Origin of the sequence: Dorea sp. AM10-31, from assembly GCF_003435815.1 — a bacterium.
Taxonomy (GTDB): Bacteria; Bacillota; Clostridia; order Lachnospirales; family Lachnospiraceae; genus Dorea_D; species Dorea_D hominis.
Genome location: NZ_QTUV01000008.1, coordinates 1 through 57,671, shown reverse-complemented (window position 1 = coordinate 57,671; position 57,671 = coordinate 1). Strand labels below are relative to the sequence as shown.

49 protein-coding genes, 1 pseudogene and 1 other annotated feature (1 of these 51 running past the window's edge) are annotated in these 57,671 nt (G+C 41.2%); of the genes and pseudogenes, 11 read left to right on the top strand and 39 right to left on the bottom strand.

The window, feature by feature from the left end; all coding sequences use genetic code 11:
• Window positions 1–1,639: the 5' portion of a replication restart helicase PriA gene (gene priA, locus DW125_RS11485; protein ID WP_117538221.1), read on the bottom strand. The gene continues 590 nt to the left of window position 1, outside the view; only the first 1,639 of its 2,229 coding nucleotides appear in the window; the start codon lies at window positions 1,637–1,639; its stop codon lies off the left edge, out of view.
• A gap of 9 nt (window positions 1,640–1,648) precedes the next feature.
• Window positions 1,649–3,109 (bottom strand): UDP-N-acetylmuramoyl-L-alanyl-D-glutamate--2,6-diaminopimelate ligase, encoded by a 1,461-nt coding sequence (locus DW125_RS11480; RefSeq protein WP_021859612.1) that lies wholly within the window; start codon window positions 3,107–3,109, stop codon window positions 1,649–1,651.
• 167 nt (window positions 3,110–3,276) lie between these two features.
• On the opposite strand from DW125_RS11480, the gene pepT reads away from it, so the two are divergent.
• Window positions 3,277–4,494: a peptidase T gene (gene pepT / locus DW125_RS11475; protein ID WP_117538220.1), complete on the top strand. Its 1,218-nt coding sequence runs from the start codon at window positions 3,277–3,279 to the stop codon at window positions 4,492–4,494.
• Between the two features lie 175 nt (window positions 4,495–4,669).
• On the opposite strand, the gene DW125_RS11470 is transcribed toward pepT, so the two are convergent.
• The 19 genes from DW125_RS11470 to DW125_RS11375 form a co-directional block, all read right to left on the bottom strand.
• The gene (locus DW125_RS11470) at window positions 4,670–5,545 is read right to left on the bottom strand and encodes a YitT family protein (protein ID WP_117538219.1); all 876 of its coding nucleotides are present in this window, start codon (window positions 5,543–5,545) and stop codon (window positions 4,670–4,672) included.
• Between the two features lie 208 nt (window positions 5,546–5,753).
• On the bottom strand, window positions 5,754–7,826 hold the full coding sequence (locus DW125_RS11465) for a VWA domain-containing protein (protein ID WP_021859646.1): 2,073 nt from the start codon (window positions 7,824–7,826) through the stop codon (window positions 5,754–5,756).
• A gap of 2 nt (window positions 7,827–7,828) precedes the next feature.
• Window positions 7,829–8,809, bottom strand: coding sequence for an N-acetylmuramoyl-L-alanine amidase family protein (locus DW125_RS11460; RefSeq protein WP_118288746.1), 981 nt, complete (start codon window positions 8,807–8,809; stop codon window positions 7,829–7,831).
• Window positions 8,806–10,035, bottom strand: a complete 1,230-nt coding sequence (locus DW125_RS11450) for a DNA polymerase Y family protein (protein ID WP_117538216.1) — start codon at window positions 10,033–10,035, stop codon at window positions 8,806–8,808. Before DW125_RS11450 ends, DW125_RS11460 begins: the two co-directional genes overlap by 4 nt.
• Before the next feature lie 11 nt (window positions 10,036–10,046).
• The gene (clpB, locus tag DW125_RS11445; protein ID WP_021859643.1) at window positions 10,047–12,662 is read right to left on the bottom strand and encodes an ATP-dependent chaperone ClpB; all 2,616 of its coding nucleotides are present in this window, start codon (window positions 12,660–12,662) and stop codon (window positions 10,047–10,049) included.
• A 219-nt stretch (window positions 12,663–12,881) separates the two neighbouring features.
• On the bottom strand, window positions 12,882–13,178 hold the full coding sequence (locus tag DW125_RS14120) for a leucine-rich repeat protein (protein ID WP_242992983.1): 297 nt from the start codon (window positions 13,176–13,178) through the stop codon (window positions 12,882–12,884).
• A gap of 20 nt (window positions 13,179–13,198) precedes the next feature.
• Window positions 13,199–13,633, bottom strand: coding sequence for a LytTR family DNA-binding domain-containing protein (locus DW125_RS11440; RefSeq protein WP_330411908.1), 435 nt, complete (start codon window positions 13,631–13,633; stop codon window positions 13,199–13,201).
• 110 nt (window positions 13,634–13,743) lie between these two features.
• Window positions 13,744–14,775, bottom strand: a complete 1,032-nt coding sequence (locus DW125_RS11435; RefSeq protein WP_158549922.1) for an ABC transporter permease subunit — start codon at window positions 14,773–14,775, stop codon at window positions 13,744–13,746.
• Window positions 14,759–15,793 carry an ABC transporter permease subunit gene (locus DW125_RS11430; protein ID WP_021859639.1) on the bottom strand — a complete coding sequence of 345 codons (1,035 nt, stop codon included), beginning with the start codon at window positions 15,791–15,793 and terminating at the stop codon, window positions 14,759–14,761. Before DW125_RS11430 ends, DW125_RS11435 begins: the two co-directional genes overlap by 17 nt.
• Entirely contained in the window at window positions 15,780–17,381 is a 1,602-nt protein-coding gene (locus DW125_RS11425; protein WP_158549921.1) for a sugar ABC transporter ATP-binding protein, read from the bottom strand. Before DW125_RS11425 ends, DW125_RS11430 begins: the two co-directional genes overlap by 14 nt.
• A gap of 67 nt (window positions 17,382–17,448) precedes the next feature.
• A complete protein-coding gene (locus DW125_RS11420; RefSeq protein WP_242992980.1) occupies window positions 17,449–18,579 on the bottom strand; it encodes a DUF3798 domain-containing protein in 1,131 nt (376 codons plus the stop codon).
• A 160-nt stretch (window positions 18,580–18,739) separates the two neighbouring features.
• Window positions 18,740–19,624: an exonuclease domain-containing protein gene (locus DW125_RS11415; RefSeq protein WP_147323701.1), complete on the bottom strand. Its 885-nt coding sequence runs from the start codon at window positions 19,622–19,624 to the stop codon at window positions 18,740–18,742.
• A gap of 647 nt (window positions 19,625–20,271) precedes the next feature.
• Window positions 20,272–20,490, bottom strand: coding sequence for a hypothetical protein (locus tag DW125_RS11405; protein ID WP_117538212.1), 219 nt, complete (start codon window positions 20,488–20,490; stop codon window positions 20,272–20,274).
• Window positions 20,483–20,797: a helix-turn-helix domain-containing protein gene (locus DW125_RS11400; RefSeq protein ID WP_019162573.1), complete on the bottom strand. Its 315-nt coding sequence runs from the start codon at window positions 20,795–20,797 to the stop codon at window positions 20,483–20,485. The genes DW125_RS11405 and DW125_RS11400 overlap by 8 nt, the downstream gene beginning before the upstream one ends.
• Before the next feature lie 83 nt (window positions 20,798–20,880).
• On the bottom strand, window positions 20,881–21,837 hold the full coding sequence (locus DW125_RS11395; protein WP_005341533.1) for an ORF6N domain-containing protein: 957 nt from the start codon (window positions 21,835–21,837) through the stop codon (window positions 20,881–20,883).
• Between the two features lie 176 nt (window positions 21,838–22,013).
• Window positions 22,014–22,361: a TnpV protein gene (locus DW125_RS11390; protein ID WP_026649314.1), complete on the bottom strand. Its 348-nt coding sequence runs from the start codon at window positions 22,359–22,361 to the stop codon at window positions 22,014–22,016.
• Window positions 22,362–22,630: 269 nt separating this feature from the next.
• Entirely contained in the window at window positions 22,631–23,224 is a 594-nt protein-coding gene (locus tag DW125_RS11385) for a metallophosphoesterase family protein (RefSeq protein WP_117538211.1), read from the bottom strand.
• Between the two features lie 8 nt (window positions 23,225–23,232).
• Window positions 23,233–25,125 (bottom strand): BMP family ABC transporter substrate-binding protein, encoded by a 1,893-nt coding sequence (locus DW125_RS11380; RefSeq protein WP_117538210.1) that lies wholly within the window; start codon window positions 25,123–25,125, stop codon window positions 23,233–23,235.
• A gap of 95 nt (window positions 25,126–25,220) precedes the next feature.
• The gene (locus tag DW125_RS11375; protein ID WP_021859902.1) at window positions 25,221–26,399 is read right to left on the bottom strand and encodes an ABC transporter ATP-binding protein; all 1,179 of its coding nucleotides are present in this window, start codon (window positions 26,397–26,399) and stop codon (window positions 25,221–25,223) included.
• A 455-nt stretch (window positions 26,400–26,854) separates the two neighbouring features.
• On the opposite strand from DW125_RS11375, the gene DW125_RS11370 reads away from it, so the two are divergent.
• The 5 genes from DW125_RS11370 (at window position 26,855) to malQ (DW125_RS11350) (ending at window position 32,498) form a co-directional block, all read left to right on the top strand.
• Window positions 26,855–28,183: an ABC transporter substrate-binding protein gene (locus tag DW125_RS11370; protein ID WP_117538209.1), complete on the top strand. Its 1,329-nt coding sequence runs from the start codon at window positions 26,855–26,857 to the stop codon at window positions 28,181–28,183.
• A gap of 70 nt (window positions 28,184–28,253) precedes the next feature.
• Window positions 28,254–29,096: a carbohydrate ABC transporter permease gene (locus DW125_RS11365; protein WP_021859900.1), complete on the top strand. Its 843-nt coding sequence runs from the start codon at window positions 28,254–28,256 to the stop codon at window positions 29,094–29,096.
• On the top strand, window positions 29,096–29,929 hold the full coding sequence (locus tag DW125_RS11360; protein ID WP_021859899.1) for a carbohydrate ABC transporter permease: 834 nt from the start codon (window positions 29,096–29,098) through the stop codon (window positions 29,927–29,929). The genes DW125_RS11365 and DW125_RS11360 overlap by 1 nt, the downstream gene beginning before the upstream one ends.
• Before the next feature lie 53 nt (window positions 29,930–29,982).
• Window positions 29,983–30,990, top strand: coding sequence for a LacI family DNA-binding transcriptional regulator (locus DW125_RS11355; protein WP_021859898.1), 1,008 nt, complete (start codon window positions 29,983–29,985; stop codon window positions 30,988–30,990).
• 17 nt (window positions 30,991–31,007) lie between these two features.
• The gene (malQ, locus tag DW125_RS11350; protein WP_199537840.1) at window positions 31,008–32,498 is read left to right on the top strand and encodes a 4-alpha-glucanotransferase; all 1,491 of its coding nucleotides are present in this window, start codon (window positions 31,008–31,010) and stop codon (window positions 32,496–32,498) included.
• 45 nt (window positions 32,499–32,543) lie between these two features.
• Here malQ (DW125_RS11350) and DW125_RS11345 read toward each other — a convergent pair whose 3' ends face one another.
• Window positions 32,544–33,257, bottom strand: coding sequence for a TraX family protein (locus tag DW125_RS11345; RefSeq protein ID WP_117538208.1), 714 nt, complete (start codon window positions 33,255–33,257; stop codon window positions 32,544–32,546).
• A gap of 335 nt (window positions 33,258–33,592) precedes the next feature.
• The gene (locus tag DW125_RS11340; protein ID WP_117538207.1) at window positions 33,593–34,468 is read right to left on the bottom strand and encodes an AraC family transcriptional regulator; all 876 of its coding nucleotides are present in this window, start codon (window positions 34,466–34,468) and stop codon (window positions 33,593–33,595) included.
• A 183-nt stretch (window positions 34,469–34,651) separates the two neighbouring features.
• Here DW125_RS11340 and DW125_RS11335 point away from each other — a divergent pair, with 183 nt between their 5' ends.
• Complete coding sequence (locus tag DW125_RS11335; protein ID WP_199537839.1) at window positions 34,652–36,904, top strand: glycogen/starch/alpha-glucan phosphorylase; 2,253 nt, start codon at window positions 34,652–34,654, stop codon at window positions 36,902–36,904.
• Between the two features lie 12 nt (window positions 36,905–36,916).
• On the top strand, window positions 36,917–38,419 hold the full coding sequence (malQ, locus tag DW125_RS11330; protein ID WP_117538205.1) for a 4-alpha-glucanotransferase: 1,503 nt from the start codon (window positions 36,917–36,919) through the stop codon (window positions 38,417–38,419).
• A 78-nt stretch (window positions 38,420–38,497) separates the two neighbouring features.
• Here the strand turns inward: malQ (DW125_RS11330) and DW125_RS11325 are convergent, their stop codons facing one another.
• Window positions 38,498–39,865, bottom strand: coding sequence for an MATE family efflux transporter (locus tag DW125_RS11325; RefSeq protein ID WP_117538204.1), 1,368 nt, complete (start codon window positions 39,863–39,865; stop codon window positions 38,498–38,500).
• A 196-nt stretch (window positions 39,866–40,061) separates the two neighbouring features.
• Between DW125_RS11325 and DW125_RS11320 the strand changes: the two genes are divergently transcribed.
• The gene (locus DW125_RS11320) at window positions 40,062–40,649 is read left to right on the top strand and encodes an HD domain-containing protein (protein ID WP_117538203.1); all 588 of its coding nucleotides are present in this window, start codon (window positions 40,062–40,064) and stop codon (window positions 40,647–40,649) included.
• A 14-nt stretch (window positions 40,650–40,663) separates the two neighbouring features.
• Here the strand turns inward: DW125_RS11320 and rsmH are convergent, their stop codons facing one another.
• The 12 genes and pseudogenes from rsmH to DW125_RS11265 form a co-directional block, all read right to left on the bottom strand.
• Window positions 40,664–41,719, bottom strand: a complete 1,056-nt coding sequence (gene rsmH, locus DW125_RS11315) for a 16S rRNA (cytosine(1402)-N(4))-methyltransferase RsmH (RefSeq protein WP_117538202.1) — start codon at window positions 41,717–41,719, stop codon at window positions 40,664–40,666.
• A gap of 8 nt (window positions 41,720–41,727) precedes the next feature.
• Window positions 41,728–41,931, bottom strand: coding sequence for a hypothetical protein (locus DW125_RS11310; RefSeq protein WP_199537838.1), 204 nt, complete (start codon window positions 41,929–41,931; stop codon window positions 41,728–41,730).
• A 66-nt stretch (window positions 41,932–41,997) separates the two neighbouring features.
• The gene (gene larC, locus DW125_RS11305) at window positions 41,998–43,209 is read right to left on the bottom strand and encodes a nickel pincer cofactor biosynthesis protein LarC (RefSeq protein WP_117538200.1); all 1,212 of its coding nucleotides are present in this window, start codon (window positions 43,207–43,209) and stop codon (window positions 41,998–42,000) included.
• Complete coding sequence (gene larB / locus DW125_RS11300) at window positions 43,206–43,964, bottom strand: nickel pincer cofactor biosynthesis protein LarB (protein WP_117538199.1); 759 nt, start codon at window positions 43,962–43,964, stop codon at window positions 43,206–43,208. Before larB ends, larC begins: the two co-directional genes overlap by 4 nt.
• Window positions 43,964–44,713: an ATP-dependent sacrificial sulfur transferase LarE gene (larE, locus tag DW125_RS11295; RefSeq protein ID WP_117538198.1), complete on the bottom strand. Its 750-nt coding sequence runs from the start codon at window positions 44,711–44,713 to the stop codon at window positions 43,964–43,966. Before larE ends, larB begins: the two co-directional genes overlap by 1 nt.
• A complete protein-coding gene (locus DW125_RS11290) occupies window positions 44,710–45,426 on the bottom strand; it encodes an energy-coupling factor ABC transporter ATP-binding protein (RefSeq protein ID WP_117538197.1) in 717 nt (238 codons plus the stop codon). Before DW125_RS11290 ends, larE begins: the two co-directional genes overlap by 4 nt.
• Complete coding sequence (gene cbiQ / locus DW125_RS11285) at window positions 45,423–46,223, bottom strand: cobalt ECF transporter T component CbiQ (protein WP_158549920.1); 801 nt, start codon at window positions 46,221–46,223, stop codon at window positions 45,423–45,425. Before cbiQ ends, DW125_RS11290 begins: the two co-directional genes overlap by 4 nt.
• 20 nt (window positions 46,224–46,243) lie before the next feature.
• Complete coding sequence (locus DW125_RS14420) at window positions 46,244–46,693, bottom strand: PDGLE domain-containing protein (protein ID WP_330411906.1); 450 nt, start codon at window positions 46,691–46,693, stop codon at window positions 46,244–46,246.
• Window positions 46,691–47,302: pseudogene (locus DW125_RS14415) on the bottom strand (energy-coupling factor ABC transporter permease); the annotation flags it as partial. The gene DW125_RS14420 and the pseudogene DW125_RS14415, both read right to left, overlap by 3 nt.
• Before the next feature lie 230 nt (window positions 47,303–47,532).
• Window positions 47,533–48,558 (bottom strand): bile acid:sodium symporter family protein, encoded by a 1,026-nt coding sequence (locus tag DW125_RS11275; RefSeq protein WP_117538274.1) that lies wholly within the window; start codon window positions 48,556–48,558, stop codon window positions 47,533–47,535.
• 172 nt (window positions 48,559–48,730) lie between these two features.
• Window positions 48,731–48,968, bottom strand: a binding site (T-box leader).
• Between the two features lie 117 nt (window positions 48,969–49,085).
• Window positions 49,086–49,688, bottom strand: coding sequence for a bifunctional phosphoserine phosphatase/homoserine phosphotransferase ThrH (thrH, locus tag DW125_RS11270; protein ID WP_021859882.1), 603 nt, complete (start codon window positions 49,686–49,688; stop codon window positions 49,086–49,088).
• Between the two features lie 71 nt (window positions 49,689–49,759).
• A complete protein-coding gene (locus tag DW125_RS11265; RefSeq protein ID WP_021859881.1) occupies window positions 49,760–50,629 on the bottom strand; it encodes a C39 family peptidase in 870 nt (289 codons plus the stop codon).
• A 178-nt stretch (window positions 50,630–50,807) separates the two neighbouring features.
• On the opposite strand from DW125_RS11265, the gene DW125_RS11260 reads away from it, so the two are divergent.
• Together DW125_RS11260 and DW125_RS11255 are read left to right on the top strand one after the other, a co-directional pair.
• Complete coding sequence (locus tag DW125_RS11260; protein WP_117538195.1) at window positions 50,808–51,746, top strand: D-2-hydroxyacid dehydrogenase; 939 nt, start codon at window positions 50,808–50,810, stop codon at window positions 51,744–51,746.
• Between the two features lie 179 nt (window positions 51,747–51,925).
• The gene (locus tag DW125_RS11255) at window positions 51,926–52,681 is read left to right on the top strand and encodes a gamma-glutamyl-gamma-aminobutyrate hydrolase family protein (protein WP_117538194.1); all 756 of its coding nucleotides are present in this window, start codon (window positions 51,926–51,928) and stop codon (window positions 52,679–52,681) included.
• Here the strand turns inward: DW125_RS11255 and DW125_RS11250 are convergent.
• Genes DW125_RS11250 through DW125_RS11240 form a run of 3 tightly spaced genes read right to left on the bottom strand, consistent with a single transcriptional unit; the run spans window position 52,658 to window position 57,328 of the window.
• Window positions 52,658–54,475 (bottom strand): ABC transporter ATP-binding protein, encoded by a 1,818-nt coding sequence (locus DW125_RS11250; protein WP_117538193.1) that lies wholly within the window; start codon window positions 54,473–54,475, stop codon window positions 52,658–52,660. The genes DW125_RS11255 and DW125_RS11250 overlap by 24 nt on opposite strands.
• 1 nt (window position 54,476) lies before the next feature.
• Window positions 54,477–56,849, bottom strand: a complete 2,373-nt coding sequence (locus tag DW125_RS11245) for an ABC transporter ATP-binding protein (protein WP_117538192.1) — start codon at window positions 56,847–56,849, stop codon at window positions 54,477–54,479.
• Window positions 56,846–57,328: a MarR family winged helix-turn-helix transcriptional regulator gene (locus DW125_RS11240; protein WP_117538191.1), complete on the bottom strand. Its 483-nt coding sequence runs from the start codon at window positions 57,326–57,328 to the stop codon at window positions 56,846–56,848. Before DW125_RS11240 ends, DW125_RS11245 begins: the two co-directional genes overlap by 4 nt.
• Window positions 57,329–57,671: the final 343 nt, after the last annotated feature.

Here is a 57,671-nt window from a genome sequence, read left to right as displayed (position 1 = left end):
TCAGAATATCTGCTTCATGGTTTGCAAATGCAGCCAGGATCTTCTCATGTCCGTCCTTTGATTTTGTTGTGTCCAGATCCATCCGAAGCACGCCAGCCTGCGGAAACATCCTTTTTATCAGTTCCTCGATCTGCTGTGTGCCTGCTTTGAAGCCTCCGATATAACCGGAACCACATTCGGGACACCGGTTCATCTGCTTCGTCTCATAGCCACAGTAATGACAGACCAATTTCCCTCCGCGGTGTGCCGACAGCGACACATCGCAATGAGGACATTTTACTACATATCCGCAGGACCTGCAAGAAACGAATCCCGCATAACCGCGCCGGTTCAAAAACAACATGATCTGCTGATGCTTCTGTAAACGGTCTTCAATCAGTTCTTTTAAACGGTCGCTGATAATGGAACGGTTTCCTTTTTTTAATTCTTCCCGCATATCCACGGTATATACGCTTGCCAGATTCTGTCCCTTCGCTCTTCTGGTAAGTTCCAGCAATGTGTATTCTCCCTGCTTCGCCTTAAAATAAGCATCCACGGAAGGAGTTGCTGAACCGAGCACGACACTCGCTCCTTCCATCGTCGCTCTTGCAACTGCTGTCTCTCTGGCATGATACCTTGGCACCTGCTCACTTTTGTAAGCCGATTCCTGTTCTTCATCAATCACGATCAGTCCCAGATCAGAAAATGGTGTAAACAGTGCCGACCTTGGTCCGATCATCACATCGACTTTTCCACGTCTGATCCTCTCTAACTGATCAAAACGTTCTCCCGGTGACAATCTGGAATTGAGAATAGATACCCTGTCGCCAAATCTTCCATAAAATCGCATTACCGTCTGATAAGTAAGTGCAATCTCCGGAATCAGCACAATCGCCTGTTTTCCCATTTTTACGATCTGTTCGATCATTTCCATATAGACTTCTGTCTTACCACTTCCGGTAATTCCATAAAGGAGATATGTCTTTCGTTTTCCTGCCTGATAATCCTGCACGAAAGTACGGATCGCTCTCTCCTGCTCTTCGGTGTAAACGATCTGCTTTCCAGTCTTTTTCTGATAATCGACCGGATTACGCAGCATATCTTCATATTCAACAGTAAGAATCTTCTGTTCTTCCAGCGTGCGGATCACGGTACCTGTCACATTCAGTTTCTTCGTCAGCAGTTCGTATTCCTGTACCGGCTGATCCAGAAGTCCTGCCAGCAGTCTGGCTCTTGCTTTCTGGTTCTTATGCAGATAAATATCCAGCTGGCGCTTTCCGGCTTCTTCATCTAAAAGCAGGTGCACCGTGCGCTTCTGTCGGATCTTCTCTTTCTTCTTTACAGGAAGAACAGTCTTCAGCGCCTGGATCATAGTTCCGCCGTAATGCTCCTTCATCCATGCCGCCAATGCAACCAGTTTCCCCTCAATTGCCATACTTTCTTCCGCTTTTCCTGTAATCTCCTTGATCTTTGCCGGATCATAATCTGTCTTTTCCGAAAATGCGATAACATAGCCGTGTGTTTCTTTGTTGCCTCTTCCAAACGGAACAACAACTTCTGTTCCAACCTCAAGCATCCCTTCTAACCGGGAAGGGATGCTATATTGAAATACTTTATCTAATTTTTCATGCGTGATGTCTATGATAATATCAGCGTACATCTTGCTCCTTTATTTTTGTTCTTCTAATACTTCACGGATCAGCACACGATCATCCATATCATATTTTACGCCTTTGATCTCCTGATACGTCTCATGTCCCTTTCCGGCAATGATGATGACATCTCCCGGCTGACCATGTTCGATTGCATAACGGATTGCTTCTTTTCTGTCACAGATTGCTATATATTTGCCGTCTGTTTTCTTCATACCTGTAATAATGTCATCGATAATATCCTGTGGCTCTTCAAAACGTGGATTATCCGATGTAATGATTGTGAAATCAGATAATTTACCGGAAACTTCTCCCATCTCGTAGCGTCTTGTCTTGGAACGGTTTCCACCGCAGCCAAATACGGTTACAAGACGTCCCGGATTGTAATCGCGCATCGTATTTAACAAACTTTCCAGACTCATTGCATTGTGCGCATAGTCGATCATCAGTGTAAAATCATCCGCAACTTTGATCATTTCCACACGTCCTTTGACTTTTGCAGCCTTTAATGCCTTCTTAATATCTTCCTCCGGTACTCTGAAATGTCTGCATACTGCAATTGCCGTAAGAGAATTGTATACGCTGAATTCTCCCGGAATGTCTACTTCCACATCCATGTCCAGAAGTCCGGTTACATGATAATGCATGCCAAGGTATCCTGGTCTTGAAACGTGTTTCACATCTACTGCTCTTAAATCTGCTTCCTCTGAAAATCCGAACGTCTCCACGCGGCATGTTGCATTTTTAAATACATCCTTGTACCACTTGTCATCTACATTTGCAATTCCAAGATTACACTGGGTAAATAAAATACCTTTGCAGCGTTTGTAATCTTCAAAATCTTTGTGCTCATTCGGTCCGATGTGGTCTTCTCCAAGGTTAGTGAATATACCAATCTCAAACTGGATTCCTGCGGTACGGTGAAGCATCAATCCCTGTGAAGAAACTTCCATTACAACACTGTCACAACCTGCCTCTACCATCTCTGCAAAATATTTGTGGATTGTAAAGGACTCCGGTGTTGTATTATTCGCCGGAATTGTCTTGTCTCCAATAACTGCCTCAATCGTTCCGATCAGTCCGACATTATGTCCGGCTGCTTCAAGAATAGACTTCACCATATATGTTGTCGTTGTCTTTCCTTTTGTACCGGTAATTCCGATCACATGCAGTTTTTCTGCCGGATATCCAAAATAAGCCGCTGACATCAGTGCCAGCGCATATCTGGTATCATCTACATGGATAACAGTCACTCCTTCCGGTGCTTCTACCGGCTTTTCTACAATCACTGCTTTTGCGCCTTTACCGGCGACTTCTTCTACATAAGTATGTCCATCCGATACAGCTCCGCTAATACATACAAATACACTGCCTTCCGTCACTTTGCGCGAATCGTTGACAAGTTCTGTCACTTCGATCTCATCACTTCCCTGACGGACTTCATATTCCAAACGTTCCAATAAACTGGTTAATTTCATGCGTTGTGCCTCCTGCATCATTTCATTCATTTTTTTCGTAATCCTTATTATAAAACATTTTCCACTACAGTACAAGAACTGCTCCGGGATAATTTTCCTGTCCATCTTCCTGCAAATGTGTTATAATCTTTTGCAGAAACTATATACAAGAAAAGGGGAATCAACTTATGAAAGCTTATGAAAGACTATTAAAGTACGTTGTTGTCCGTACACCTAGTGATGAGAACAGTGACACTGTTCCGTCTTCCACATGTCAGTTTGACCTTGCAAGAATCCTGGAGACAGAGATGAAAGAACTTGGTCTTGTAGATGTTTATCTGGACGACCAATGTTATCTGTATGGAAAACTTCCGGCAACAGCTGGATATGAAGACAAACCGAAGATCGGTTTCATCGCTCATATGGATACCGTATCTGATTTCTGTGACCACGATATCACACCAGTTATCACAGAGAACTATAACGGACAGGATCTTAAACTTGGGGATAGCGGTCTTGTCTTAAGTGTGCAGAACTTTCCACATCTTACAAGCCTGAAAGGACGTACACTGATTACAACAGATGGTACAACCGTTCTCGGTGCCGACGATAAAGCCGGAATCGCCGAGATTCTTACAATGATCGAACATCTGAATGAAGAGAATATTCCTCACGGACCGATCCGTGTTGCATTTACTCCGGATGAAGAGATTGGAACCGGCGCTTCTCATTTCGATGTAGAACGTTTTGATGCAGACTACGGTTACACACTGGACGGAGACACAGAAGGTGAAATCCAGTATGAAAACTTTAACGCATGCAAAGCTGATTTCGTAATCAAAGGATTCAACGTACATCCGGGATCTTCCAAAGATACAATGATCAATGCGAGTCTTGTAGCTATGGAGATCAACAATGCACTTCCTTCTATGGAGACACCAAGAGGAACTGAAGACTACGAAGGCTTCTATCACCTCGTAAGTATGAAAGGTGAAGTCGGAGAAGCAGAGCTTCATTATATTGTCAGAGATCATGACAAATTACTTTTTGAAGCTAAGAAGAAAACACTCCGCCTGATTGAAAAAGATCTGAATGAAAAATGGGGCGAAGGCACTGTTACTCTCACGATCACAGAGCAGTACCGCAACATGGCTGAGATTATTGAGACATGCATGCACCTGATCGACAATGCAAAACAGGCATGTGAGAATGCAGATGTGACACCACTTGTAATGCCAATTCGTGGTGGTACAGACGGATGCCAGTTAAGCTTCAAAGGACTTCCTTGCCCGAACCTTGGTACCGGTGGACATGCATACCATGGACCGTACGAGCACATCACAGTCGAAGGTATGGATCAGACAGTTGACGTAGCTGTTGAAGTTGTAAAATTATACGCGAAATAAATCTATCTGTATTTATATTAAGGGCTATTGCACTAACGTGCGATGGTCCTTTTCTCTTATTCATTGTAATTGCTTTGTCGCCATAAATCGAGCAGATTAACTTCTGCTCGACTTCGTATAAACAAAAAGAACCATCTGTTACGACAGTTCCTTTTTTTAATTTATATAATATTTTCTACAGATCAATATCCGGCAATTCTTCCTTGAAGCCTTCTCCTACAACTTCATTGGATTCCATAATAATGGTAAATGCTTTCGGATCTAATTCATGTACAAGTTTCTTAATTGAATACATCTGCTTGTTGTTGCATGCACACATAACAACATCTTTATTTGCTTTGGAATAACTTCCCATACCTTTTAAGATTGTGGAACCTCTTCCTGAATATGCATCAATCTCTTTTGCAAGCTCTTCTCCACGTTCTGTTACAATCAGTGTCATCTTTCCTTCATCAATACCATACATAATGCGGTCCATTACAGTTGCCATCAGATAAGTAACAATCACACCATAGATCAGTCCGTCTACGTCTTTGAATACGATAACTGTTCCGAGGATGATTGTTGTAATATCAAGTGCAAATGTGATCACGCCCAGTGTCATGTGCGGTTTTACCTGTTTAATAGAAACGCTGATGAAATCCTGTCCGCCTGTGGAAGAACCGCGCATGAAGATCATCGCATAACCGATTCCACAAAGCACACCCATACATAATGCTGCCAGCAGTCTGTTGCCGTTATATACCGGAAGCAGCGGTGCTACATAGTCCATTAAAAGGGACGAAATGATCGTTGTTTTTACTGAAACAAAGAAAAACTTCTTTCCAAGGAATTTATAACATAAAATTGAAACCGGGATATTTAACAAAATTGTACCGGCTCCAACCGGGATACCAAACAGGTGATATAAGATAATCGCAATACCAGAAAATCCTGCTACCGGAAAATTCGCATTTAAAGCAAAATTGTAAATACCGATTGCAATGATCATACCCGCTACAATATCCACCAAAACATCAATCATCAATTCTTTCCAGTTCATTTTTTTCATTTTGATAACCTCCCATCTGAATTTATATCTTTCTTCCATACGTCAAAACGACAAAAAAACAGCTGCAAACTATAAAAATATAATTCGCAACTGCTCTTATGTTTCACATTATATCCCTGGATTTTAACTTTGTCAACACCCTGTTTTGAATATTTTCATTTCAGAGTTTCCTCTTCCATCCTCTGCAATCTTCGTGCCAGACAGGCATTTACTGATTGATCCGGTCTGTAACTTTAATATCTGCGAAAGATGTCATCTCCCAGTCATTTCCATTTTTCTCAAGCACATAAGTACACTCCTGTGTCATAAGCTGCAGCGGTTTACCTGCCACCTGCACATAATAAGTCTCTCTTGTAGAAATCTTGCACTTATTCTTACCGCTGTATTTTACATCTGTCAGTTCATAAGAATCCAATTGTTCAGAAATTTTACGCTGAACATATTTCTCCTGTTCTTTGTAAATCGGGCTTCCATTCTTCAGATATCCGGAAATCTTTGAAAAATCATTTGTATTCATTGCTTCTGCAAAATTCTTCAGATAACCTTCCACAACCGCCTCCGGTCCATCCTTATAAATATCTGCACTCTTGGCGCTTAACAATACATTCGGTGTATAGCTGTATTTGCAGGAGCCGCCATATTCCACACTCTTATATCCTGCTTCGATATCTGCTTTACTTTCCAGCTTCATGTCAGATTTGTCTTCAAACTCAACCATGTAAAGTTGTTTTTCCATTTCATAAACCTGATCGTAAATACTCTTCATGCCATTTACATCTGTAACACTATAATAAGCTCCACCAGTCTGTTCCGCAATATATCTTGCATCATTGTAATCATAACCTCCGATTCCGATAATAAAAATCGGTACATGATAACGGTTTGCTGTCCGGATCACGGTATCCGGGCTGCAATTACTGTGATTATCCTGTCCGTCAGTAAATGCGATCACGCATCTGGCTCCATTCTGCGCCGCAACACGTTCTACGGAAGTATATAAAGCATCGTACAGACTGGTCTCTTCTTCTGTCTGCAACTGGTTAATACAGTTCACAAGATCGCTGGCATCATCGGTAAATTTCCGTTCCAGGCGGACTCCTGTAGAGAATGATGTAAGTTCCACTTTGTCTCCGGCGTCAAACTGCACACTGTTTACAAAATCTGACATGATCTGTTTTGCTTCATCCAGCGGTCCACCATCCATACTTCCGCTGACATCTGCAACCATATCTACCTTCAGCGCTTCTTTTTCATTTAACTGTCCGGCAGAAGTAATTATCTGCTTCACATATTTTGCATTTGCATCTTTTTTCTTAATATAGAAAAGCGAATTACTGAGCTTCTTCGGTACTTCTCCGGTATTGCCATCTTTCACACTCAGATACAGACGGATCTTCGGAAATGCAGACGCATCCACCTGCTGAACTGTAACATCCAGCGGATTCTTCGGATCGATATACAGATAGATTGCCTGATCCATCTTTGCAAATGTTTTCTGGATAGATTTGTAATTTCTCGTCTTTTCTTTTGTCAGGCTCTGAATCTCTTTTAAAATCGTCTTATAACTGCTTACTTCTTTGGACGATGCCTCGGAAAGATCTACATTTTCATACATAGATACCTGATCAGAAATATATTGGTCATCTGCGCTTTTTAATGCTTCCAATGCTTTCACAGCATTCTTATAAGTTGTCTGTGTCTTTTTGCCTTCTTTTTTCTTAATTGCACTGCGACATTCTTTTAATGCACTTTCATATGCGCTGTAACTTTCAGAATCCAGATCATACTGTTTTTTCTCTTTCTCCATCTCTGACAGTTCTGACGCACAGTCCTGAAATGCATCCACACCTTTTTTAAGTTCTTTCAGTTCTTTAACAACAGCTCTTTTACCGCCAAAATCCAGTACACCAAGATTCTCCCATTCTGCTGCCAGCCTTGCTTCTTCCGACTGATAATCTTTAAGACCGGCTTTCTCAATCTTTGACACTGCACTGTTCTTCTGCCATGCAAGACCAACCGTCCCATATAATAAGCCGCCACCGATAATCAATACAACTGCTGCGATAACCGCTGCAATAATAACTGTCTGATTCTTCTTCGGTGATGCCGGTGTCTGTCCGGATGTTGTTCTTCCACCTGCTGGTGGTATCTGTCCGGATGCCTGTGTATTTCCCGGATTCTGTACGGTTTTCTCCGGCTGTACCGGTTCTACCGGTGCACCACATTCCGGACAGAATCTGGCACCCTTTTCCAGCTCAGAGCCACAATTTGCACAAAACATTGTTATTCCTCCTCCAATCTCATTCCTTCTGCGATTCCTTTCGCATCTGCTTCTGCCCATTCCTTTGCCAGCGTTCCATCTGCTGCCAGCTTACGCATCTTCGGTACGGTATGGAAACCATGCTCCACGATCATTCCCGGTACCGCAACATTCGATGCGCCCCTTAATACGCCGTAATAATCACCATTATTTCCACGACGGGCACAGACCGTTCCTTCTTTATCCACACTGTCATTATAGGCATCTGTCCAGTTCAGTATATCATCTTTTCCACTTACTGTGTGAAACTTTTCCTGTGTGCTGATTCCTAATTTTGCATTGGAAACTGCCAGACTGGTTCCGATTGCATTTGCCACCCTAAGTGCCTGTTTACTTTCCATTGCAACAGTATTAACAATCACAATTGGCTTTGTAATGCCAATTGGCTGTCTGTTCGTATCCACACCGTTGGCATGTTCCAGATTAGCATTCGTATGGAGTGAAATAAAGAGATCCATGCCTTTTGCCGCCTCACCGCGCAGGCTGATCTTTCCGGAATCCAGTGCCAGATTCTCGTATCCGTTGATACAGATATTGCCGCTGGTACGTGTCAAATGTACAATCACCCCATATCGTTCTTCCAGTATCTTTTTCAGTTCTTTTGCCACCTGCAATGTAAAATTGCCTTCACAGTAAACAACTTTTCCGTTTTCATAGACTTCATTCTTTTTTGAATAATGCCCCGGATCAATACAGATCTGTATCTTTTTCTGTCTTTTTATTATTTTCTGCTGTTCTTTTGCTTTCTGTTTTTTTTCTTCTTCCTGCTTTTTTCGTTGCTCCATTGCTTCTTTTCTTTCCTGTGCCACTTCTTTTTGCTTTTCTATTTTCTGTACTTCTTCATTCTCTCTTATTTTCATCTGTCTCATATAGCTTTTTGCTCCACATAGTCCGATCACAAGCAATAACATTCCCACTGCTGCAAAAATCTTTTTTTTCATCATTTTTCTTTTTCCCGCTTTTCTTCCATATTACTGCCGCGGATCACGGCTTCTTCTCCATATCTTCCACGTATTTCCTTTAAAGCCTGCTCCAGCTTTGCTTTCTTTTCACTGGCTTTCTTCCTTTTCTCCATCTCCGGCTGTACTTCAAATATGGTAAGCTGTTCTGGTGCAGACGCATCCGTCAACTTGGAACTTCGGATTCCCAGCAGACGAATGGGTTGTTTTTTCCACATTTCCCGGAATAATTCTGCTGCTGTCTCGTAAATTCTGGCATCCTCATTGGTTGCTCTCTCCAGCTGTGTCTGGTGGGAACTATTTTCAAAATTATAATACTTAATCTCCACACTGATCATTCCGGCTTTCTGCCCAGCTTTCCTGAGTCTCCTTCCTACGCTTCCTGCCAGTTTTCCCAGCACTTCACACGCCTCTTCTTCTGTCTTTGCATCCTGCGGCAGTGTAATAGAGTTGCCAATTCCTTTTGCCTCCTGACGTACCGGTTCTACCGGCGAATTGTCCATACCATTGGCAAATTCCCATAGTTTGCGCCCGTGGCTTTTCAGATGTATCTCCAGTAGTTCCGGATTCATCTGTGCCAGATCTCCGATCGTGCGGATCTCCAGCTTCTGTAAATATTCCACACTCGACCTGCCCGCCATAAAAAGTTCTCCGATTGGAAGCGGCCACATTTTCTCCTTAATCTCATCCGGAAATAACGTATGTACTTTATCCGGTTTTTCAAAATCCGATGCCATCTTTGCCAGCAGTTTATTTTCCGATATTCCAACATTCACAGTAAATCCAAACTGTCTGCGGACTTCATTTTTAATCTCTAAAGCGCCTTCCATCGGTGAGAAAAAACGCGGCGCGCTCTCTGTAAAATCCATATAACACTCATCTACGCTGACCTGTTCGATCTGATCCGTATAACCGCGCAGAAATGTCATCAATTTTCTGCTGTAATCCGAATAGAGTCTGTGATCCGGCGGTGCGATCACAAGATTCGGACACTTACGAATGGCATCCACAACGGGTTCCCCTGTGCGGATGCCATACTTCTTAGCGGAAATGGATTTGGCAAGCACGACTCCATGTCTGGAAGCTCTGTCGCCTCCGATGATAGCCGGTATCTTACGCAGATCCGTCTCCGCTCCATTCTTCAATTGTTCCACTGCACTCCAGCTTAAATACGCAGAGTTCACATCTATATGGAAGATTATCCGTGGCATCTTATCGCTCCTTATAAGTCAGACTCTGGTACCACCTGCATATATTCCTGAATATGCGCAGCAAGTTTTTCATTCTCAACATCAATCACAATAGTCTCACCTGCCCGGATCTCACCTTCCAGCATCAGTTTTGCTGCCAGTGTCTCAACATGCTTCTGCAAATATCTCTTCAGCGGACGTGCTCCGTAAGTCGGATCGTAACCACCTTCCACTACATAATTCTTTGCAGCTTCTGTCAGGGAAAGGGAAATCTCTTTGTCTGCCAGACGTCTGTTTACATCTTTTACAAGTAAGTCAATTATATGATAAATGTTATCTTTGTTCAATGGTTTGAATAAAATCGTCTCGTCCAGACGGTTCAAAAATTCCGGTCTGAAATGTGCACGCAGGTCATTCATAACCATTTCCTGTGCTTCTGGTTTGATCGTTCCATCTTCATTAATTCCATCCAGCAGATACTGGGAACCAATATTGGATGTCATGATCAGGATTGTATTCTTAAAATCTACAGTACGTCCCTGGGAATCCGTAATACGTCCATCATCCAACACCTGCAATAATACATTAAATACATCCGGGTGTGCTTTTTCAATCTCATCAAACAGTACAACTGAGTAAGGTTTTCTTCTGACAGCTTCGGTAAGCTGGCCACCTTCATCATATCCGACATATCCCGGAGGCGCTCCGATCAGTCTGGATACGGAATATTTCTCCATATACTCACTCATGTCGATACGCACCATGTTATTCTCATCATCAAACAGGCTCTCTGCAAGTGTCTTTGCAAGTTCTGTCTTACCGACTCCGGTAGGTCCAAGGAACAGGAACGAACCAATCGGTCTGGTTGGATCTTTAATTCCGGCTTTGGATCGGATGATTGCTTCGGTTACAAGTTCCACACCTTCATCCTGACCGATGACACGTTTATGCAGCTCATCTGCCAGATGCAGTGTCTTGCTTCTCTCGCTCTCATTTAATTTGGCAACCGGAATACCTGTCCACCGGGATACGATCTTCGCAATCTCATCATCGGTAACACTTTCATGTACCAGATCGCGGTCTTCATCTTTTACTTTAGCTTCTTCATCTTCCAACTGTTTCTTCAGTTGTGGCAGCTTACCATACTGCAGTTCTGCAGCCTTCTCCAAGTCATAAGAATGCTGTGCTTTCTCAATCTCTTTGTTGATCTGCTCAATCTCCTCACGGATCTTCTGCACACGTTCAACGCCGACTTTCTCATTGTCCCACTGTGCTTTACGACTTGCAAATTCTTCTCTGCGCTCTGCCAGTTCTTCCTGCAGATGTACAAGTCTGTCCTGGCTCAACCGATCGTCTTCCTTCTTAAGAGCTGCTTCTTCTATCTCAAGCTGCATGATCTTACGCTGTAATTCGTCCAGTTCTGCAGGCATGGAATCTAGTTCTGTCTTGATCATGGCACATGCTTCATCTACAAGGTCGATCGCTTTGTCCGGCAGAAAACGGTCGGAAATATAACGATCTGAGAGTGTTGCTGCTGCAACAAGTGCTCCATCTGTGATCTTCACTCCATGGAATACTTCATATCGTTCTTTCAGTCCTCGCAGAATGGAAATTGCATCTTCCACTGTCGGCTCTTCTACCATAACCGGCTGGAAACGACGTTCCAGTGCCGCATCTTTTTCAATATACTGACGATACTCATCCAGTGTTGTTGCACCGATACAATGCAGTTCACCTCTGGCAAGCATTGGTTTTAACATATTTCCTGCATCCATTGCACCGTCCGTCTTACCAGCGCCGACAATCGTATGCAACTCATCAATAAACAGGATAATTCGTCCATCGCTGTTTTTCACTTCTTCCAGAACTGCTTTCAGACGTTCCTCAAATTCTCCACGATATTTAGCACCTGCTACAAGTGCTCCCATATCTAGTGAGAAAATTGTCTTGTCTTTCAGTCCTTCCGGTACATCACCACGGACAATTCTCTGTGCAAGTCCTTCTACAACTGCTGTCTTACCAACACCTGGTTCACCGATTAGGACCGGATTGTTCTTCGTCTTACGTGAAAGGATACGGACTACATTACGGATCTCAGAGTCACGTCCGATCACCGGATCCAGTTTCTGCTCTCTTGCCCGCTCTACCAGATCAGAACCATATTTATTCAACGTATCATAAGTATCTTCCGGGTTATCACTTGTTACCCTCTGATTGCCTCTCACAGTAGATAATGCTTGCAGGAATCCTTCCCGGCTGATACCCATCTCACGAAGCAGTGCCTTCATATCTTTACTTGCATATTTTATAATAGCGAGGAAGAGATGCTCAACAGAAACATATTCGTCTCCCATCGGTTTTGCCTCATCCTCTGCGTGGATCAGAACATTATTCAGATCCTGTCCTACATACTGTCTTCCACCCTGTACTTTCGGGCGTTTTGTAATCGCCTCTTCCACGCGATTAATAATAAGGTTCTTATCGAGCCCCATCTTTTCCATCAATTTCGCGATCAGGCTGTCATCCTGTGTTAATAATGCATAAAGCAAATGCTCCTGTGCAATCTCCTGGTTGCCATAGTCAGATGCAATGCGTTCACAGTCTTGCACAGCCTGCAATGATTTCTGTGTAAATTTATTTATATTCATAAAGACAACCTCCTTTTTGCTCTTGTTCTACTTGCAATATAACAATACAACACTTTATCAGCACTGTCAAGAGTCGAGTGCTAATTGTTTTAAAAAGTATTCTTAAACCTTTTCATAAGTAACTTTTACCATTGCTACATTGATGTCAAAATAATTGTGCTTGATTTCTGTCTGCAAATATTCTTCTGCATGTGCAATGCGCAAACTTTTGCAATTATTTTATTCCATACTAATTTTATTATCTACAGCATATTTATATAATTTAGTACATTTATTTTTTTCAATGACGATCGTACCCGCAAAATCTCCAAATGCCCAATCATCTATATTTTTCACATCCCCTGCAAAATATACTTTTTCAAGATTTACACTCGATCCAAATACTGCCATCTTCATACTTGTTACTGTCTTCGGTACTTTAATACATTTCAATTCTTCGTGATAAGCAAAGGAAGCTTCTCCTAGCGAAGTCACTTTTAATCCATCTATTTTTTCCGGAATATGTAAACTATCCACATTTTTCTTTAGGTAACCAATTATTTCAACTGTATTTTCTCCTTCATTGATTCTATAACTATATTTTTATCCTTTGATATTTCCAATTCTTTTATCGTTTTTCTGACATTTAAAATTTCTCCATTATTTAAGTGGACCCCAACTTTTCTTGCTGCTGTTTCAAAATACATAATATCTGAATGCTTAATTCGAACATCCGCTTCACTTGTTTTAATAACAATATATGAATCCTGCATTTCTCCAAGCCTTGCATAGGCTGCTTTCAAATCTAGAAACAGTTCTTTTTCTATCCTGCTTTTTCTAATATATCTGAATGGACTATATTCTATGGATTCAAATACATACTGCTCATGTGCGGATACAAAGATCAATATTATATCTGAATTTTCTTCACGCAGCTTTTTGGCAATCTCCAGTCCCGAAATACCAGGCATGTCTATATCCAAGAACAATATATCAATTTCACTGCTGCTTTGTCTAATTCTTTTTTAGTATATCTAATGATTCCTGCTCATCATCGCATAATGCAATGTTAATTATCATTGTAACTTTCCCTCATTTTTCTTTATATATTCTCCTTTACATTAAAAATAATTGCAAGACAGATTACTGCATAAGATATAAACGTACGGAAATATTCTCCGATTGCAACGCTTGAGAACAGTGTCTGCCCAGCAAGTGGCGATACAATAAACAGAAAATGGAACAAAAATAATCCTAAAAACACATTGCGGATATTCGCATTTTTAATTCCGGCTCCACCAGCCAGAATTGCCGCACTTGAGAAAATCTCACGATTGCTTTGCGCGGTATACACGCTCAACATTCCAACATTCTGTAAATACATGATCTGTCCGTAAGCCGCAAGCACCGTAGAAATAATAATTGCGATGATTCTCATTTTATTCACATCGATGCCAAGGCTCTGCGACTTATCCATACTTTCACCGACAGCTTTCATATTAATACCGAGCTTGCTTCGAAGCAAGTAAAATATGAACAGACTGACTACTGTGATGATCACAAGATTCAACACCGAACATTTAATCCCCCATATTTCAAATTTCAAACAATCATCGATAATGCCACCCAGACTTTCCAGGTTTACAACATGCTGAATTCCCAGTCCGGATTTTAAAAGCAATTTTTCGTTTGTAGCAGGAATGATCGTTCCAAATCCGACCATAAAGATTAACTGATAGATACTGATTCCGATATATCCGATAATGATGGAAGTAATCATCTCTCGCCCTTTTACACGGTTTAAGATTGCTCCGATCACATAACCAAATGCGACAGCAAGGATTGTAGAAAGAAGTACAACCGCTAAAAGTGCCGGATATCCTTCCAGTCCATAATTTAATACAAAAAGAATGGCTGTCTGTGCTGCCAGTGCACCAATGCTGATGGCAAAGTTAAGTCCCAAACCGGCTATGATCGGAACGATCAGTGACAATACCATCACGCTGTTTCGCAAAATTCTTGTTACTACTTCAGACATAACAAAATTAAGCGACATTCCTGACACAATATATCCTATGACAGACAGGATAATGAATAACAATGGAATTCGATTTGATTTAAGCTTTTTCAACATTCTTCTCCTTTTTTGTTTCTTTAAACATTGCAAATAAGATAATGACATTTGTCAAAATAGATCTTGTGATCTCGGTAAGCTCTGTCGCAACCAGCTCATTTGCAAGAGGCACACTAAACACTAAAATCCCGTGAAAAATCAATGTACCTACAATCACGTTTAAAATATTTCCATTATGTTCCGTACAGCCTCCGATAAGAAGCGCAGATGCTGCAGAAAAGGCGATCGCTTTCGGTGCATTATAAAGTTCCAGATATCCATAGCTTTGTGAATAGAAACAGATACCTACACCTGCAATGATCGTTGATAAAACGATTGCCGTCATCTTAATCTTATTCGATTGCAGCCCCATAATCTCGCAATAGGCTTCATTTTCACCGAGGGCAAGCATATTTTGACCGATATTACTTTTAAAAATAATATAGATGATCACGCACACGATAAAAAAGCAAAGGAGATATCCTACCGGAATCATCATTCCACCTATTTTTATCTGGAAAATTTTTTCAATGATTTTGTCAAAATATCCTTCCAGCCCAATCTTTGGACGCATTCCTTTTCCTGCGATTGGAAATACCATGACCGGATTGTCAAATGGAATAGTCACCCATAAAATACAGGACAGCGGAATGATTGATAAACCTAAAAAGTTTCCTGTGATCTCCTCTGTTCCACTTGCCTTTATTAAAATGCGTCCATAAATTCTTCCGAACACAAAACTAATAAGAATTGTAAGGAGAAGCACGCATAAAAATCCTTTCACACCAGTGATTTCAAAGTTCATAACCGTGCTGATACTAATAAGACCGGCTATGATCCCGACTGGCATTCCGAAGTTAAATCCCATTCCGGCATTCAGCATCGGAAGAAGTGATAATACAAACACACCGTTCATAGGAAGTCGGATCAGCATATCCGTAAGCAGCGGGCGGATTGGAATTCCCATGTAACAGGAAACAGCGATCATGACAAGCAAAAAGATCAGCAATACATTTTTTTGTAATTTAAACTTTTTCATAGCTGTCCTCCTCTCTCATTTTTGAAAAAGCTCTCGCAAACTGTTCTGCATCTGCATCGTGTTTTAAAACATCTACAAGTTCCCCCTCATAAAATACGCAGATGCGATCACATATTTTTTTCATCTCTTCAATATCTCCGGATGCGAGAATGATCGTAGTCCCTGCTCTTTTATTCAAATCTGCGAGCAATTTTAAAATATTGTCTTTTGATTTGATATCAATCCCTCTCGTCGGTTCATTAATAAATAATACGTCCGGATCCATTAAAATCGCACGTGCCAACGCTACTTTTTGCTGGTTTCCACCGCTCAATTCACAGATTGGCTGTCGAATTGACTCACATACTACGTCATATTTCGTTACTACTGTTTCTGCCTGATTTTTCTCTTTATTTTTATCATAAAATTTAATTTTATTTCCGATAGACAGACGATTTAACTTATCAGAGAAATTCTTCAAATAGAAATTGATATTCTCTGCTACTGATTTGTCCAAAAGAAGTCCATTTCTTCTTCTTTCTTCTGTGACAAACACAATACCTGATTCAATCGCTTCCGCTGTTTTATTAATTTTTATTTCCTTCTCATCTTTGTAAAATGTGAAATCTCCGGCAATTTTATCTGCTCTTAACGTGCCATATGCCAGTGCATTTTTCCCATGTCCGTTCATTCCGGTAAGACCGATGATCTCTGACTGATATATGTCAAAGTTCAGATTTTTTATCGGTTCGTTTTTTCGTGCAACATAAAAATCTTTATACGTCAGCACTACTTTTTCCTGCTTTGCTTCATTTTCCTTAAAACGCTCTGCAAATGCGTAATTATATCCGATAATCTCTTCCGCTATTTTTTCGCGGCTGAATTCTTCTTTTTTGTCACTTAGATAAACCGGATCTCCGTCCCTTAATACGAGGATTGTATCCGAAACTGCGATGATCTCTTCAATTCGGTGTGACACTAAAATAATAGTTAAGCCTTCATCTGCCAGTTTTTTCAACTGTTCCAGAAGCTTGTTAGAGTCTTTTTCATTCAATGTAGCTGTCGGCTCATCCAGCATTAATAATTTTGTATCTTCATTGGCGATCGAGCGGGCGATTTCTACAAACTGCTTATTATTGATTGGAAGTTCACAGATTTTCATCTCCACATCCAGATCAAGCCCTAATCTTGCCAGGATCTCTTTTGCTTTTCTTTTATTCTCTTCTGTATAGAAATTCTTCATGCTTCCTTTTATCTCGCGATAGGAATTCATTACATAATTAGGCAATGCTATATTTTCCCATATACTTAAATCTTCTAACAGACTGAATTCCTGGTGCACCATACAAATCCCGTAGCTCTGGCTTTCTACCGTTGATGTGATCTTTACTTTTTGTCCATCTATGAAAATATCACCTTCGTAACCACCTGTCTCGTCAATAATATGGTCACCGGAAATAATATTAAGCATTGTACTTTTCCCGGATCCATTAACTCCCATAAGTCCTAAGATCTGCCCTTTTTTCAACTCTATATTCACATTTCGCAAAACGGAGTTACCACTAAATTTCTTTCCCAAATTGTTTAATTTTAAAACTGTATTTTCCATCGTCATTCCCACTTATAAAAGATAGCTGTGGCACGACTGTGTCACAGCTAGTCTTTTTCATTATATTTTAGTAATAAATTGAACCCATAATGTAAAGGAGATAGTTGTCATATTTACCATCAAGTTTTTCCATTTCGACTGATACACCTGTTACGTCTTTTGCGATTTTTCTTAATGCATCAATATCTGTTAATTTGATGTCGCCTTTCAAGGCCTGGATTGCTACTTCTGTCGCAAATTCCGGCTGGAATGCTTCCATAGAAATTGGCCATGTAGACAGTCTTCCTGTAACACCATTCTTCTTTGCAACATCGCTGATCATCTTGTTGATTGCATCGTAATCACCTGCAATATCTTTTGTAATTTTAAGGTTCATACCTGCCGGATATCCCTGTGTAGGTGTCGGGCAACACTGCTCAGCTACGATATATTTGTATTTTAATTCCAGCCCGATTACGAAATCCTGTGTCGGACAGTATGTACTGAAGATACAAGTATCTTTTCCATATTTTTTGATCTCTTTTGGAATATCTTCTTTGATGAACTGATTTGTTGCACTGTCAGATGTTACGTATGGGTCTGGCATTGTTATATCGATGAAGTCCATACCAAGCTTCTTCGCTGTCTTTTTCATCGTCTCTCTTCTCTGTGCAATTTCTTCCATCTTAAGATGTGTCGGGAAAGAATAGTGGATAATTCTCTCAGCACCCATCTTTTTCGCTTTTTTTGCAATTACCTGCCCACGTTTGTTCCAGTTTGCATCGATACATAAATCAATGACATCCGCCATCTCATATGGATCATCCCATACAGGTGCAGTGATCACTTTCAAGTCCGGATTTTCTTTTTTTGCCATTTTGATTGCCGGTAAAATACCAGAATCACCATAGCAGATAACAAGTGCTTTGAAAGATGGATCCTTTGCAACATTCATGATCTGAGTGATTCCCGTCTCCTGCTCTGCTGCAAAGTCATCTGGCAATGTCAGATGCTCAACAACGCCCGGATACTTCTCTGCCATCTTCTCACCGGATCTGTACTGATCTTCACTCCAGGAAAGTGTCGGTGTCAACACACATACTTTTCCATCAATTTTCTTGTCTTCCTTTTTTGCTGTTCCTTGTTTGCCACATGCTGCTACTGAAAACATCATCACGCAAATCATCAGAACTGCAACCAGTCTTTTCATCTTTTTCATTTTCGTCTTTTTCCTCTTTTCCCCAATTTTTTGCGCGTTAAATCTGTTTTTGCGCAAAATAAACTCATTAATATATCTCCCAAATATTAATGACTTTATCCTACTATCATAGTAGCACCAATATGCTTTTTTTTCTAATTGAAATTCCATATAACTGCGTTCACTTATATTTTTTTCTATTTGCTTTTTCAAAGAAAACTTCCAGCTCTTCAAAGGCTGCATCTTCTCCTATCGCGATCACGTGAAGGTCATCTTTCAATGCTCTTGCCTCCATACTTTCTACATTTTCCAGTTCCTGCATCAAGGCATTGCACTTTATTAAAACTTCATCGGAAATTCCTTCCCATTTTTCATGGAACCTGCGGTATCTGTAGTAAATTTCCTTTTCTTTCATGTATTGTCTCAGTACATTCGCCGCGCGCTCTGGACATCCATGTATATCCATATATGCGATTATATTTTTAAGATCCACAGCATCTTCTAGTGCATCATGGCTGACAGATGGTTTCAAACCACATAGCAGCTTCAGGTTTGCGATTCCTATACTTCGCATTTTCAGCTTTTTCGAATAGATTTCTTCAATATCCATCATCAGTGGAAGCATCATATTCACTGCCTTCCTCGTATGTTTCGAAACATCTGTGCGATAGTATTTTAAATCTTGCGCGATGACCATTTGATCCGGTCCCCACACAAAAATCTTCTTTACATTCCACTCGCGTAATTTTTTTGCAATTTCCCTCATCACCTGCTCATAAGAAGGGGCTCGAAGCAGCATCTCTTCTGTAATATTGGTCAGTTCCCGGAATTTATCATGAAGCGGTTCATCATTAAATATGTAAGAATGAAACCGTTCTACTTCTTCAAAATTTTTCTGGCAGATTACAAGACCAACTGACACTAACTTTGACGGTGGACCACCCTTTTGCTGTGAAGTTACAAACTCGGAATCAAGAAATGCAACTCTGCCTTCCCTTATCCAATCTGCGACGCAAAAACTTTTCTTCTTTGGCTTGCTTCTCCTGTTCGTGTTTCTTTTTTTCATCTTACTCAAAAAACCACCTCTTTTTATGCGTCAAAATCTGCTTCAAATGTTCCTTCCGGTGTTTTCATCGTTAAAATTCCAAGATTAAAATCTTCATCCTGAATGGTGATGTGATACTCGAACACAACATCATCCTCAAATTTGGAAAGTAAAATATACGTACCATTTTCTTTTCCTTCGATCTGGTCACAAATTCTGCTTTATTCATTCGTATTGTTACTGTATAATTTCGTTTTCGCATAAATCTTTGTCTCCTTTCTCCACTCTATCTTTTTTATAAATCATTCATAACCTTTCCGCTGGTAGATTAGCAGGGGATATATAAGAGAGTGCAACGCTCTCTTATACAGGTGCAGGGTGCATGACGTCCAGTGGACGTCAGCTTTGCACCGACCGGAGCGACAGCGGAGACAAGTCCTAGTCAATCAGTAAGTGTTCCGTAGGAATGTCCGGTGGACATTTCGCAGGGATACTTACGCCATTGATGTGCCGGGGTTCCAAGGGGCGGAGCCCTCTGGCAAGTTTAGGAACAGCCCAAAGGCTGGCTCCGGTGCAGAGTGGCTTGCCACTTTGCGAAACTTGCCTGTCATCTTCCCACTACTAAACCGATACCAGCCAAGCAGCATTTCCACACTGCATTATCAACCCTAAATGGAGATGACGGTGGTTTTGTGGTGCAGGAACTGACTGTGGAAGAAATAGAAAAGCTTCCCTTTCGATAGATTTTCTCTTTCTGAAACAGGCTGTTCGTGCATCACTCCGATGCGAAGTATCGGACAATCATGTGCCGTATCCGGCACTCTATTCTTTTCTTCACCTTGCTTGTTCAATCCACCCTTAAGCACTTCTCTTCTCCACTTAATCATTTTCTTCTCCTAATGGAACTTCCCGGATAATATATTCGGTATCGCCATAAAAGCCATACTCATTACGCAATCTATGACGTTCCACATATCCATGATGCTCTAATTCCTTAATTGCAGAACGAACAGAATCAATCCCATCTCTGCTCAATGTTGCCAGTCCTTGCATATTGTAATTCCAGTCATCTGGCAAACTTAACATCAACGATAATAGACCTTTCGCTTTCAATGTCAGATTCTTATTCTTGAAATGGTGATTACTCATTACCGTAAAATTCTTAGTTCTCTCTACACGAAAAATCTGTGCCATGCTCCCATCCTCCTTTTCAGTTCAAAAGAAAAAGACGCAAGCCATATTCTTATGACTCACGCCTTTCTGCATAACTTACTTTTCTATTCTTCTGTTTCCAATTCCAATCTCTGTAAAATATCTCTTACAATACCTGCATCTTCAATCAGATTAATTCCAAAACATTTTTTACCTGCATCCTTCAAAGACGCACCCACATGATATGCTTTCGTTTTATCAAGAATTAAAAAACGATCATGAAATGCTCTTGTGTACTTCACATCCAGTTTAGGATACTGTGCATTAAAGTTATCTACATCTGTTTGAGATAATTTTGTCCGTTGCTGTGTATAAACTGTCACCGCCACATTTTCTTTCTTTTTGGACAACATATTTAATGTTCCTACATCCACATAGCCATCTACCAGAACAATTTCCATTTCTGCTTTCTGAATCAGTCCTATCAATAAGCTGAATGCATCATATATCTGACCATCAAAAAATATCTTTTGATTAGACTCCTCATGATCTGATATGTACTCAAAAATCTGCTCCAGTTTTTCATCTGTCTTTTTCTGATATTCCAGTTGTTTTAGCTCAACGTTACTAATCCTTTCAAACAAAAGTGCATTGTTGGCTATAAACCGTCGCATTTCTACAAATGCACGCATAATACCTATACTTACATTAATTGCCACCTCACTATGCAATACACTTGCAAGCATGGATATTCCCTGCTCTGTAAATACATACGGTAATGTACGTCTGCCACCATAACCATTTTCTGTTCCACTGCCATTTGAGGTGCCAAATTGGCATTTCAAGTTTTCATATTCATCTTTTGTAAGCTGAAATCGAAAATCTTCTGGAAATCTGGCAATATTTCTTTTAACGGCTCTGTTTAACGCTCCCGTTTCTACCTGATAAAGCATTGCCAGATCACTATCCACCATGACTTGTTTGTTTCTTACTACATAAATCAGATTTTCAACGTCCGGTGGCATGATTTCAACTATTTGTGTTTCCACTGGTTCCATTTCTCTTACTTTCTGATCCGCCATTTCATCTCCTCTATAACTTGAAATGCCAAACTGGCATTTCAAGTTACTTTACCGAACAATCATTTCTTATGAGTTCCCAAAATCCATGTTCCCATTTTACCCTATTTTTCTCATTCTGCCTACTGCTATTTTTCATACAATAATGAGGTCGCAATCCACGACCTCATCACCTTCATTTAAACATAAATCAATTCCTTGAGAATAATCTCTTCTGCAATTGCTTTGTGTTGATTAGCAGCTCTTACCCAGGCAATCTGATCTTTCTCTTTATCCGGCAATGGTTCTTTTTCTTCTAACTGTTTCAGTATTACCTCTTCCCGTTCTCTGGCTGCCTTGTCCACTTCCAGAAGATGCTCTCCAATGGTATCCTGTAAAAGCATCACCTGATAGGTTGAATTTCGATAGTTTTTCAGATAATCTCTGCGAAGAAAACCATACTTGCCAAGTTGCTCCATCTGCTCACCGGATTTATAGGTGAGATTCGGGATCAGATATCCATTTACATTTGTATACGTTAATTCCATTTTATTAGCACTCTCCATTTCTCATCATTTTTTGACCACAAATTTACGACATTTACGACAAATCTGACACTGCTTTACAATACCAGACAAAATGACTGATGCCCCGGAAAGCCTGTAAAACAGGCACTTCTAGGATACACAAGACAGGACAAAAATCGACTTCCATTATCAAGAGGTGAGTGCTAATTTTGAATATTTTCATTTTCGTTCTCACTTGCCACTGATCATTCAACAGAAAATCTGCCAGATATTACTTTTTTTCAGCCAAATTATTCTTCGTAAGTAAATATATAGGACTCATATCCGTTAATAATAACCGTATTCTTATATTTCGTAACTCTTGGTTTTCTTCCATAATTTAGATGCACATGTCCGTGAAGATGGTATTTCGGCGAATATTTTTCCAAAAGCTCCTTAAATACTTCAAATCCCTGATGTGCGGCTGATTCTTCATCATTGATCCCTTTCGTCGGTGCGTGAGTCAACAGAATATCAAATCCTTTTTTCTGTCTCATTTTCAACCACATTTTCTGCACTCTGCGCTTCATTTCTTTCTGTGTGTATTGATGGGATCCGCCATTGTACCAACAAGATCCGCCAAGTCCCAGAATCCTTATCCCTTTATATTCATAAATCTGGTTTTCAATACAAATACAGCCTTCTGGTTCTTTTCTTTCATATATCCCATCATGATTTCCATAAATATATAATAATGGGCAATGGGCCATTGTCACTAAAAAGCTAAGATATTCTGGTTTCAAGTCCCCGCAGGACAGTATAAGATCAATATCCTTTAATTTATCCGGCGTATAATAATCCCAGAGACTTCTGGATTCTTCATCTGCTATTACGAGTATTTTCATACGTTTTTCTACAACCCCTGCAATTTCAGAAGTTCTCCTACTCCTTCCTCTAATTCTGACCGTTCCGGTATGCTTCCTATTACGTTCTCATAGAGCCAATCCATCGTAACCAATTCTTCAACATCTAATATTTCTCCGGCAGTTCCATGAATTTCCCCATTTTGATCACATAATTCTCCTTCAAATGGATGAAAGCTTCCGTCTGCAATAAACTGGGCAAAGCTCTCTGCCATACGTTTTACTCCGCCCGGAACTCTTTCAGAACAGATTAATTCTATCACTCCTGCAGATAATCCCCACCAGTAGTTCAATGTCTTTTTATCACCATATGCAAGCGGTTTCCATGATCCCTCCAGAATATACTGCATGATCCGTTCATAAAAATTCCCCCAGTTTACAATACTGGTCGCGATTCTTGTGATTTCTCCTTTATCTTGAAAATATAATCCGTATGGACTTTCCGTTCCTTTTTTGCTAATCATTTCTTTTGCTGAAATAATCTTCAAATCCTTCTTTTCTTCTTCAGATCTGGAGTTTTTTACTCCTGTCCAGATTAGTTTTACCTGGGCTCCCGGCTGCATCATCCGAACACCGATTGAAAATGCATTGACATTCGCAATAGTTCCATACATCGGATAATCCTCTTCATAGCCGATCACGCTGTCTCTATCTGCCGCTGCTCCCGCTATAAGTCCCAGTAAAAATTTAATTTCATAATTTCTTGTCAGATATGTTCTTACAGATTTGTATGGGAAATTCAAAGAACAATTAAAAATATAAATGTCCGGATGTTGCAAAGCGACCTGCACCGATGCCTGCATCAACGTTGCGGCTGTAGTAAAAATCACCGTATTTCCATCCTCGATCGCCGCCTCAAGCACTTCACTTCTTGCTGTCTGCGACTGGATATTCTCATACACACTGGTAATTACTCTTCCACGAAATGAATCCTCCAGCTGTTGTCTCCCTAGTTCATGCGCATAGTTCCATTCACTGGAATTTGCACTTCCTTCATAAATAAAAGCAACTTTCATCACTCTTTTCGCCGGTGTCAGAAACCTTGTCAAAATCGGGATCTTTTCCGCCTCCGGCTCCATCACGCGCTCCACCTCTGTTTTTAGCGCTTCCGGTTCAATTTCTTCACGGATTGTTTCCAGTTTTTCACGGATTTCCACAGACGTTTTTTCTTTCAATTCTTCATATGGAAAAATATCAAGGCACCGCAAAAAAGCAGTCCCTATATGTTCCGGCACAAAATCTCCGGCCATAGATTCATACATGATTTGAAAATGGATATATACACTTGACAGTCTTCGGATTTCTTTCTCTTTCCACTTGCTGTTCCAGTCTTTTCCCATTGCCTGCAGCAGACTTTCATAATCTCCCGGTTCCGGAAATATGATCATATTCAGACCGGTTCTTTTATAAAACTCTACGAATTCATAATATACTACATTCTCTTTTTTATTATCTTGTACCGGAAGAATTCTTGTAACATTTGCCAATATAGTCGGCATTTTCAAATATTTCATAATGCTGACTCTTTTATTACCTTCCTGTACGTAGAATCTGTTTCTGTATTCATATACGGTCACCGGATCTCTCAATCCTTCTTCCATCTGAGACTGGAAAAGATTGATCCACTTTGCTGCAAATTCCGATGTCTCATCTAATAGGGGAAGAAAATCCGGACTGAACGCATTGCTCCTTGCGGCTTCTTTTGTTCCTACAACCAAAGATAATGGAATTTCCATCATTCCAAGATATTGATTTCCTGCAGTTTCCTCCCCTTCTAGAATTTCATCCAGTACGATCGGATATGGTGATTCTCCCTTTGCGCTCGCCCGTCTGGACTGACGCTGCGCAAGTTTTCTTGCCTGTTTATAATCATCCAACGGCATTTTCTCAGCCCTCCTGTTTTTATATAGCACGCTACTTTAACTTTTGTGAATTTCCACGAAAAAAGGGGCAGGAATTCCCGCCCCTTTTTTTAATGCTATGCTTCCAGATTGATTCCATCCTCGTCAAATACATGTACTTCACTTCCACGGAATTTAAAAGATACTTCCTCTCCGATTGCAAGATCAGAAAGTGTTCTTCCATTGAGATCCATTGTCTGCACGATAATGATTGTATCTTTTCCAGCTGCTGTAACATGCAGATGAATCGCACTTCCCATCATCTCGGCTACATCAATCTTACCGGTAACTGCCTGTGCTCCAGGCTCTGACAATGAAATGTGCTCCGGACGAATACCAAGTGTAACCTTCTGCGATTTTACACCTTTTGCTGCCAGATTTTTCTCTTTTTCTTCTGACAGTTCCACTCTGACTCCATCTACTTCTACCTGATATTTTCCTGCATTCTCGATCAGTTCTGCATCAAAGAAATTCATCTGTGGCATGCCGATAAATCCTGCTACAAAAATGTTCACCGGATGATCAAATACTTCCTGCGGTGTTCCGATCTGTTGAACGACACCATCTTTCATGATAACAATACGATCTCCAAGTGTCATAGCCTCTGTCTGATCGTGTGTTACATACATAAATGTAGTATCGATTCCCTGACGTAATTTGATAAGCTCTGCACGCATCTGATTACGTAATTTTGCATCCAGGTTGGATAATGGCTCATCCATTAAAAGAACTTTCGGTTCACGCACGATGGCACGTCCGATTGCAACACGCTGGCGCTGTCCACCGGATAAAGCTTTCGGTTTACGATCCAAATACGGTGTGATTCCAAGAATTTCGGCTGCCTGATCCACTTTCTGGTTAATTTCATTCTTCGGCATCTTTCTAAGCTTTAATGGAAATTCCAGATTCTCACGAACTGTCATATGTGGATAAAGTGCATAACTTTGAAATACCATTGCGATATCTCTGTCTCTTGGTTCCACATCATTCATTTTCTTGCCATCAATTAAGAGTTCTCCATCTGAGATTTCTTCCAGTCCTGCCACCATACGCAGTGTTGTTGATTTACCACATCCGGAAGGGCCAACAAGAACGATGAACTCTTTGTCCTTAATATCCAGATTAAAATCCTGAACAGCTACTACGCCTTCATCAGTTACTAAAAGATTACTCTTCTTTTCAGATGAACCTTTCTTTCTTTTTTTCTCTGTGTTCGGGTAAACTTTTTTAATGTGCTTTAAAATTACCTCTGACATAAATTAAGACTTTAATGATACTGCCTCCGCAATGTATCATCTCGTGACCGGCGATTTCTTCCGCGCCACATTACGACAGGTCTCCACACTGTCGCACCGCAAGCCTGACGGATTTCCTCCTTTTCTTTCCCTGAAAATGCAACAATGAGTGGAGTGTTGCATCCGGGCGGATTTAAATATTTATTTTTTCGAAGTATAAACCAGAACTTTTATTTTCGCAATCTATTTTCAAAAATTTGACCATTCTTATTGATTTTGCACAATTTTGAAACCTAGTCTTAAGTATTTTTCAACAAATTTTTCATTTTTAACCGTTTTTTATTGTTTTTTCTTATCCATAATGCTATGATGAAGCCAACAAATGGAAACGTTTTCGGAAACAGTTCCGAACTATTGGGCTTTTCACAAAAACACCCATTTTACAAATTATTATTTTATTTAAGGAGGACCATATTATGAACAAGAAACGTTTGATGGCAGCCGGACTTGCAGTTATAATGACAGCATCTATGGTAACTGGATGTGGCAGTTCTGACAGCAAGAAAGAATCAAAAACTGATGCGAAAGGATCTGTATACTATCTGAACTTCAAACCAGAAGCAGATGATCAGTGGCAGGAGCTTGCCAAAGAGTACACAGATGAGACTGGAGTAAAAGTAGAAGTTGTTACCGCAGCTTCCAACCAGTATGAAACTACATTGAAGAGTGAGATGGGTAAATCAAAAGCCCCTACATTATTTCAGGTAAACGGACCGGTTGGTCTTGCTTCATGGAAAAAATATTGTTATGACCTTTCCGGTTCTGATGTTTACAAGCAGCTTACTTCTGATGATTTCGCATTAAAAGAAAACGATGCAGTATATGGTATCGGATATGCAATTGAATCTTACGGAATCATCTATAACAAGAAATTACTAAAAAAAGCCGGATATTCACAGGATGATATCAAAGGATTTGATGATCTGAAAAAAGTTGTTGAAGATATTACAAGCAGAAAAGATAAATTAGGATTCTCCGCATTTACATCTGCTGGTATGGATGGTTCTTCTGACTGGAGATTTAAGACACATCTTGCAAACCTTCCTATTTATTATGAATACCAGAAAGACAAAATTGACAACACAGATAAGATCAAAGGAACTTACCTTGATAACTACCGCAACATCTGGAATCTGTATATCAACAACGCAACATGCAGCCCGAAACAGTTAAGTACAAAAACAGCTGATGATGCAACTTCTGAATTCGTAACAGAGCAGGCAGTCTTCTATCAGAATGGTACATGGGCATACGCAGATATCGCTGATGTTGGAGATGAGAATCTCGGAATGCTGCCAATCTATGTTGGTGTAAAAGGCGAAGAAAATCAGGGACTGTGTACAGGTACAGAAAACTACTGGTGTGTAAACAAGAATGCTTCTAAAGATGACATTCAGGCTACTCTTGATTTCATGAACTGGTGTGTAACTTCTAAGACAGGTACAAAGGCAATGTGCGGAGCTGCAAACGCTATGCCTTCTGGTGCTGACGGTATGGGATTTGTAATTCCATTCAAAGGGAACCTTAAATCAGAGAATCCACTTGTTAACGTTGCTAATGATTATGTAAAAGAAGGAAAGACTCCTGTTTCTTGGAACTTCTCTACAATGCCTTCTGAACAGTGGAAGAACGATCTTGGTTCTGCACTTACAACTTACGCATCAAAACAGACAGATGCGAACTGGGCAAAAGTTAAATCTGCATTCGTAGATGGATGGGCAAAAGAAGCAAAAGCAAGCAAGTAATTTATAACAAAACAACTTATTATTGCAGGGGAGCACACTGCTCCCCTGTTTTCATACAAAGAGGGATAATATGGAAAAATCTATTAAACGTTATTGGCCAGTTTTTATACTTCCTACCATGGCAGCTTTCATGATCGGATTTGTCGTTCCATTTCTGGAAGGTATCTATCTTTCCTTTTGTGATTTCACGACCATCAAAGATGCCTCTTTTGTAGGACTTGAAAATTATGCAAAAGCTATTTCTGATAAGACATTTACACATGCCTTCTCTTTCACAACTGTTTTTGCAATTGTTACTTTAGTATTGATCAACGTGCTGGCATTTGCGGTTGCACTTGCACTTACCCAGAAGATCAAAGGAACGAATATTTTCCGTACCGTATTTTTTATGCCGAACCTGATCGGTGGTATCGTACTTGGTTACGTATGGCAGCTGATTTTTGACGGTATTCTTGGAAAGTTTGATCTTGCACTGAAACTGAATGCAAAATTTGGTTTCTGGGGTCTGGTCATTCTGATCTGCTGGCAGCAGATTGGTTATATGATGATCGTCTATATCGCAGGTCTTCAGGCAATCCCAGGTTCCTTGAATGAAGCAGCGATGATCGACGGTGCCAACGCAAGACAGCGTCTTTTCAAGATCACCATCCCGATGATGATGCCTTCCATCACCATCTGTACATTCTTAACGATCACAAACTCATTCAAACTGTTTGACCAGAACCTTTCACTGACATCCGGTGAACCAATGCATCAGACAGAAATGATGGCATTGAACATTTATGATACGTTCTACGGTCATGTAGGATTTGAGGGAGTCGGTCAAGCAAAAGCCGTGATCTTCTTCATAATTGTAGTAGCAATTGGTTTGATTCAGCTTCGCGCAACCAGAGATAAGGAGGTTCAGCAATAATGAAAAATAAAAAAAGCGGTATTTTCGCCACTCTCTTTTTCACTGTAATCTCTATTCTTTTCGTGGCACCGATTTTTGTTGTTTTGATGAATTCATTTAAGAGAAAAGCTTTTATCAGTCTTTCCCCATTTTCAATGCCGGACGAAAAGAGTTATGCAGGTCTTGAAAACTATGTTACAAGTATTACAAAATATGAATTTGTAAAAGCAGTTGGCTGGACATTATTTATCACCGTCCTCTCTGTAATTGTAATTTTAGTATGTTGCTCTATGTGTGCCTGGTACATTACACGAGTAAAGAATAAACTGACAAAACTGATTTATCTTTTATGTGTATTTTCTATGGTTATCCCATTCCAGATGGTTATGTTTACCCTCTCCGGAACAGCTGATTCTCTTCACCTGAATACACCTTGGGGAATCGTAATCGTATATCTCGGTTTTGGTGCCGGACTTGCAGTCTTTATGTTCTGCGGTTTTGTAAAATCAATTCCGATTGAAATTGAAGAAGCTGCCATGATCGATGGATGCAATCCGATCAAAACATTTTTCTCAGTCGTACTTCCTATTATGAAGCCAACTTATATCTCTGTCGGTATTCTGGAAGCGATGTGGATCTGGAATGACTTCCTTCTTCCTTACCTTGTACTGGATATCAAGAAATTTAAAACAATTTCTATCGTTGTACAGTATATGAAAGGAAGTTATGGACGTGTAGATATGGGAGCAATTATGGCTTGCCTGATCATGGCGATCATCCCTGTTATCGTATTCTACTTAAGCTGTCAGAAATATATCATCAAAGGAGTTGCGGCAGGTGCTGTAAAGGGATAAAATATACTCCGTACATATTTTTTAACTGCTGTTAACAGAAAGGATTTTTAATTATGACGATTAAGGACATTGCAAGGTTATCCGGATATGGTATCGGTACTGTATCACGGGTTATAAATAATCATCCGGATGTCAGTGACAAAGCACGGCAACGGATCATGGAGGTTATCGAAGAGACAAATTTCCAGCCCAATTCCAATGCAAAGCACTTGAAAATGAGAGCTGTTTCTTCTATCGCCATTATTATTAAAGGAAATCAGAATATTCTGTTTAACGCAATTCTTGAACAGATCCAGCAACGCCTTTTGGCAAATGATGAAGAGGCAGTTGTCAGCTATCTGGATGAAGATGCGAATGAAGTCAGTTATGCTATGAGTCTTTGCCGGGAAAAAAATCCAAAAGGAATATTTTTTCTCGGTGGAGATCTGGAATATTTTGAAAAAGATTTCAAATACATCCCTGTCCCATGTGTTCTGCTGACAAACAGCGGAAAGGATCTGAAATTTACGAATTTATCCTCTCTGACAACAGACGATGCTGCAGCTTCTGAGGCAGTAATCGACTATCTGGTAGATCAGGGCCATACACATATTGGAATCCTTGGTGGTAATCTTTCCGACACACAAGTCAGCTATAAACGTCTGACAGGCTGTATTGCCGGATTCAAAAAGCACCATCTTGATTTCCAGCAGGATCTGCAATATGAACCTTGCCATTATTCTGTCGAAGAAAGTTATGAAGCTGCTCTCCGACTGTTAAAGCGAAACTCGTCATTGACTGCAATCTTTGCTTTTGGTGATATCATTGCATTTGGTGCAATGCGGGCCAGTTTCGATCTTGGCAAAAGAATTCCGGAAGATATTTCTCTTGTGGGATATGATGGCATTGACCTCTCCCGTTTTTTTGTCCCAAGACTTACAACCGTCCGTCAGGATACCGCTCAGATGGCCAAGCAAGGCGTTGATTTGATGTTACAGCGGATCCATTATCCTTATAAAGCAGTTCACAAGGTCATTCCTTATGAACTGATCAAATCAGAAAGTGTAAAAAAAATAAATTAGAACGGAAAGGAGGGTTTATGGTGAGAGCTGCAGGTATTTTAATGCCCATTACTTCTCTTCCTTCCCCATATGGAATAGGAACCTTAGGTCAGACCGCACGTGATTTCATCCAGTTTCTTGAGAAATCTGGTCAGACATACTGGCAGATTCTTCCTATTTGCCCAACCGGATATGGAGATTCTCCCTATCAATCATCTTCTACCTTTGCAGGCAATCCTTATATGATCGATCTTAATGATCTTGTTTTGGAAGGATTACTGCAACGCGCTGACTTTGAAAATTTCTCCTGGGGAGACGAACCTGAAAAAATAGATTATAAGCTACAATATGAACAGCGTTTTGTTGTTCTAAAAAAATCTGTCGGAAACGTTTCTACGAACATGGCTGACAGTCTGTCTGCATTTTTTCAGACAGAAGCTTACTGGTTAGATGATTATGCCTTATATATGGCTGTTAAGAATCATTTCGGTGGAACCGCATGGTCCCAATGGCCAGAACCGGTAAGACTTCGTGACACGAATAAATTAGAGGAATTAAAAACAACTCTTGCAGAAGACATTTTATTCTGGAAAACAATCCAGTTTCTCTTCTTCCACCAATGGAACAAGTTAAAAGCTTATGCCAGTCAACATCACATTCAGATTATCGGCGATCTTCCAATTTATGTTTCCGAAGACAGTGCCGATGTATGGGCACACCCGGAACAGTTCCAATTAAATGAAGAGTTACGTCCAACAGAAATCTCCGGATGTCCTCCAGATGGATTTTCGGAAGATGGACAGCTCTGGGGAAATCCACTATTTAATTGGGATTATATGAAAGAAAATGAGTTTTCCTGGTGGATAACAAGAATTGCACATCAAATGAAAATCTATGATGTGTTGCGAATTGATCATTTCCGTGGATTTGATTCCTACTTTGCAATTCCTTACGGAGATAAAACTGCGAAAAACGGAGTTTGGAGAAAAGGTCCGGGAATTGACTTCTTCCAGACTGTAAAAGAAAAACTTGGGGATCTTCCAATCATTGCCGAGGATCTTGGTTTTTTAACAGACTCCGTGCATCAGTTACTGAAAGAAACCGGATTCCCTGGAATGAAAGTGTTAGAGTTTGCTTTCGACACCCGTGACACCGGTTATGGCTATCTGCCTCACTGTTATACAAGAAACTGTATCGTATATACCGGTACTCACGACAATGAGACGATCAACGGCTGGTTTGAAACCGCTCCGGAAGAAGACACAGCCAATGCGATCCGTTATCTTCGTCTGACAAAAGAGGAAGGGTACCACTGGGGTATGATGCGCAGTGCATGGGCAAGCGTATCTGATACAGCGATCATGCAGATGCAGGATCTTCTTGGTCTCGGACATGAAGCCCGGATCAACACCCCATCAACGCTGATTGATAACTGGACCTGGCGATGCAAGCCTGAAGACATCTCAGATGAACTCGCAAAGCAGTTATATGAAGAAATGAAAATATACGAAAGACTTCCTCAAATATAGAAGCGAAAGGGCGTAAATGCATTCACATTTACGCCCTCTTTTTCTTTAAATTCCAAGACACATTCTTATGATTCCTAAAATCAACAAATGCACCGGATAGAAAAGATAATTTACTAACTTATTCTGTTTTCCACGCTCTCCATTATAAGTAAGTGTCAATCCAAATCCAAGCAGAGCCCACGGCTCTTTAAACATAGAGAGGTAACAAAACGGAATTCCAAGTGCCCATCTCTCATGAAAAATATAACAGAAATAACCGATCAGCACCGCATGATGTTCATAGTCCAGACTTGTATTCATTGCTACAAAGCACAATACCGCTACAATAAGAAATGATACGAAATACCATAACGCCTTCGGTAATGATGCCATCTTCTCTTTCAATACGTCGATCACCCAGATCATAGCAAGTACAAGTGCCAGCGTGAACATAATATTGTTCCAGTTGACTTCAACAAATCTGGCCGATGTGCACATATCAAACGGAACCTCTGATATTACTCCAAATACAAGAAGTGTAGTTAAATATCTCCACTTATTCCTTGTGTGGAAATATCCTTCCACAAGAAGGAAGATGAATATCGGGAAAGCGATTCTTCCTAAAATATCAAAAAAATCACTCAATCGATTCAATGCTCCGCCATCCAGATTCGGATAGATCAGTGCTTTATTTGTATGGTCAATAAGCATTGATAAAAAAGCGATATATTTTAACTGCGCTCCCGAGAATATCTTGATTCTTTCTTTTATATTGTTCATAGATTTTTTTCAGACACCTTTCTTATTTATATTCTAGTAATTTTCTGTGTGAAGCTCGTGTGCTCTCTCGATGGCTGCCACACCTTTTCTGCCCAACACAAGCTCATATTCTGTCGATTATAGCGGAATAAATGCATTTATACAATCTTATATATAATGACTTTTGTCAAGAGGTAAATTGAAAAAAATCACTACAAATTTATTAAATTTTATCTGGCGAACCCGTGCCAACATAGATTGCTCATAGATAGCTCGAACCTTGAAGGATGCTAAAGCCCTTTCAGGGATTCTCCGGTTAATTGTTGTCTGCTTCGCTGTAAGCAGCGTACAGATACTTACGATTTTCTGTAGCTTCCGGGGGAAACACCATATTTTCTTTTGAAAATACGATTAAAATAAGACAGATTATCGAAACCGCTTTCTTCTGCGATCATCAGAATAGATTCATCGGATGATTTAAGAAGCCTTGCAGCCATAGCAAGACGATAATCGTTTAAATATTCGGTAAATCCAGTTCCCATATGAACTTTGAAAAACTTCATAAAATGAGATTTACTGTAAAAGGTAAGTTTCGCCATGTCATCAATTGTAAGTTTTTCTGTATAATGCTCTTCTACATATTTCAAAACAGTTTTCATTTTCTCCAAGGATTTTGGATTGTGAGAAATGGAAACTGTTTTTTTCTGTCTTTCAGAAATCAGAAGAAAGAAAAAGTAAAACAGTGCACTTTTTACTGCAAGCTGCCACCCGGTTGTCTGGTCTGCACAGACAAGGTCAATCTGTCGGATGCAATTGCTTAGAGACTCAAAAACTTCATGAGCAGGAGTAAGAAAATGTTCCACCGGCAAAGTCCCGTCAAGAAGCGGCTTCATGTATTGAAGCATACACAAATCATTTGCTCCGGAAGAGAGTAACTCCGGTTTAAAAATAATATTTTCATACTCCATTTTATAAGAAGCATCCTGCTCAATGGCATGAAGACAGCCCGGACATATCATAATAATATCTCCGCTGTGCACCAGATGCTTATCAAAGTCCACAGAAACATAACCCTGCCCTTTTTTAATAACGACAAGTTCCATCTCATCGTGCCAGTGCAACGGCACTCCCGGAAAATCAAGCGGAATAGAGCATAGATACGTATTATAAGGAAATTCTGTGGATGTATGTGCTTTTGTTTCGTGATAGTTCTGATATTCATTAATATTCATAAGAAAACAAAGTCCTTTCAACGAGTCCATAAAAATCTATTAGAATGATAGTATTGTACAATAAATTACAAGTATATTGCAAGATATTGGCATGGAATCATATTAAAATACAATTATAAACCAATGACAAAACAGCAAAAATGTTACATAAACCCGAATTCGATTTGAAAGGAGATTATTCAAATGAACATTCAGACAACATTACAGGAAAAACTTGGAAAAGAGATCGCGCAGGCTTCCAATGAAGAAATCTATGACGCACTTCTTAGCATGGTGCAGGAAATAGCAGGCGAAAAGGAACGCACAGACAGCAAAAAGAAGCTGTACTACATTTCCGCAGAATTCCTTATTGGAAAACTGCTTTCTAACAATATGATCAATCTTGGTATTTTCAATGAAGTAAAAGATGTGCTCGCACAAAACGGAAAGAACATTGCGGAGATTGAAGAAGTAGAACCAGAGCCGTCACTCGGCAATGGCGGACTTGGACGTCTGGCAGCTTGTTTCCTTGACTCAATCGCAACACTCGGACTTGCCGGAGACGGTGTCGGTCTGAACTATCATCTCGGACTTTTCAAACAGGAGTTTAAAAACAATCTTCAGCGAGAAACTCCGAATCCATGGATCGAATCAAAATCATGGCTGAAAAAAACAGATGTTATTTACCCGGTGTCATTCAAAGGGCTTAATGTAAATGCAAGAATGTATGACATCGAAGTGACAGGATACAACAATAAGACAAATAAATTACATCTCTTCGACATCGACTCTGTAGATGAGACGATCGTGGAGGATGGAATTGCTTTTGATAAAGAAGACATTGAGAAAAACCTGACACTTTTCTTATATCCGGATGACAGCGATGAGAATGGAAGACTGCTTCGCATTTATCAGCAGTATTTCATGGTAAGTGCAGGTGCACAGCTGATTCTCGATGAATGTATAGCAAAGGGGTGCAACCTTCATGATCTTGCTGATTATGCAGTGATCCAGATCAATGATACCCACCCGACAATGGTAATTCCGGAATTGATCCGTCTTCTTGTAGAGAAGGGCTTAGACATGGACGAGGCGATCGAAGTTGTTTCTAAAACATGCGCCTATACAAACCATACCATCCTTGCAGAGGCACTGGAAAAATGGCCGGTATACTATTTGAAGAAGGTCGTTCCACAGTTAATGCCAATCATTGAAGTATTAGATGACAAAGTAAGAAGAAAATATGATGATGAAAGCGTTTCTATTATCGACAGAAATGATACTGTTCATATGGCACATATTGATATCCATTATGGTTTCAGCGTAAATGGTGTTGCTTCTCTTCATACAGACATTCTGAAAGAGACTGAATTAAATAACTTCTACAAGATTTACCCGGAGAAGTTTAATAATAAGACAAATGGTATTACATTCCGTCGTTGGCTGCTGCACTGTAACCCAGCTCTGACAGCACTTCTTGATGAACTCATTGGAGAAGGATATAAAAAAGATGCAGCGGAACTTGAAAAACTGCTTGCGTTTAAGAATGATGAAAAGGTACTTGACCGATTAGTAGCAATCAAACACGCAAACAAAAAAGCATTGTGCAAATATTTGGAAGAGACACAGGGCGTAAAAGTGAGTGCAGATACGATCTTCGACATTCAGATCAAACGTCTCCATGAGTACAAACGTCAGCAGCTGAATGCATTATATATTATTGATAAATATCTTGAAATTAAAGCAGGAAAGATTCCTGCAGCACCTGTGACAGCGATCTTTGGAGCAAAAGCCGCACCGGCTTATGTAATTGCAAAAGATATCATTCATCTGATTCTCTGTCTGCAGGAGATCATTAACAATGATCCTGAAGTAAGCCCATATCTGAAAGTTGTTATGGTTGAAAACTACAATGTAACAAAAGCGGAAAAATTAATTCCGGCATGCGACATTTCTGAACAAATCTCACTTGCATCTAAAGAGGCAAGCGGAACCGGTAATATGAAATTCATGCTGAACGGAGCTATAACACTTGGAACAGAAGACGGCGCAAATGTGGAGATCCACGAGCTTGTCGGCAACGATAACATTTTTGTATTCGGTGCTTCCAGCGACGACGTAATCGAACATTACGTAAAAGCAGATTACGTCGCAAAAGACTTCTATGAAAAGAATCCGTCCATCAAAGCAGCAATTGACTTTATCACAAGCGATGAAATTTTGAAAGTTGGGCAGAAAGAAAACCTTGAGAGATTGCAGCATGAAATCATCAGCAAAGACTGGTTCATGACACTTCTTGACTTTGACAGCTACAAAGAAAAGAAAGAAGAAGCACTGAAAGCTTATACAGATCAGAAAACATGGGCTAAAAAAGCTCTTGTAAATATTGCGAGAGCAGGATATTTCTCATCTGATCGAACAATTGAAGAGTACAACAACGACATCTGGCATCTGTAAGAGGAGGAGCACATGGAAAGAGCAAGCGGAGTATTATTACCGGTATTTTCATTGCCGTCCAAATACGGGATTGGCTGTTTCTCAAAAGAGGCATATAAGTTTATAGATCAATTAAAAGAGGCCGGACAGAGTTATTGGCAGATCCTGCCGCTTGGACCGACTGGATACGGGGACTCCCCGTACCAGTCCTTCTCCACATACGCAGGAAATCCATATTTTATTGATCCCAAGACATTGATCAAAGAAGGACTTCTGACAAAAAAAGAATGTAAAGCGTATGACTTTGGAGACAAGGCAGACTGTATTGATTACGAAAAAATTTACAATTCTAGATTCAAAATGCTGAAAAAAGCATTTGCGCGTTTTAAAAATGACGAAGCATATGATCACTTTATAAATGAAAATGCATACTGGCTGGATGATTACAGTCTTTACATGGCAATCAAAGACAGTAAAAATGGAATCAGCTGGAATGAATGGGAAGCTTCTCTAAAAAACCGTGAAGAGGATGCACTTGGAAATGCAAGAAATGAACTGGCAGAAGAGATTGCATTTTATAAATTCCAGCAATATGAATTCGATAAACAATGGACAAAGCTTCATGCCTATGCAAATGCACAAGGCATTCAGATCATCGGTGATATTCCAATCTATGTAGCGTTTGATGGTGCGGATACATGGGCATCTCCAGAGTTATTCCAGTTTGATGAAGCGAATAACCCGGTAGCAGTAGCAGGATGTCCTCCGGATGATTTTTCTGCAACCGGACAGCTGTGGGGCAACCCATTGTACAATTGGGACTATCATAAAAAGACCGGGTACGACTGGTGGATCAAGCGGATCCGTCATTGTTTCAAATTATATGACGTAGTCCGAATTGATCATTTCCGTGGATTCGATGAATATTATTCCATTCCTTATGGAAATAAAACCGCAGTAGATGGCACATGGATGCCTGGTCCTGGAATGGAACTCTTCCGCACAATCGAAGAAAAGCTTGGAAAATTAAACATTATTGCAGAAGATCTTGGATTTCTGACAGAAACTGTTCTCCAGATGTTATCTGATAGTGGTTTTCCGGGAATGAAAGTGGCACAGTTTGCATTCGACCCAAACGGCGGTTCTGCCTATCTTCCGCACAATTATCCAAAGAACAGCGTTGTGTATACCGGCACGCATGACAACGATACGACAAGAGGATGGTATCACAGTACAGATAAAGCAACGCGAGATTTTGCAAAAGAATATATGCATACATCACGTCTCGACGAAGATGATCTGGCATGGGATTTTATCCGCCTTACGATGAGCAGCAACGCGAACCTTTGCATCACACCGATGCAGGATCTGCTGAATCTGGATGGCAGGGCGAGAATTAATACACCATCTACACTCGGCGAAAACTGGGCCTGGCGTATGGAAAAGAATCAATTTGATGCACAGACAGTGACGCGCTTGAAGCGTATGACATGGTTGTACGAGCGTCTTCCTGAAAAACAAAATAAATCGTTCTAATTTCGGTTGGCTTGAATTAATTGAAGGCATCATTGCACTCATGTGTTACCACCCATCACGGAGATTCAAAAAGGCATTCTAAGCAGGTACTTCCATCCGTTTCAGTTCCGGCAAAATCATACACAGCATTGTAATAAAACACAGACTGCCACCGATTACATTGGACACCGGTTCTGCAAGGAACACACCGGAAGTTCCCATATTTAAAACGTATGGCATAAAATATGTCAGCGGCACAACTATAAACACTTTACGAAGCAGGGAGAAGAAAATCGCCTGCTTCTTTTTGTTCAGGGATTTGAATACTGTCTGTCCCATATATTGGAAATCCATAAAAATAAATGCTGCGAAATACTGATTAAGCGCAGTCATTGCATCCTGCATCAATTCTGCATCTGTACTGAAAATACGTATAAGCGCACCTGGTTCCAGAATAATCACACTCCACATAACTCCGGTATACAAAATCATCATCATTGCCAGTACAACGCCCGCCTTGCGGACTCTTGCCGGGCGTCTTGCACCATAGTTATAACTCAAGATTGGAGATGCCCCCTCATTCATCGCATGGATCGGCGTCTCTACAAGCTGACGCACGCTGGAAATAATCGTCATCACCGAAATATAAATATCGCCTCCGGTCACTGCAAGTACATTGTTACAGCAGATCGTTACCAGACCGTTTGTAAGTTGCATAATAAATCCTGCCATTCCAAGACTTATAATATTTTTCGCATATCCGATATTTTCTGCTATTTCATTTTTCTTTAGTAGCCGCACCTTTAACTCTGCTTTTCTTGTCAAAAAATAAAATACAAACAATGCAGACAAACACTGTGAAATTACAGTTGCACACGCCGCACCACGTACTCCCATTCCAAATACAAAGATAAACAGAGGATCTAAAATCAGATTCACAACTGCACCGATTGCAACCGAAAGCATACCAACCAGCGAATAACCCTGTGCGTTGATAAATGGATTCATGCCAACTGCAACCATAGATGGAAGCGTACCAATCAGATAGACCATCAGATACGGACGTGCATAAACCATTACACTTCTGGATGCTCCAAACAGCGTCAGAATCGGATGGGAGAATAAAAGTCCGATCATCATTAACAACAAAGCACTGGAACATACAAGCGAAAACGACGTATTCATAATACGTGTTGCCTCTTGCTCTTTCTTTCTTCCTCTGTCTATGGAAAATAAGGGCGCACCACCTCCACCAAACAGATTTGCAAATGCTGTAATGATCACGATAACAGGAAAACAAAGTCCCACTCCTCCAAGCGCTGCTGTTCCTACCTCTGGAATACGCGCAATATATATTCGATCCACAATGTTATATAACAGATTTAAAATCTGCGCCACCAGCATCGGAAGCGCAGCTCCCAGTATATTTCCTGTAACCGTTCCATTTTCAAAATCAATTCGTTTCATTTATATTTAATCCTTTTTATATCTTGCTTTTTAGTATAACACGCACTATTCTATATGTAAAATATGATATCCGGATAACAAGATCATACTTCCGTCTGAACCTGCTCATGTGTAATTGTATGATTTTGAAATCAGCCCTATTATGAGTCAAAAAATGGGACTTTGTCCCGCGATATATGTACAGGAGGACATTAACATGAACGATAAATTAAAACAACAGCTTGACTTTATTCTGGAAATTGATAAAGAGAAAAACATTTTAAGACAGACACATCTGTCCGGCCACGGCAGACGTGAAAATGATGCAGAACATGCCTGGCATATGGCGATCATGGCATATCTTTTAAAAGAATATTCTAACGAACCGGTTGATATTACCAAAGTCATGATCATGTGTCTGATCCATGACATTGTAGAAATTGATGCCGGGGATACTTACGCTTATGACACAGAAGGGCTGAAAACACAGAAAGCACGAGAAGATGCCGCAAAAGAACGAATTTTTTCCTTACTTCCGAATGCACAGAAAGAAGAGCTGACTGCTCTTTTTGACGAATTTGAAGAAGCCAGAACCGCTGAATCCAGATTCGCCCACGTAATGGATAACCTACAGCCTCTTCTTCTCAACAACAGTAATGGCGGTGCTGACTGGCGGAAACATGAAGTATACGCCTCACAGGTTTATGGCAGACAACAGAAATCCAGATATGGCTCTAAGCAGTTATATGAAATTACAGACCAGATTCTGAAAGAAAACATCAAAAAGGGGAACATCAAAGAATAGTTCCCCTTTTAAAACTACCGCGCTTTAATAGCCCAACGCATCTTCGTAGATCTTGCACGTCCGTTCTGTGCGCACTCCTGCGCAGATGGGCGGATCACATCTTTCGCGTAATCAGAATAAATTCCCGCTTTATATCCAGCTTTTAAAGCCTTTTTCACCAACTTGTCTTCTCCTGAATGGAAAGTAAGAATCGCTACACGTCCTCCCGGTTTTAACGCATCTGGAAGCTTTTCCATAAATTCATACAGTACTTCAAACTCACGGTTTACATCAATACGAAGTGCCTGGAACACTCTCTGGCAAGTCTTGCGGATCGTATCTTTCTTCTCCTTCTCCGGAAGAAAATCCAGTGTATCTGCAATAAGCTTCCGCAGTTTTGTAGTCGTATCTACACGGTTTCCCTTGCGAATCTCATCTGTAATTGCTTTTGCAATCTCTTCACAGTATGGCTCGTCAGAATTTTCATATAACATTCCGGCAAGCTCTTCCCTGCTGATCTCATCCAAACGCTCTGCAGCGCTGATTCCTTTCTCCTGATTCAGCCGCAGATCCAGCGGACCGTCAGCACGGAAAGAAAATCCTCGTTTCGGATTATCGATCTGCATAGATGAAACACCCAGATCCGCAAGGATAAAATCAAAACCACCTATTTCTTCTGCAATCTCATCAATCGTACAGAAGTTCTGAAGTTTTACTGTCAGGATATCTTCGCCGAAACCCTGTTCTGCAAGACGTTTCTTTGTCTTTGCTGATTCTTCCGGATCGACATCTGTCGCATACATATGACCTTCGCCTTTCAGACATTCCATCATTGCCTTTGTATGCCCGCCATATCCAAGCGTTGCATCAAATCCTGTTTCTCCCGGCTTTATCTGAAGGAAATCCAGGATCTCTTTCACCATGATAGATATATGCATACCGGCAGGTGTATTTCCCTTGCTGATCACATGTGCAATCGTTTCTTTGTATTTCTCCGGATTTAATTCTTTGTATTTTTCTTCATATTTCCGTGGATATTTTCCTTTATATCGTACACGTCTTTTGTGGACTTTCTCTGTATTCTGTTCCATGATAGCTCCTATTCTTTCGTTTTTTCTTCTTTTAATTCCAGTGCAGTCTCATATGCATTGCATTTCTTGAAATATTCAAAAATGTCTTTAGTCTGTGCATACATCAGATAAAAATCAAAATAATCTACACCGCATGCCTTTAACTGGCTTTCAAAAAACGGACGGATATCTTCCTGCTTCTTAAAATATGCCATCGTAAGTTTATCTGTCAAGATGTATTCTTTTCTCTTATGTCTGTTTGTAAGACATTCTTTCACTGCAAGCTCTATTAATTCCTATCAGACCTCTCCTTTCATCACACACTCTCTCACCTGTGCGATTGGCATCTCCTGTTCTCTGGCGATCCGAGCCAGATCTTCATACTCTGCTTTCTGACGTTTTATCCCCCAGCCGGATACTTCTTTTATCCGCACATTGCCATATACCGTCGTTTCAGTCTTCATTGTGCGCTTCAATGTATAACGGTTGCAGACAGATTCCCGTACTCCTAAAGTTGTCGTATGTAAAAACAGTAACCGAATCATTTCTTCTCTCTGTTTTTCCTTACACATACAGGTCAGTAAGATTCCCGGTCGGTTCTTTTTCATTCCGACTGCTGTCGTATATACATCCAATGCTCCTGCTGCAAATAACTCTTCCATTGCAAATCCAACTGCTTCCGGTGTCATGTCATCCAGATTACAGCGAAGTTCCACGATATAATCCTGATTATCTGCCGTTTCTCCGCACATTGCACGGACACAGTTTGCTACTTCAAATTCTTTCTGCCCACAGCCGTAACCGATTCCTTCCACACGCATCGGCGGCTGGCTTCCAAATTCCTGAACGAAATATTTTAAAAGCGCAGCTCCTGTTGGTGTACACAGCTCTCCTCTCACCTTTCCGCCGTAAGTTGGAATATCTTGCAGAATCCATGCTGTCGCAGGTGCCGGAACCGGAAGGATTCCGTGTGCGCAGTGGACATGTCCGCTTCCTACGTGTACCGGAGAAGCAACTACACGCTCCGGTTTCAGTTCATGCATCAGAAGACAGACTGCTGTCACATCAGCAACTGCATCCATGGAACCGACTTCGTGAAAATGAATTTCGTCTACCGGGCGACCGTGCACATGGCTTTCAGCCTGTGCGATCAGATCATACACAGCAAGTATGTCTTTTTTTACTTCTTCCTGTATATCCAGATTTCCTACGATTGCAGTAATACTCTGCATATTATGATGGTGGATGTGTTCGCCGTAATGATGCTCATAATGGTGTGCTTCCTCATGGTGATCTGTGCTTACTTCTTCCATGCCATCTACTTTCACTGTCATGTGCGTTCCTGTAATGCCACATTTCACTGCCGGTTCTGCCTGAAATTCCACTTTCGGTATCCCAAGGCGGTTTAGACGCTTTACAAACTGTTCCGGTTCCGGATGCAGCTCCAGAAGTGCGGCACTTAACATATCACCTGCCGCGCCCATTCCACAGTCTAAATATAATGTTTTCATCTCTTCCCCTCCATATGATTGATCATGCTCGCCAGATAACCGGCGCCAAATCCATTATCAATATTCACAACGCTAACTCCGCTGGCGCAGGAATTTAACATTGCCAGCAGTGCCGACACGCCGCCAAAACTTGCGCCATAGCCGACACTGGTCGGCACTGCGATCACTGGACAGTCTGCAAGTCCGCCGATTACCGATGCAAGTGCACCTTCCATCCCGGCAACTGCAACAATCACCCGTGCTGTCATAATCTCTTCCCGATGAGCCAGCAGACGGTGAAGTCCCGCAACACCTACATCATACAGACGTATGACTTCATTTCCGAAACACTCTGCTGTCTGTGCAGCTTCCTCTGCCACCGGCAGATCACTCGTTCCGGCAGCCGCCACAACAACCTTACCGATTCCATCCGGCTCCGGTATCTCTCCTACCAGTCCGATTCTACTGTATTTATCATATTTTATTAGAAAATCCTGTTCAACCGCCTCCGCCGCTTCGCTGCTCATGCGGGTGATCAGAATACTTTTCTGTCCCTGCTGTACCATGGATGCAACAATATCATGAATCTGCTCCGGCGTCTTTCCTGCACCATAGATCACCTCTCCAATTCCCTGCCGGAGAGCCCGGTGATAATCCGGCTTCGCAAATCCCAGATCCTCAAACGGCGCTTCCTTAAGCTTTAACATGGCTTCATCTATATCCAGTTCCCCACTGGAAACCTGTTCCAGCAAAGCGCGTACTTCTTTCTGTTCCACTACGGTTCCCTGCCTTTCATATCCAGTAACACCGTGTCAAACCACGGTGCCAGCCGTTCTCTGATCTCTTTTCGTTTCTCAATCGCATGCATCATATCTTCCGGCTGAAACTGCAGACGAGCTGCGCCATGAAATACGCGCACGCGGAAATCAGTATATCCCATCTGAAAGAGTTCTCCTTCTGCATGCTCAACTTTCTTTAACATCTTTGCTTCAATCCCTGTCCCTGTCTGAATTCTTGTCGCAAGACAGGCATATGCAGGTTTGTTCCAGGTAAACAATCCGGCTTCTTTTGAGAGGCAGCGGATTTCCGTCTTTGTCAGTCCACATTCTCTGAGCGGAGAACGAACCTGCATTTCCTTCAATGCTCTCATTCCCGGACGGTCTCCGACATCATCAGATGCATTCGTGCCATCGATCAACACAGTATATCCATCCGAGACTGCTCTTTCTTTCAACAGTCCGAACAACGCTGTCTTGCAATAATAACAACGGTTTGCCGGATTCTTTACCACTTCTTCATGGCTTAAGATCTCATGCGAAATCACTGTCAGCTCTACACCCACCTGTTTTGCAAAACGTCTTGCATCCTCCAGCTCAAATTCCGGCTGAAATGCTGTTTTTATAAAATACGGTTTGATATCTACGCCACACTGCGCTGCAGCATAAAGCAGATATGAAGAATCTACGCCACCGGAAAACCCCAGTGCAATTTTAGGATTCTCTTTAAAAAATCCTGTCAGATTCATGAGTTTAGTCCTCCTATTGCTTCAACATCTGCCGATTCCATCAGTTCCTTATTATATAATAAATCTTCCGCCTGGCCATCTGCAAATAGTTTGCCTTCTTTTAATAAAATGCAGCGCGGACAGACCTCTGCAACAAAAGTAAGATCATGTGTTGCGATCAGCATTGTATGCGGAAGTTTCTGTAATACACAGATCAGATTCCGTCTGGACTTCGGATCAAGAAAGGCTGTCGGCTCGTCAAATACCATCACATCCGGCTTCATTGCCAGAACAGTGGCCATAGCCGCCATCCTTTTTTCACCACCAGATAATTTCAGTGCGCTTTTATTTCGTAAATGTGAAATATGAAGCAGTTCCAGCCGATCCTCTACACGGTAACGCACCGATTCTTCATCCATTCCCAAATTCCGTGGTCCAAAGGCAACATCATCATAGATCGTTGGCAAAAATAACTGATCATCCGGATTCTGAAATACCACGCCGACTTTTTTGCGAATCTCTGTCAGATTCTTTTTGTTAAGCTCTACTCCGTCTACCTGGATCCGTCCGCTTCCCGGTATCACACCGACCATCGAAAGAATGAGTGAACTCTTCCCGGCTCCATTTGCCCCGATGATTGCCAGATGCTCTCCCGGCTGGATTTTAAGATTCAGATGATCGACTGCAATTGTCCCGTCCGGATATGTAACTGTCCAGTCCTGCATTGCTATCATAGCAAAATTCCTCCTAATATTTCCGTAAAATCTATCCATCTGAACAGAACAGAGGTCCCTGCACCCGCAATCAGAAAAAAGGTATCGCACAATTTCCATTCTGGTTTTTTTTTCTGTACATCATGTAAGGTATAAAGCCTGCACTGCATTGCTTGATAGATCCGTTCTGCCCGGTCTGCACTGCGCAGAAATAACTGCCCGACAAATGAGCCAAATTCTGAAATCCCTGGCCATTTTGCACCGTTTCCTCTTAAACGGAATGCTGTCACCATCCCGGATGCTTCTTCCACCAGCACTCCGATATACCGATAAACCATCTCCAGCAGAGTCACCAGAAGTTCCGGCATATGAAGTCTGCGTAACTGATCCATTAATTCTGAAAATGGTGTGACCGCTACCAGAATCAGAATCGCACTGACGCACAACAGTGTCCGGCATAATAACATTGCAAATGACAACATTCCTCCGGTCACTGCAATCTTTCCGGCATATGCAATCACGGTTCTGTCAAAAATAAGATTGCTCACTCCCGCAAATATACAAAAAGGCATTGCTACTGCTGCCCGCTTTAAGATCATTTTCCATGGAATCTGTGCCATCGCCATCATAAGTACCGGATATGCAAGAAACAGAGTAAGTCTCGTCAAATCATATTTCCCAAGTGATGCAACACACACCAGATAGACTGCCGTGACAATTAATTTTGCCAGTGAATGCAGCTTCTTAAATGCATTTTCTCCGGAAGACAACTGCTCTAAGGAATATAACATATTTAATTTACTCCTTATGTCTGCCATATCACTGCCTCCCATTCCATTTATTTCCGAGCTTTCTCTTTTCCTGTATTCTTTGTACGTTTTGCTCTTGAAATTCCCCATCCTGCTGCACCGATCAGCAGACAGGTAATTCCTGCACCCGCTACTCCGGCAAAGCTTGTTCCTTTTCCTCTGCCGTCTTTGAAATCATAATCCGGCAGGATTGATATTTTCTGTTGGATAGCACCAAGTGTTTTCTGCACAGAACCTTGTTCCTTAAGCTCTGCCATCCCTGCTGTCTTCTCCACAGACCATTCCAGACCATCCGGATTGGCAGAAGCATACAACGACAGTCCGCCACCGACCAAAATTGCAAGAACTGCAAATAGCAGAATCACTTTTTTCGCAGACACACTGTCAGACCTGCCCTTATCAGATTCTTCTATGTATCTTATTCTCTCTGCTGGTTTCTCCAATCTTTCCAATACATCTGTCAGAATCTCCGGACGCATCTGGTATACAAAATTCAGAATACCTGCTGTAATAATGCCTTCCACAAAGCCAATCGCCAGATGAATTGGCTGCATCAGCAGTACAAATGTATGAAATGACAGCTCTGTCACACCTGATGCCAGTGTCTGTAGAACAACACAAAAAGCCCCCAGTTACAATCCCACTACACAGGATACAACGGAAGCAATCACAATCCTCTTATGTGTCACGTCTTTTCTTAAGATTGGTCTGAAAATAAGCGGGCATACAAACAGGCAGGGAATGACTCCCATATTAAAAATATTTGCTCCTAGTGCCAGAAGTCCTCCATCAGCAAAGAACAGGCACTGGATCAGTAAAACTGCGGTCAGCGTCACTACAGCCGGAGTTCCGCCAAGCAGTCCCGCCAGCAGGATTCCACCTCCGATATGTCCGCTGGAACCAGTCCCCGGAATCGTAAAATTAATCATCTGTGCTGCGAAAGTAAATGCCCCTGCAACTGCCATCATCGGCAGATTCTTCTCTCCCAAATCATCCTTTTTAATCTTCTGTACTGCATATGCAATTGATACCGCACTTACTGCATACATCGCACCGCCAACTGCCGGTGAAAGTAATGCATCTGACATGTGCATAAATAATTTCCCTCCCCCAAGATAATTCTACAGTACCTTTATTGTACAAGATAAACAATCCTTTTTTCAACCAGAAAAAATTTTTCTTTTCTACATAAAAACACATGCATAATTAAAAAACGGAGACGAAACAGCTTCTATATTTACTGTTTCTCTCCGTTTTGCAGTCATCGAAGATTCAATCGCATTGATCGCATCCATGGAATCTATTTCTGCTCTCGCTATTATGCTGTCTTAACTTTTACTGCATCTGCTGCTTTTTCTTTATGTTTATCATACATTGCAAACATTCCTGCCAGTAACGTTCCGGAAATGGAGTGCCATGTACAAGATACCGCACAGATAATTGCAGATTCCGGTGTGGAAGCAAACTGAGCTGTTGTTGTTGCAAGGTTCGTTGCAAGTCCGGCATTCTGCATTCCGACTTCGATAGAAATCGTTCTCTTCTTTGATGTATTCATGCCAACCAGCTTTCCGGCTCCATATCCAAGCAGATAACCAAGTCCGTTATGAAGAAGCACTGCTATGAAAATAACTGCTCCTGACTGGAAGAACTTATCTCCCTGTGAAGATACGACTCCACCGACTACGCAGGCGAGTCCAAGCACGGCAACACCAGGCATCATCTGCTGGATCTCGTGGAACATTCTCTTCTTTCCATATAAATAGTTTAATAAAAATCCAAGTGCAACCGGTAAGATAACGGTTTCAATAATAGATACAAACATCGGAAGTCCGTGAATTGTAATTTTTGTTCCACTTGCCAGGAAAGATACCATCAGCGGTGTCATAACCGGTGAAATCAACGTGGAAACTGTTGTCATTCCTACAGAAAATGCTACATCTCCACCACACAGATAAGACATGATATTGGATGATACACCACCAGGACAGCAGCCAACCAGAATCAGTCCAAGTGCAATTCCATCCGGCAGATGCAATGTTTTTGTCAGTGCAAATGCCAGAAATGGCATAATTAAATATTGTGCGATCGCACCCACACAGATATCAAATGGTCTCTGTGCAAGGATCTTAAAGTCTTCTGTTGTCAACGTCAGTCCCATACTGAACATGATAATTCCGATGATCACGGACTGACTGGTAAATTTATTTGCCACCATGTCTGTAAATAATGCCTGATTCACCCATCCCATCATAGACGGTACAAAAAAGGTCACAACTGCGATTGCAATTACAACAATCGATGTGTAGTCTGATAAAAATTTGCTTGCTTTTTGTAATGCTTTCATATTGTTTATTCCTCCTTCATCATACTGCTCACCGATTTTTTCAACGCCTACGGCGGTTGCCTGTGACATCATCATTGTACGCCCCAATGCATATCCTGCCGGAAGCTTTCTATATAACAGGAAATTACATCTCCTGATTATATAAAAAATCCCTCCTCAGACTTCTCATCTGAAGAGGGACGAATTCTATCCGCGTTACCACCCTGATTCTGCAGAAAATCTCTGCAACACTCTGTCGCATACTGACATATGCCATCCCTGTAACGGGGGATACCGGCGAGGTTTACTAATCTTTCTTTCAACCTGCTTCTCAGAGAGGATATCCCGATTCACTTATTGCCTGTTCACACCAGCCACAGGCTCTCTGTAAATAAATATAAATCCGGCTTTGTTCTCATCAACGAATTTCGGTGAACTTTATGTACTTACGTTATTTATTATATACCTGAATTTTCAAAAGTCAAGCAAAAATTAGAACGCACTCTGTTTTTTTGATATTTTATGATGTCTGTTATTTTAATATCTTGCTATACCATTGTATCTTTAATTGCCTGCATCAGCTCATCATATGTCTCATATGCCGGAATCTGTGGATTGTCTGTTTTGATTTGCTCTGTGCTCCGGAATAAAAAGCCAGCTTTACTTGCCTTAATCATGCCAAGGTCATTATAAGAATCCCCGCTGGCGATCGTATCAAAACCGATAGACTGCAATGCTTTTACTGTGCTTAACTTAGACTGCTCAATACGCATCTTAAATCCGGTAATCTCACCATCTTCTGCTACTTCAAGACTGTTGCAGAACAAGGTCGGATACCCCAGTTTCTCCATAAGTGGAGCCGCAAATTCTGTAAATGTATCACTGATCAGTATAACCTGTGTAAAGCTTCTTAATTTATCCAGAAATTCTCTTGCGCCCGGAAGTGGATTAATTCTGGAAATTGTCTCCTGAATTTCCTTCAGTCCAAGTCCATGCTCCTTTAAAATACTCAGACGCCAGTTCATCAATTTATCATAATCCGGTTCGTCTCTGGTTGTTCTCTTTAATTCCGGGATTCCGCTTTCTTCAGCAAATGCTACCCATATCTCTGGTACTAATACACCTTCTACATCTAAACAAGTAATATACATCGCTTCTTCCTCCTGCTGCCGTTCTCTTTTACGTTACTACTTTAATATAGTACATTCATAGTAACACACTTTTACCGCTCTTGCACTTGTTTTTTAGAATAACTATATACCCACATAGACTTTGCCTGTTTCTTTATTCTGCTGTAAGTCCACAGTTTCTGACTGTTCTGACGGCTGAATGGATCATTTACCTGAATCTTTCCGTCCTTCCATCCTGACAACACAATAAAATGTCCATTCTTTGTAAAATCTCCCGGTCCTACACTGCAAATAACCGGATGTCCTTTGCAAAGCTCTGCTTTCAACTGCTTCTTATTTAACATTCCTGCATAGCAGTTCAGTCCCCAATGCTTTGCTGCTTTCTCCATAAATTCCCAGTACGTGTTATTTTCTTCATCGATCAGATTGTGACGTACGCTGTATGCTGCTGTTCTTGCCGGCGTGATCTTCGTATTACCGGTAAGCCCTGACACAACCATGGACATACAGGTCGGTCCGCAGCCGCTGACCGCAACAATGCTGGTTCCATACTTTGTATATCCCCAGCGTTCATCCCACTGGATCAGCTCCGGTATCGTGCCCTTTTGTATCTTCACGCCAATATCTTTTGCTACTGCCTGATCTTTCTTCTCTCCATAGTCCTCCACGAAGTCAATTGTATCTTCGTTCTTGTCCAGCAGCTCAATGACACCTTTCGGATAGCCCTGGTTCTTTGCCATTGCTTTCACCCGTTCGAGACGGCTTGTGTACATCTCTTCCTGTGTCTTATTCTGTATTACTTCCTTCGTCTTCGACGACAGATCATCTTCCTTTCCCGCCGAGTGATGTCCTCTGGCAAACGCGACTGCAAGCAGCACAAAAAGTCCTGCAGTCATCATGTAAATCCTTCTTCTGAGAATCTGTTTTCGTTTTTTATTTTTCTGTTTTTTGATTTCTTTCATCTGTATATGACTCTCCTTATCTGAGAGACATTATACAATATGTTACAAAATAATTACAAGGTGAGTCATCTTATAATTTTCTTAACAATTCTTAAAGAAGAAAAATTTGACATGTTCTCAAAATACAGTTATCCTAACCACATACACATCCAATACTCACAAGGAGGACCAACCATATATGAAAATCGTTTTTTTAGATGCAAAAACTATCGGCGATGATATCGATCTGTCTGGTTTTGATGCGATCGGCGATGTCACACGCTACGCATTTTCTACATCCGAAGAAGTACCGGAACGCGTGAAAGATGCCGATGTCATTATCGTTAATAAAATACAGATAAATGAATCTACCATCGGTACTGCCGAGAATCTGAAACTGGTGTGCGTCACTGCTACAGGCACGAACAACCTGGACAAAGATTATCTCGACAAACGAGGAATTGCATGGAGAAATGTTGCCGGTTATTCTACGGAATCCGTTGCGCAGCATACATTTGCCATGTTCTTCTATCTGCTGGAACATCTGCGATACTATGATGAATATGTCAAATCTGACCGTTATACCAATGACACGATATTTACACATTTTGAAAAAGTATTCTACGAATTAAAGGGAAAAACATGGGGAATCATCGGACTTGGCAACATCGGCCGCCGCGTTGCTTCTATCGCTTCCGCTTTCGGTGCTGATGTTATCTACGCTTCTCCATCCGGCAGTGCCCCGCAGAACGGTTATCATCAGGTCGATCTGGATACGCTGTACCGTACTTCGGATATTATTTCTGTTCACGCACCACTAAATGAATATACCGACGGACTACTTAATCTCGACGCTTTCTGTAAGATGAAGAAAAGCTGCATTTTCCTGAATCTCGGACGTGGCCCGATCGTTGTAGAAAAAGACCTTGCAACGGCTCTGAAAACCGGTCTCATCCAGGCAGCCGGTCTGGATGTACTTGCTGTAGAACCGATGAGCCCAGACTGTCCGTTGCGCGAATTAAAGGATTATCCGAACCTCCTCATCACACCGCATGTGGCATGGGCAAGTATTGAAGCCAGAACCAGACTCATGCAGATCATTCTCGGACAGGTGAAAGAATTCTTTCATGTAGAATAAGATAGAATGTGTTTTGGCACATTCTCGCGCCGAGCACGGTTGCCTGCAACATATTACCGCTTCGTGCGAGTGCGCATCCCCCGGAGGGTTTATGTAATAGGAGCGAAGTTTCCTATTACATAAAAGCCTTCCCTGACGCATATATTTTTTAATAAATATATGTACAGGGGAGGCTTTTTATGGAATCTATAACAAAACCAGTAATCGGCATTGTATTTTGCGGCTTTTCAGATGACCGCCTGTTTGTGCCATTTTCCTATATTCAGGCAATTGAAAAAAGTGATGGAATTCCTGTCATTATTCCTTATCTTTCTGACGCGGACTCACTCTCCAGCTACTTAAGCATCTGCGATGGTTTTCTGTTCTGCGGCGGTGATGATATCACACCGGAACTTTTTGGTGAAGAATTGCAGACTGATCACGGCACTACCGACAGAAAAACCGATCAGTTTCATCTTACGCTGATGCAGAAAGTACTGGATTTTCATCTTCCTGTACTAGGCATCTGCCGCGGTATGCAGGTGTTAAACCTTACGCTCGGCGGAACAATCTATCAGGATCTGTCTCTCCGTAACCGGAACTCCTTCAATCATATCCAACGCTCTCTCGACCGCAGCGATCCCTGCCATACGGTTGCTTTTGCATCTCATAGCCTGTTATATGAAATTTGTGGGAATTCCTGTGCTGTCAACAGCTATCACCATCAGTGTGTCAAAACATTAGGAAAACATGTAAAAATGACAGGTATCACTTCCGACGGCGTCATCGAATCCATTGAATCTACCGGTCACACTTTCGCGGTCGGTGTACAGTGGCATCCCGAGTGCATGTACACAAACTGCGAAGCAATGCGCCGTTTATTTGATCAATTTGTCCAAAAGGCTGCCGGTGCGAAACACTTGTCACTTCCTTTAAGCACTTCTCTCAAACTGTGAATTATAGAGATCCGCATAAAATCCATTTTTAGCGAGCAGTTCCTCATGATTTCCCTGCTCCACAATATCTCCGTCTTTCATAACAAGGATCAGGTCTGCATCTCTGATCGTAGACAGACGGTGTGCAATGATGAAACTTGTTCTTCCACGCATCAGATTATCCATCGCTTTCTGGATTTGGATCTCTGTACGTGTATCTACGGAACTTGTTGCTTCATCGAGAATGAGGATCTTCGGATCCTCCAGGATTGCTCTCGCAATGGTCAGGAGCTGTTTCTGCCCCTGCGACACGTTGCTTGCCTCCTCATTCAGTTCCATGTTATAGCCCCCCGGAAGTGTCTGTACAAACCGATGTACATGTGCCGCTTTCGCAGCCTCTACCACTTCCTCATGTGTGGCATCTAATTTACCATAACGGATATTTTCTTCAATACTTCCCTTGAACAGCCACGTATCCTGCAGTACCATGCCAAACATTTTTCGAAGCTCGGAACGATTAAAATCACGGATATCATGTCCATCTACTTTGATCGCGCCTTCATTCACATCGTAGAAACGCATCAGAAGTTTTACCATCGTTGTTTTACCGGCTCCGGTTGGACCTACGATCGCAATCTTCTGTCCAGGCTCCACTTTCACACTGAAATCATTGATGATTATATGATCTGGGTTATATCCGAAATGTACATGGTCAAACTCTACGCGGCCTTCCAGATCATCGACCGGCTCGGAATCCGTAACTGTCTGTTCTTCTTCCTCTTCTTCCAGAAATTCAAATACACGCTCAGATGCGGCTGCTGTAGACTGCAGCATATTTGCCACCTGCGCTACCTGCTGGATCGGCTGCGTAAAATTCCTTACATACTGAATGAAGGACTGGATATCTCCAACTTCGATCACGCTTTTCATTGCCAGATAACCGCCCAGAATAACTTCTGCCACATAGCCTAAGTTGCCGACAAACTGCATGATCGGCATCATCATTCCGGATAAAAACTGCGATTTCCATGCGGACTGATACAACATATCGTTATCTTTATCAAATGTTGCAATTACATCTTGCTCTTTATTAAATGCTTTTACAATATTATGCCCGCCATACACCTCTTCTACCTGTCCGTTGACATGTCCCAGATATTCCTGCTGACTCATGAAATATTTCTGCGAACGTTTTACAATTACGGAAATAAATCCCATAGAAATCGGAAGCAGTAAAAGTGCCGTCAATGTCATAAGCGGACTGATACTGAGCATCATAATAAGTACACCGATGATTGTTGCTACCGATGTAATAACCTGTGTCGCACTCTGGTTCAGACTCTGGCTAAGTGTATCGACATCATTCGTAATTCTCGAAAGCACTTCTCCATGTGTCATTTTATCAAAATAATTCATCGGCAGACGATTGATCTTCTCCGAAATCTCTTTTCTCATACGATAAGTCAGTTTTTGCGATACACCTGTCATGATATATCCTTGGATAAAGGAAAATAATGCACTGCACAGGTACAATACTAATAACATTCCAAGTATTTTCCCAATTTTCGTGAAATCAATTCCTGAACCGCCGGAAACTTTCCGAACAAGTCCTTTGAAAATCTCGGTTGTTGCTCTTCCGAGTATTTTCGGTCCGACAATGTTAAATACTGTACTTCCAATTGCAAATATAATTACTGCCACAATGGAGATTTTATAAGCTCCAAGATACTGTAACAGCTTCTTCATCGTACCCTTGAAATCTTTTGCTTTTTCTATAGGGGCTCCCGGACCTCTGTGCATACGTCCTCTTGCCATATTAGTCCACCTCCTTCATATCTGCTTCCAGCTCCTTCTCAGATAACTGGGAAGATGCGATCTGATAATATGCTTCACAGGATTTCAACAATTCTTTGTGTGTACCTTTTCCGACAATCTGTCCATCATCCAGAACAATGATCTGCTCAGCATGAAGAATCGTGCTGATTCGTTGGGCAACAATCATGACAGTACTGTCTTTTGTCTTCGCTTTTAACTCTTTTCGAAGCACCGCATCCGTTTTGTAATCCAGCGCGGAAAAACTGTCGTCGAAAATATATACATCCGGATGTTTGGCAATTGCTCTCGCAATTGAAAGTCTCTGTTTCTGTCCTCCTGATACATTGGAACCGCCCTGTGAAATCGGACTGCGATATTTCTTTTTCTTTGTATCAATAAATTCCTGTGCCTGTGCAATTCCGGCCGCCTCGATCATTTCTTCTTCGCTTCCGTCTGGATTACCATACATAATATTGGAAGCAATATCACCGGAGAACAGAATTCCTTTCTGAGGCACATATCCAAGACGGGCACGCAGATCATGCTGCGAAACTTCCCGGATATCCGTTCCGTCAATTGTAATCTTTCCTTCTGTCACATCGTAAAATCTCGGAATCAGATTTACCAGCGTAGATTTACCGCTTCCGGTACTTCCGATAAATGCGGTTGTCTCTCCCGGTTTTGCTGTAAATGACAGATCATGCAGTACATCTTCTTCAGCTCCCGGATAGCGGAACGAAACATGTTCAAATGCAACTTCACCCTTCTCATTTTTCGCAAATGTCCGCGGTGTTTCCGGATCATTGATTTTTGTCTCGCTCTTCAATACTTCGTCTACACGGGTTGCTGATACTGCTGCTCTCGGAAGCATGACTGAGATCATACAAATCATCAGGAATGCCATAATAATCTGCATTGTATACTGGATAAATGCCATCATATCGCCAACCTGCATCGCTCCATCATTGACACTGTACCCACCGATCCATACAATCAGAACGGTAATACAGTTCATAATCAGCATCATGGTCGGCATCATAAATGTCATGGCACGGTTGACAAATAAATTTGTTTTTGTCAGATTTTTATTTGCTTCATCAAATCTTTTTTCTTCATGTTTTTCTGTACTGAACGCACGGATAACCGGAAGTCCTGTTAAAATCTCACGGCTGACAAGGTTCAACCGGTCAACCAGATCCTGTACAATCTTGAATTTTGGCATAACAACGAAAAATAATACTGCTACAACCAATACGATCAATCCAACAGCAAGTGCAATGATCCAGGACATATCCACATTTGTATGGAACACTTTCGTAATTCCTCCGATTGCCATAATCGGTGCATATAATACCATACGCAGAATCATAACCGTTAAAAGCTGAATCTGCTGAATATCATTCGTACTTCTAGTAATCAGAGACGCAGTTGAAAATTTATCAAATTCTCCATTGGAAAATCCTACTACCTTACGGAATACGTCCCTTCTGAGTCCACGTCCGATTGCCGCACCTACTCGTGATGCCATAAGACCAACTATAATACTTGCGATCATTCCCAACGCTGCCAGTGCAAGCATCTTCGCACCTGTATTTAAAATATAATGTGTCTCATATTTATCCATATCTATTCCGATATGTTTATATGCACCTTTAATATAAGTTGAGGCTGCCTGATCCAGCATAGAGTCCGGGAATTTATCCATCTTCTTTTCTATCTTTTTTACAAACTCCTCACGCTGTGCGCCTTTCATCTGCCCAAATATGTCATAAATGGACATTTTGTCAATCTTCTTATCAATCTCTTTTTCTGATTTCTTTAACTGTGAGGCTGCTTGGCTTGCATTAGCAGTCTGCTTGGCTTCCTCTGGCTGCGCCTGTGACGAAAGTGCTGCCTGGCTCGCATCTTGCATCTGGCTCTTCATCTGCGCTTTCATCTGCTGCTTCATCTGATCTTTCATCTGGATTTCTATCTTTTTCGACATGTCACTTCCAGAATTAAATCCCGCTGCCAGAAGCATTGGTTTTGCTAACAGATTCGACAGTTTATTCATTTTATTCTCATCTGTTTTAACAGAGGATTTCAACTGCCATACTTTTTGCTTTGTATCATATTTTTTGCTGCTTTTCGTATAAGCATTTTTCACAGTACTTTGATCCTTCTCCGGAACCAGAAGTAACAAATGCTCCAGATCTTCCTCACCAATCTGCTCCGGAATCTTTTCATCAATTCCGTTTTGCTGAATTCCGACATTTACAATATCCGAAGTATATGTCGGTAATGACAGATCACAGTATGCCTGCACAACCAGTACGCACAAAATCGCCGCTACAACGCCTGCATATGGCTTCATAAATTTAAAAAGTTTACTCATAGATGTCTCTCCTCCATAATTGAACACATATCCATGCCCTGGATTTCTTTATAATTCAACATATTTGTCCGCATGCGAAGCATAATTCTTTGCAGTTCTTTCCGTTCTTCTTCGGAAATACCTTCATAAAGACCTGCTTCCAACATGTGCATCGTCTCTTTTAATTCATTCAGACAATCTGCTCCCTGATCTGTTATCGTAATTCTCTGAATTCTTTGATCTTTTTCATCTACTTTTCTCTGCACATATCCCTGTTTTTCCAATTTTCGAAGTGCTACCGTCATCGATGGTGGTGTAATTCCTATCAGCTTTGCCAGTTCACGCTGCGATAATTCGCCTTCTGAACGTAAAATAAACATAATACCTACCTGATTCGGTTTAAGATGAAAAGATTCCATCTCTCTCATTGCCTGATATTTTACTAAATGAGCAACCTGTTGGATCAGCATAAAACCTGATTCCATCCATTTTCTCTTCATGTTGTATTCCCCTCCCATAATCACCGCGCTCTCTTTTTATTTTCCTTTATTTAACCTGCGAAACCTGCCACTGGCAGCTTCCTCTGTAATCTATGGAAACAGTGATAAAACTTGTCTCTATAGCAAAAACGTTAGACTTTTAATAATTAGATGACTAATCATTAAAAGTCTAACGTTTAGGATACTCACTTCTTATATAAATGTCAAGAGAGTTTATATATTTTTTATAGAAGATTTGTTTGTATTTGCACGGGTACATGCGTTTTTCTCGTCGTTATAACAAAAAAAGTGACTGGCTTTATACCAATCACTTCTGTAAGTTATATACCTTCAAAACTGCATA

What these genes read in the sequence shown, in the direction of transcription:
- DW125_RS11480 (WP_021859612.1), bottom strand. Translation starts at nt 3,109, where the DNA reads ATGAAATTAACCAGTTTATTGGAACGTTTGGAATATGAAGTCCGTCAG.
- pepT (WP_117538220.1), top strand. Translation starts at nt 3,277, where the DNA reads ATGAAAGCTTATGAAAGACTATTAAAGTACGTTGTTGTCCGTACACCT.
- DW125_RS11470 (WP_117538219.1), bottom strand. Translation starts at nt 5,545, where the DNA reads ATGAAAAAAATGAACTGGAAAGAATTGATGATTGATGTTTTGGTGGAT.
- DW125_RS11465 (WP_021859646.1), bottom strand. Translation starts at nt 7,826, where the DNA reads ATGTTTTGTGCAAATTGTGGCTCTGAGCTGGAAAAGGGTGCCAGATTC.
- DW125_RS11460 (WP_118288746.1), bottom strand. Translation starts at nt 8,809, where the DNA reads ATGATGAAAAAAAAGATTTTTGCAGCAGTGGGAATGTTATTGCTTGTG.
- DW125_RS11450 (WP_117538216.1), bottom strand. Translation starts at nt 10,035, where the DNA reads ATGCCACGGATAATCTTCCATATAGATGTGAACTCTGCGTATTTAAGC.
- clpB (WP_021859643.1), bottom strand. Translation starts at nt 12,662, where the DNA reads ATGAATATAAATAAATTTACACAGAAATCATTGCAGGCTGTGCAAGAC.
- DW125_RS11435 (WP_158549922.1), bottom strand. Translation starts at nt 14,775, where the DNA reads ATGTTGAAAAAGCTTAAATCAAATCGAATTCCATTGTTATTCATTATC.
- DW125_RS11430 (WP_021859639.1), bottom strand. Translation starts at nt 15,793, where the DNA reads ATGAAAAAGTTTAAATTACAAAAAAATGTATTGCTGATCTTTTTGCTT.
- DW125_RS11425 (WP_158549921.1), bottom strand. Translation starts at nt 17,381, where the DNA reads ATGGAAAATACAGTTTTAAAATTAAACAATTTGGGAAAGAAATTTAGT.
- DW125_RS11420 (WP_242992980.1), bottom strand. Translation starts at nt 18,579, where the DNA reads ATGAAAAAGATGAAAAGACTGGTTGCAGTTCTGATGATTTGCGTGATG.
- DW125_RS11415 (WP_147323701.1), bottom strand. Translation starts at nt 19,624, where the DNA reads ATGAAAAAAAGAAACACGAACAGGAGAAGCAAGCCAAAGAAGAAAAGT.
- DW125_RS11405 (WP_117538212.1), bottom strand. Translation starts at nt 20,490, where the DNA reads ATGATTAAGTGGAGAAGAGAAGTGCTTAAGGGTGGATTGAACAAGCAA.
- DW125_RS11400 (WP_019162573.1), bottom strand. Translation starts at nt 20,797, where the DNA reads ATGGCACAGATTTTTCGTGTAGAGAGAACTAAGAATTTTACGGTAATG.
- DW125_RS11395 (WP_005341533.1), bottom strand. Translation starts at nt 21,837, where the DNA reads ATGGCGGATCAGAAAGTAAGAGAAATGGAACCAGTGGAAACACAAATA.
- DW125_RS11390 (WP_026649314.1), bottom strand. Translation starts at nt 22,361, where the DNA reads ATGGAATTAACGTATACAAATGTAAATGGATATCTGATCCCGAATCTC.
- DW125_RS11385 (WP_117538211.1), bottom strand. Translation starts at nt 23,224, where the DNA reads ATGAAAATACTCGTAATAGCAGATGAAGAATCCAGAAGTCTCTGGGAT.
- DW125_RS11380 (WP_117538210.1), bottom strand. Translation starts at nt 25,125, where the DNA reads ATGCCGTTGGATGATTATAAACAGGCAAGAAAACTTGCGCAGCGTCAG.
- DW125_RS11375 (WP_021859902.1), bottom strand. Translation starts at nt 26,399, where the DNA reads ATGTCAGAGGTAATTTTAAAGCACATTAAAAAAGTTTACCCGAACACA.
- DW125_RS11370 (WP_117538209.1), top strand. Translation starts at nt 26,855, where the DNA reads ATGAACAAGAAACGTTTGATGGCAGCCGGACTTGCAGTTATAATGACA.
- DW125_RS11365 (WP_021859900.1), top strand. Translation starts at nt 28,254, where the DNA reads ATGGAAAAATCTATTAAACGTTATTGGCCAGTTTTTATACTTCCTACC.
- DW125_RS11360 (WP_021859899.1), top strand. Translation starts at nt 29,096, where the DNA reads ATGAAAAATAAAAAAAGCGGTATTTTCGCCACTCTCTTTTTCACTGTA.
- DW125_RS11355 (WP_021859898.1), top strand. Translation starts at nt 29,983, where the DNA reads ATGACGATTAAGGACATTGCAAGGTTATCCGGATATGGTATCGGTACT.
- malQ (WP_199537840.1), top strand. Translation starts at nt 31,008, where the DNA reads ATGGTGAGAGCTGCAGGTATTTTAATGCCCATTACTTCTCTTCCTTCC.
- DW125_RS11345 (WP_117538208.1), bottom strand. Translation starts at nt 33,257, where the DNA reads ATGAACAATATAAAAGAAAGAATCAAGATATTCTCGGGAGCGCAGTTA.
- DW125_RS11340 (WP_117538207.1), bottom strand. Translation starts at nt 34,468, where the DNA reads ATGAATATTAATGAATATCAGAACTATCACGAAACAAAAGCACATACA.
- DW125_RS11335 (WP_199537839.1), top strand. Translation starts at nt 34,652, where the DNA reads ATGAACATTCAGACAACATTACAGGAAAAACTTGGAAAAGAGATCGCG.
- malQ (WP_117538205.1), top strand. Translation starts at nt 36,917, where the DNA reads ATGGAAAGAGCAAGCGGAGTATTATTACCGGTATTTTCATTGCCGTCC.
- DW125_RS11325 (WP_117538204.1), bottom strand. Translation starts at nt 39,865, where the DNA reads ATGAAACGAATTGATTTTGAAAATGGAACGGTTACAGGAAATATACTG.
- DW125_RS11320 (WP_117538203.1), top strand. Translation starts at nt 40,062, where the DNA reads ATGAACGATAAATTAAAACAACAGCTTGACTTTATTCTGGAAATTGAT.
- rsmH (WP_117538202.1), bottom strand. Translation starts at nt 41,719, where the DNA reads ATGGAACAGAATACAGAGAAAGTCCACAAAAGACGTGTACGATATAAA.
- larC (WP_117538200.1), bottom strand. Translation starts at nt 43,209, where the DNA reads ATGAAAACATTATATTTAGACTGTGGAATGGGCGCGGCAGGTGATATG.
- larE (WP_117538198.1), bottom strand. Translation starts at nt 44,713, where the DNA reads ATGAATCTGACAGGATTTTTTAAAGAGAATCCTAAAATTGCACTGGGG.
- DW125_RS11290 (WP_117538197.1), bottom strand. Translation starts at nt 45,426, where the DNA reads ATGATAGCAATGCAGGACTGGACAGTTACATATCCGGACGGGACAATT.
- cbiQ (WP_158549920.1), bottom strand. Translation starts at nt 46,223, where the DNA reads ATGGCAGACATAAGGAGTAAATTAAATATGTTATATTCCTTAGAGCAG.
- DW125_RS14420 (WP_330411906.1), bottom strand. Translation starts at nt 46,693, where the DNA reads ATGCGTCCGGAGATTCTGACAGATGTATTGGAAAGATTGGAGAAACCA.
- DW125_RS11275 (WP_117538274.1), bottom strand. Translation starts at nt 48,558, where the DNA reads ATGAAAGCATTACAAAAAGCAAGCAAATTTTTATCAGACTACACATCG.
- thrH (WP_021859882.1), bottom strand. Translation starts at nt 49,688, where the DNA reads ATGTATATTACTTGTTTAGATGTAGAAGGTGTATTAGTACCAGAGATA.
- DW125_RS11265 (WP_021859881.1), bottom strand. Translation starts at nt 50,629, where the DNA reads ATGAAAGAAATCAAAAAACAGAAAAATAAAAAACGAAAACAGATTCTC.
- DW125_RS11260 (WP_117538195.1), top strand. Translation starts at nt 50,808, where the DNA reads ATGAAAATCGTTTTTTTAGATGCAAAAACTATCGGCGATGATATCGAT.
- DW125_RS11255 (WP_117538194.1), top strand. Translation starts at nt 51,926, where the DNA reads ATGGAATCTATAACAAAACCAGTAATCGGCATTGTATTTTGCGGCTTT.
- DW125_RS11250 (WP_117538193.1), bottom strand. Translation starts at nt 54,475, where the DNA reads ATGGCAAGAGGACGTATGCACAGAGGTCCGGGAGCCCCTATAGAAAAA.
- DW125_RS11245 (WP_117538192.1), bottom strand. Translation starts at nt 56,849, where the DNA reads ATGAGTAAACTTTTTAAATTTATGAAGCCATATGCAGGCGTTGTAGCG.
- DW125_RS11240 (WP_117538191.1), bottom strand. Translation starts at nt 57,328, where the DNA reads ATGAAGAGAAAATGGATGGAATCAGGTTTTATGCTGATCCAACAGGTT.